This is a genomic window from Streptomyces sp. ISL-87 (genome assembly GCF_018614095.1).
Lineage (GTDB): Bacteria > Actinomycetota > Actinomycetes > Streptomycetales > Streptomycetaceae > Streptomyces.
The window spans coordinates 1-44,956 of sequence record NZ_JAGGOY010000014.1 but is presented as its reverse complement, the minus strand read 5'-3'; the positions used below and the strand labels follow the sequence as shown (position 1 = coordinate 44,956).

The following is a 44,956-nucleotide window of genomic DNA, read 5'->3' as shown; positions in this document are numbered from 1 at the left end:
GATGACCAGAACGACAAGAGCCGTGTAAAGGGCGACTTTTACGCACGGTTCTGTGAGAGCCGAGGGGTGAGATCCCCCTCGGCTACTCGGCAGCTGCACGAGGCCGCAACCGCGTTCCCGGGCCCGTTCCACCGCCAGCCGCATCAGCTCCGCGCCCAGTCCGCTGCCCCGTCGGTCCGGGCGAATCCGTACCGTCTCCACCAGCGCCCGCTCCCGCCCGCCCTGGCCGAGCCCCGGGATGTACGTGAGCTGGAGGCAGCCCAGCACCTCTGCCTCCTCCACGAGGACCAGCATCTCGTTGCGGGCGTCGGCCTCGATCGCGGCGAAGGCCCGCTCGTGCGCGCCGGTCACGACCGCGGGCTCTCCGGCGTCGCCGTCGTCCGCCAGCAGGGCGAGTATCGCGGGCAGGTCCTCACGGGTTGCGGTGCGGAAGATCATGGCCAGAAGTGTGGCAGGGGGCCCGGCCTGGACGGCGGCCGGGCCCCCTGCGGTACGGGAGTGCTACGGGCGGAAGCGCAGCACCTGCGGGTCGTGGTCGCTGTTCTGGGCGGCGAACTCCGCGTTGATGTGCACGCTGTCGTACGTGAACTTCTTGATCGACGGGCTGGTCAGGATCTGGTCCAGCACCTGGGCGTTGCCCTGGTACACGTACGAGTACCGCTCCGCCTTCGGCAGGGACTTGACCGCCGAGTACAGCGCCCCGCCGTCCTCCAGCGCGTTCGATGTCGCCGAGAACTCGAAGTCGTTGATGTCGCCGACCGCGAGGACACTGGCGTTCTTGTCCGCCGCCAGCAGCTCCTTGACGAAGCCGTTCACGGCCTGCGCCTGGAGCAGCCGCTTGGCCTCCGACGAGCGCACCGGCGGCTGGTGGTGCGAGGTCAGGCCCTCGTCGCCGCCCTTGGAGCCGAAGTGGTTGGCGATCACGAAGACCGTGCGGCCGCGGAAGACGAACTCGCCGGCCAGCGGCTTGCGGCTGTCCTTCCACGCCGGGTTCGCCGGGTCGACGCGGCCGGGGGAGTGGGTGAGGGCCGCGTGGCCGTTCTCCGTCGTCACACCGGTCGCCGTCGCCGAGTCGCCCGCCGCGCGGTCGGTGAACGAGACCCGCTCCGGGTTGAAGAGGAACACCTGGCGGATGTTGCCGCCGGGCTCGCCGCCGTCCTTGTTGTTCTCCGGGTTGACGGTGCGCCACTGGTACGCCGGGCCGCCCGCGGCCGCGATGGCGGCCGTGAACTTCGTCAGCGTCTGCTCGGCCGAGACCGTGCCGTCGTTCTTCGCCCCGTTGTCGTCCTGGATCTCCTCCAGCGCCAGGATGTCCGGGTTGGCGAGGTTCTCGACGACCGCCTTCGCCAGGTTGTCGAACTTCTCCTGCGGGTCGCTCGGGTCGAGGTTCTCCACGTTGTACGTGGCCACCGCGAGCTCGCCCGGAGACTGCGCCTTGGTCTTCTCGGGGGCGAGGGTGCCCGCCGTGACCGTGCCGAGCGTGCGGGCCACCAGGGTGTAGCCGCCGAACTGGTTGAAGTCCAGCGGGCCTTCGGTGGTGCCGGTCAGCTTGTCGCCGACGTTGGCCACCGGGAAGGGCTGCTGCGCGAGGGGCGCCAGCTGCTGGATCTGCAGGCGGCCGGTGTTCTGGGACTCGTAGGAGCCGTAGATGGTGCCGCCGCGCTTGGCGGTGTGCTCCCAGCCCTTCACCGTGACCCACATCTCCGAGTACGGGTCGGTGGCGCCGACCACGCGGGAGCTGCCGATGCGGACGTTCATGCCCTCCAGGGACTCGTAGAAGTCCAGCGCGTAGCGCGAGGGGTCCAGGGTCAGGCCGTTGATGCTGCCGCCGGCGGCCGGGTCGCCGGCCGGGGCGTACTCGGCGGGGACCGAGTACTCGGTGATCTCGGTGGCCTCGGGCAGCGCGTTGCCGGAGGAGACCACGGTCACGACCGGCTTGGAGATCTGGGTGACCGACTGGTTGCCGGAGGAGACGCCGCCGGGGATGTACTCGCCGACCAGGCCGGAGACCTTGACCGCGTCGCCGACGGCGACGGTCGGGACCGAGCTGGTGAAGACGAACACGCCCTCGCTGGTGGCGTCGTTGTCGTCGGCGTCGGGGTCCTGGATCCAGAAACCGCGCGAGCCGTAGGTGCGCACGCCCGTCACGATGCCCTCGACGTCGGTGACCTGCTTGCCGCTGAGCGGGGATATCCGGGTGGTGCCCTGAATGTCGTGGATGCGTATCGGATCGGCGGACGCGACGCCTTCGGCCGCGTCGGCGGAGCCCGCCAGCAGGCCGGTGGCCAGGGCGGTGGCGACGAGGGCCGCGACGGCGGCGGAACGGGGATGCGAGGAGCGCATGGGCAGGAACTCCGGTGTGTGGATGGGGGGAAGGAAGGTATGGCGGTGCGGTGTGACGGTGGTGCGATGTGACGGGTGGTGTGGCGTGGGTGCCACCTGTGGCGCCCGATCTGCGGGAACTCGGGGTTCTTGATAGATCTACGCGCGTCAATTTCCTGCGTCACCGGCAAAGTTGTCAAGGCCTCCAGGAAATACGACAGCTGACTGTGGGATGAACCAAAGGTGATGGCCCGCCAGGGGCGCCCGAAATGCGTTTACTCTGGGTCGCCGTACGACCGCCGTACGACCGCCGCACCGCGTCCGCGAGGAGACCCACCCCATGTCCGCAGAGCCGCACCCCACGCTGCCGCCGGTACGGCTGCACTCCGATGCGGAACTGGCCCGCGACGCCCTAGTCGCCCCGCTGTTCTCCCGCGCCGTGCGCCTGGCCCGCTGGGCCGGACCCGACACCCGCGTCGCCGTCGGCGGTGAACTCGCCGCCGGGCAGCTGCCGGAGGCCGCCGCGGTGCTCGGGCTCGACGCCGCCGACGAGGACGGCCCGGCGCACGCGAGCCAGGCCTGGCGGGTCGCCGTGGACACCGGCCTGGTCGATGTCACGGAGCCCGACGAGGACGCGGAGCCCGCCGAGGGGGCGGCAGAGGGCGCGGCAGAGGGTGCGGGCGGCGACGCGGAGTACGGCACCGCCGCGCCCGGTGAGGACCTGGCTCTGCTGGCCGGCGGGGCGCCCGGCGACGTACTCGACCTGTGGCTGGCCGCCCTGGACACCGTGCTCGCGGACGCCTCCGTACCCGATCTGGACGACCTGGTCGACGCGCTGGACGCGGGCGGCGAGATCGACTTCGGCAAGCTCGGCTGGAACCCGCAGCGCGAGGCCGACTTCCTCGACGGGGTGCTCGCCAACCTCTACCTGCTCACCGTCGCCGAGGGTGGGGCGGGGGAAGGTGCGGTACCGCTGCCCGTGCTCGCCGCGTCGATGGTCGTACCGGAGGGGATGGGCGAGCCGACCGACGAGGTACTGGAGCGGGTCTCGGACGCGATGATGCGCCTCGACGACCAGTTCCGGCAGCTGGAGCCGATCGGACTGGTCGAGTTCCAGCCCGTCGACGAGGAGCTGATGGTCGAGGCCGACGACGAGGAGCTGTCGGCGGGCTTCCAGGCGGGCTCCGCGGCCGGACCTGACGACGAGGAGGACGTGTCCCGGTACGGGATGGTCCGCTTGACCCCGCTCGGCCTGTACGGGATCCGCGCCCGGATGCTGGAAGCCGGAGTCGAGGCCCCCGCCATCGGGGAGCTGGCCGACAAGGGCGCGAACGTACTGCTTGACACGGTCTCCCACTATCCGGAGGCCGCGGCGCAGGGCGAGATGGAGCAGTGGCTGGCCGGCCGGGACCTGCCGGCCGCGGTCGCCGAACTGCTTGCCGCGGCCCGCGGTGACGACGAGGGCGCGCCGCTGCGCCGGCTGCGCTGCCAGCAGGCCCTCGCGCCCGCCGGGCCGGAGGCCGAGCCGGCGGTCCGCGCGGTGCTGGACGACGCCGAGCTGGGCGGGCTCGCCCGGGTCTGGCTGGCTGAGCGCGGGGCGTCGGACGTGCCGGCGCCGGACCCGGAGATGGTGTTCTGGCTGACGGTCGACACGATCGCAGCGCAGCTCGCCGCGGACGGGGAGACGGAGGAACTGCCGCTCCTGATCGAGTCCCTTACGGCTCACCACTCCGGGTTCTTCGAGCAGGTGTGGCGGGTGGAGCACCCCGCGACGGCTTACGTGCTGGAGGCGATGGGGCGGCTGCACCCGGACAAGAAGGCGGCCAAGGAGGCTCGCAAGGCGGCCTTCAAGGCCCGCTCCAGGCAGTCCTGACGCCCTGCCTCACCTCCTAGCACCCGCCGCGCCTCCCGGCAGCCGCCGCGGGCAGAGGCGGTGGCGGTGGCGGGGCGGCGGCGGTGACGCCCTGCGGTGGCGGCCGACGGTCCGCGCGGGGGTGCACAACGAGCCGTTTCCCGACCCGGAGTTGGCCATTCCATCCACCGGCAAGGGGTCGGCTGCCCTTCGTGGGTAATTCAGCCGCCGTTCACGTGCGGGCGGGAGCGTGTGCGCCGACGACCGCACGACAGGCGCACCACCTCCCCACCCCTGGAGCCCAGATGCCGCTCAGCCGTAGAGACTTCACCGCCCGCACCGTCATCGCAGGTGCGGGAGTCGCACTCACCGGGACGGTCGGCGCACTCGCCACCGCCCCGGGAGCGCTGGCGGCCGACGACAGCACCCTGCGCGACGAGCACGGCCGGCCCTGTGAGCCCGGCTACGGCCCGCTGTGTCCCGACCCGGCCGGACTGCTGGCCCTCCCCGCCGGATTCACGTACCGCGTGATCACCCACAGCGGTGTCACGAAGCTCGACTCCGGCGAGAGCACCCCGTCCAACCACGACGGCACGGCCGCCTTCGAGGGCCACCGCGGGGTCACCCTCCTCGTCAACAACCACGAGCTGAAGGGCCCGCGCGCGAACTGGGCGCACCCCGTCCCGCTCACCGAGGGCCTCGTCTACGACCCGGCCGCCGCCGGCGGCTGCACGGTCGTCGAGGTCCGCCGCGGCGGCGAGGTCGCCGAATGGGTCGGCATCGCCGGTACGTCGACCAACTGCGCGGGCGGCGCCACCCCCTGGGACACCTGGCTGACCTGCGAGGAGAACGAGGACCTCGCCGGCAAGAACGGCATGACCAAGGACCACGGCTACGTCTTCGAGGTCGACCCGCACGACCGCCGCGCCAACCGCGAGCCGAAGCCGATCAGGGCGTTCGGGCGGTACGCGCACGAGGCCGTCGTCATCGACCCGCGCCAGGGCCACGCGTACCTGACGGAGGACGCCTCCGGCCCCAACGGACTGCTCTACCGCTGGACCCCGCCGCAGGGCTTCCGGCACGGGCGCGGCAAGCTCCGCGACCTCGCCGCCGACGCGGGCGTGCTCGCGGCCCCCAAGTGCTTCGACAGTGCCGGCCAGTTCGTGGACGATCTCTCGCGGGCCACGAAGATCGGCACCGTGTACGGGGTCGACTGGGTGGAGGTGACGGACCGCGACGCGCGGACGATGCCGGTCCGCAAGCAGTTCGGTGCGGGCGCCGTGACGCGGGCGCGCAAGCTGGAGGGCATGTGGTGGGCCGACGGGGGCGCTTACTTCGTCTCCTCGTACGCCCGCGAGGAGAGCCCGGGCGCCGCGCACGACGGCCAGGTGTGGTTCTACGACCCCAAGCGTCGCACGGTCCGGCTGACCGTCCTCATCGGGGTGAACGCCGACCCGTCGGTTGACGGCGGCTTCGACGGCCCCGACAACATCACCGTGTCGCCCTACGGAGGCCTGATCATCGCCGAGGACGGCTCGGGGCTCCAGCACCTGTTCGGCGCGACCGAATCGGGCCGCACCTACCCGCTGGCGCGGAACGGGCTGAACATCGGGTCGGCCGAGGAGCCGGAGTACTCGGAGTTCACCGGGGTCTGCTTCTCCCCGGACGGGCGCACCCTGTACGCCAACATCCAGGACCCGGGCATCATGCTGGCCATCACCGGTCCCTGGCGGCGCGCCCACTGACCGCCGCCGGGTGGGCGTCGGCGGCCTACGCGGCGGCCGCCGGGCGAGGGCCTGGCGAGGGCTAGGCGAGGACCGGGTGAGGGCGGGCGGCCGCCGAGTGGCGGCCGTCGGGCCGTCTCCGCCGCTACTGGGCCGCGGAAACCTCCGCGCGGGAGGCCGCGGCCCACTCCTCGAGCAGGAACTCATACGCCTCGGAGGGCCACTCGTCGTCCACCCGGCTCTCGACCAGGTGCCGTATCGCCTCATTCGCCTCGGCGGCGGACGGGCGGGCCGGACCCGCGGGCTGGAGTGTCGTGTGCATGGGTTCAAGGCTACGGGCGGGCACTGACAGCCACCTCCCCATTAAGGGTGGAATGGCTCACCCGAAACGGAATTTGGTCGCTCCATGTGCCCGCCCACCTGCTCAGAGTGCCTGTGCCGCAGGCTTGACCATGCCGCGCACTGTGCGCGACTTCACAAACTCGCCCATGGCCGTCATCTCCCATTCGCCGGAAAACTGCTTGATCAACTTCGCCATCATCACGCCGGTCTGCGGCTCGGCGCCGGTGAGGTCGAAGCGCACCAGCTCCTCGCCGCTCGCCGCGTCGATCAGGCGGCAGTAGGCCTTCGCGACCTCGGTGAACTTCTGGCCGGAGAAGGAGTTGACCGTGAAGACCAGGCCGGTGGCCTCGGCCGGCAGCCGGCCGAGGTCCACGACGATCACCTCGTCGTCCCCGGCGCCGGCGCCGGTCAGGTTGTCCCCCGAGTGCTTGATGGCGCCGCCGAGGATCGACAGCTTGCCGAAGTAGCAGCTGTCGATGTGGTTGCGCTGCGGGCCGTACGCGATGACGGACGCGTCGAGGTCGATATCGCGGCCGCCGAACGCCGGCTCCCAGCCCAGACCCATCTTGACCTGGGAGAGCAGCGGGCGGCCGCCCTTGACCAGGGACACGGTCTGGTTCTTCTGGAGACTGACCCGGCCCTTGTCGAGGTTGATCTTCCCGGCGCCGGGAGGAGCCGCGGCGGGGGCCGCCGGGGGCATGGCCTGGGGCGCGGCCTGGGTGGGTGTCGTACCGCCGAGCCAGGGGGACACGGGGTAGGCGGCCGGCGCGGCGGCGGGCGGTGCAGGGGGCGCGGGCGGGACCGGCGGAGCGACCGGGGCCGCCGGGGCCGCGGCGGCCTGGGCCGGCTCCTCGTCCACGGAGACCCCGAAGTCGGTGGCGATGCCGGCGAGGCCGTTGGCGTACCCCTGGCCGACGGCGCGCACCTTCCACGCACCGCCGCGCTGGTAGACCTCGACGACGACGAGCGCGGTCTCGGAGCCGAGCCGGGGCGGGGTGAAGGTGGCGATCACCGCGCCGCCGTCCGCGTCGCGCACGGTGGCGGTGGGCTCGATGCCCTGGAAGGTCTGCCCGGCGGCGTCGGGGCTGGCGGTGACCACGATGCGCTCGATGCCCGGCGGCACCGCGCCGGTGTCCACGGTGATCGAGTCCGGCGCCGACCCGCCGCCGGACCGGTAGCTGACACCGGGCCCGGACGGCTGGTTGTAGAAGATGAAGTCGGCGTCGGAACGCACCTTGCCGTCAGCCGCGAGGAGCAGCCCCGATACGTCGAGCCGCACCGGGGCAGCCACATCCACCGTCACGCGGACGGTATTGAGCGGCAGATTGGAACCAGGGGTCATAGCGGTCATGCCGGGAGAACGACCAAGGGTGCTTTGCCGTTCCCTTACCCTCGCAAGAGATTTCGGGGGTGGTCAGCGCCGGTTGCGCGGGTGGTTCCTGGCCATCCGCTCATTGCCGAACTTGTAGGCGCCGGTCCAGCGGGCCATCACCAGCTGCGCGTCGCCGGCCTCCACCTCCGCCAGGAACTTCTCGGCCCGCCCGCCCCGCAGGGTGCCCGCGGCCCGGCCCTGGTGCGTGATGACCACGGTGCGGTCGCCCGACTGCTTGTACGAGAATCCCTGCGGCTTCGGCATGGCCGCAGCCTGCCCCGCCCGGGGCGGGGCAGGCAACGGGATTAGCCGCCCGTGACGCGGCGCGGCAGCCCCAGCGGGTTGGCCTCGCGCAGCTCTTCCGGAAGCAGCGGGTCCGGCACCGACTGGTAGGCCACCGGGCGCAGCCAGCGCTCGATCGCGGTCCCGCCGACCGAGGTGGAGTGCGAGGTGGCCGCGGGGTACGGGCCGCCGTGGTGCTGCGCAGGGGCCACCGCGACACCGGTCGGCCAGGAGTTGACCACGATCCGCCCGGCCAGGGCGGTGACCCGCTCTACCAGCTCCGCCGCCCCGGCATGGGCACCCTCGGCTTCGGTGGCCGACAGTTGGAGGGTGGCGCTCAAGTTCCCGGGAAGGCGGTCCAGCACGGCGGTCGCCTCGCGCTGGCCGACGTACCGTACGACCACGGTGACGGGGCCGAAGCACTCCTCCAGGAGCAGGTCGTACACCCCTTCATCGGCGAGGGCGGCGGCCGGCACGGTCAGGTAGCCCGCGCCGACGGTGTGGTCGCCGCCGGAGCCGGGGGTGACGGGCGCGTCGACGCCGGGCAGTGCGGCCCGCTCGTTCACCCCGGCGATGAAGTTCTCCCGCATCCGGTGGTCGAGCAGTACCCCCGGCTCGGTCTCCCCGAGCGCCTTGGTCAGCGCGCCGGTGAGCCGGTCGCCGTCCGCGCCCTCGGGGACCAGGACCAGGCCGGGCTTGACGCAGAACTGGCCGACGCCGAGGGTGACGGACCCCGCGAGCCCCGTACCGATCTCCTCGGCGCGCTCGGCGGCGGCCGCCGGGGTGACCACGACGGGGTTGAGGGAGCCGAGTTCACCGTGGAAGGGGATGGGCACGGGACGGGCGGCGGCCGCGTCGAACAGGGCGCGCCCGCCCCGGATGGAACCGGTGAATCCGGCGGCGGTCACCAGGGGGTGGCGGACCAGCTCCAGGCCGGCGTCGAACCCGTGGACCACGGTGACCACGTCGGCCGGCAGCCCGGCCGCGACGGCGGCCCGGCGCAGCAGCGAGGCGCACAGCTCGGAGGTGGCCGGGTGGTCGGGGTGCGCCTTGACGACCACCGGGCAGCCGGCGGCCAGTGCGCTCGCGGTGTCACCGCCGGGGACGGAGAAGGCGAGCGGGAAGTTGGAGGCGGCGTAGACCGCGACCACGCCCAGCGGCACCTTGTAGCGGCGCAGTTCGGGACGCGGCGGGGTGAGCGAGGGGTCGGCGCGGTCGATGCGGATGTCGAGGTAGGCCCCCTCGTCCACGGCGTCGGCGAAGGCACGCAGCTGGCCGGTGGTGCGGGCGAGCTCGCCGGTGAGGCGGCCCGGGCCGAGTGCGGTCTCGGCGTCCGCGGCCTCGATCACGTGGGCCGCGCTCTCGTCGAGCAGCTCGGCGGCCGCGCGCAGGAAGGCGGCGCGGGCGGTCCGGTCGGCGAGGGCGCCCCGGGCCGCGTGGGCCGCGCGTACGGCCTCGTCCACCTCCCGGGGTGTGGCCTCGACCGCAACCTGTTCGCGCTGCTTCCCGGTGCGGGGGTCCACACTCCAGACTGGTGTTGCTGCCATGGCGCACTGCCTCCTGGATCTACGCTGACCCGCACGGTGTTGTTCAGTATTCTGAACGCCGTTCTGGTGCATGAATGATCGCATCCACCAGGGACTCTATTTCCGCGTCTCACGGGTTGACAAGAGACCAGGGCCGGACAGTCCGCCACGGACAGAGGGGCACGAAGGCGAATGACGACAGGTGAGTCTGCGGAGCCGGGGTCTGAGCCGGGGCCGGGGCCGGGGCCGGGGTCTGGCCCGGGGCCGGAGGCGTCGGCCGGGTCGGAGGAGTCGGAGGCGTCGGCGGGGGCCGGTCCGGGAGCGCCCGCGGCCGTCAAGTCGGCGGTACGGACGGTCCTGTTGCTGGAGCACTTCGCGGCGCGGCCCGGGCTGCACAGCCTCGCCGACATCCAGAACGACCTCTCCCTGCCGAAGTCCAGCCTCTACATGCTGCTGCGGACACTGGTGAACCTCGGCTGGGTGGAGACGGACGCGACGGGGACGCGCTACGGCATCGGCGTACGCGCGCTGCTCGTCGGCAGCTCGTACATCGACGGGGACGAGGTGGTCGCGGCGGCCCGGCCCACCCTGGACCGGCTCTCAGACGACACGACGGAGACCATCCACCTGGCCCGGATGGACGGGACCAGCGTGGTCTACCTCGCCACCCGGCAGTCGCAGCACTACCTGCGGCCCTTCACCCGGGTCGGGCGGCGGCTGCCCGTGCACTCGACCGCGCTCGGCAAGGCACTGCTGGCCACGCACACGGACGACGAGGTACGCGAACTGCTGCCGCGGCGGCTGGAGGCGGTCACCGAGCACACCATCACCGACCGGGCGCGGCTCATCGAGGAGCTGGCGCTGGTGCGGGAGCAGGGCTACTCGGTGGACCGGGAGGAGAACACGCTCGGGCTGCGCTGCTTCGGGGTGGCGGTGCCGTACCGGACGCCGGCGCGGGACGCGGTGAGCTGCTCGGTGCCGGTGGCACGGCTGACGCAGGGGCACGAGCAGACGATCAAGGCGGCGCTGTTCGAGGCGCGGGACCGGCTGTCTGTGGTCACGCGGCGCATGTAGAGGCCGCGGAGGCAGGGCTTCCGCCGCATGTGAGGTGTGGGAGGCAGGGCTTCCTCCCCCGGGTGGGGGAGGCGGTTCACCTTCGTGGGGGAGGTGGCTGGGCGGCGCGCAGGCGACCGTTGAGTCATGAACACACGAGCGGCTCGGACGAGCGAAACGACGGCAGACGCGGCGCGGCCCTCGGCCCCGGGCCTGGGGGCCTCAGCCCCGGGCCTGGGAACCGGGCGGAAGGTCCTGCGTGCGGCGGCACTGGCCGCCACCGTTCCTTATCTGGCTCTCAAGTCCGCCTGGCTGGCGGGGAGCCGGATCGGTATACCGGACGGCAGCGTGCTGCTGGAGCCGGGAGTTTTCTTCACCGTGGCGAACGCCGTCACGCTGGTCATGGACGCCACCGTGATCGTGATCGTGCTGGCGCTCACCCGGCCGTGGGGCATGCGGGTGCCGGCCTGGCTGCTGACCGTCCCGGTCTTCATAGCCACCGGACTGCTCACCCCGATCCTCACCGGGTTCCCCGGCCAACTGCTCGTCAAGGCACTGGGAATGGGGGCCGGCGAGGCCGTGAAGGCGGCTCAGAAGCCCTTCCTCGACCCCTGGGTGTTCAGCGTCGTCTACAGCGGCTTCACGATCCAAGGACTCACCCTGGCCGGCCTGTTCGTGCCGTATGCGCGAGAGCGTTGGGGGTGGCGCTGGCAAGGGGTGCTGGGGGACCGGCTCCCGCCATCCACGGGGGTGGTGGCGGGAGCCACGGCCGCGGCGGGCGCGGCCGTGGGCGCGGTGTCTCTGTACTGGGCCTTCGGGGGCACGGCCGGTCTGAACGCCGAGCGGCTGGCGCTGTACTCCGCGGAGACGGGCGTGGTGAACGCCGCCCATGCGATGTGCGCGCTCCTGGCCGGCGCGGGGGCGCTGTTGCTGGCCCGGGGCGGGGCACGCCGGGCGTGGTGGCCGCTGGCCCTCGGGTGGATCGGCTCGTCCGCGACGCTGAGCTGGGGGATGTGGATGCTGACCGCCTCGCTGGGTTCGGCGTTCTCCCCGGACGAAGAGCCCACGAGCATGATCTTCCTGACCTACGCTGGCCAGATAATCACCGGACTGCTCGCGTTCGCGGTCCTCGTGCGGTTCCTCGGCTCACGCCGCCGCGCGGCGGCGTGAGGAGGGACGGACGGCATGAACGGGGGCGAGCGGGGCGGTGGGCGACTGCGCGGCGGGGCGCTGAACGGCCGGGGGGTGAGCAGCTCGGGACCGCATGGCGGAGGACTGGACGGCGGGGGACTGGGCGGCGCCAGGCGCGGCTCGGTGCGGGGCGCGCTCGGCGGGTTGCTGGGAGGTCGGGCCCGGCTGCGCTGGGTGCATCTGATACTCGGCGGGGCCCTGCTGATGCCGTACTTCCTGCTGGCCGAAGTGGTGGTCGGTGTCGCCGCCGGCGGGGTCAACACCCTCAACTCCTTCCCGCTGACGCTCGCTTCCTACGCGGCCGCCCTGCCCCTGGCCGCCGCCACCGCGGTGTTCGGGCTGGTCCGGCCGATGTCGGCGGCCGCCGTACGGGCCATGTGCGGGGTGCCGGGGGACCTGCTGGCCGAGGGGCCGGCCCGGTCGTGGGCGGCCCGGTGGCGGGCCTCCGCCTGGTGGACCCTGCACCTGGGGGTCGGCGCGTTGGTCAGCGGGATGAGCCTCGCGGTGCCGCCCATGGCACTGGTGCTGATCGCCCTGCCGTTCGTGAGTGCCCTGCGGAACACCCCGGTGGGGCTCGGCTGGTTCAGCACCGACACCCAGCCGTACGTGGCCAGCGGACTCGGGATCGGGCTGCTGGCCGGGCTGGTGCTGTGTGCCGCCGGGGCCGGTGCGCTGCTGGCCCGGCTGGCACCCGTACTGCTCGGGCCGACCGCGGCGGACCGGCTGGCCGCGGCCGAGGAGCGGGCCGCCGACCTGGCGGTGCGCAACCGGCTGGCCCGCGAACTGCACGACGCGGTGGGTCACGCGCTGAGCGCCGTCACCCTCCAGGCGGGCGCGGCCCGGCGGGTGCTGGACAGCGACCCCGGGTTCGTACGGGAGGCGCTGGCCGCGATCGAGGACACCACCCGGCGGACGGTGGGGGAGCTGGACGCCGTCCTGGGACTCCTGCGCGACGGGGACCCGGGCCGGGCCGACGCCCTCCCCGCGCCGACCCTCGCCGTGGACCTCGAAGGGCTGCTCGCCCGCACCAGGGCCGCCGGCACCGTCATCACCGCCCACCATGACCCGGGACCCGCCGGGGACTGGGCGCAACTCCCCGCCATCGCCTCCCGCGAGGCGTACCGGATCGTCCAGGAGGGCCTGACCAACGCCCTGCGCCACGGCGCGGGCCCGGTCACCCTGGAGATCGCCGTACGTGAGGCCAGCGAAGGCAGCGGGGGCGGCGAGGGTGGCAAAGGCAACGGACAACGTGAACTGGAGATCAGCATGACCAACCCGCCCGCAGTACCTGGAGACCCTGGTGTCCTCGGCGGCCGGGAACCCCGCACCACCGGGGGCCGCGGCCTGCACGGCGCCGCCGAGCGGGCCGCGCTGCTCGGCGGCCGCGTCGAGGCCGGCCCGCACGAAGGACAGTGGCGGCTGCTGGCCGTCCTCCCGCTCGGCGGGGGAACCCGATGAGCTCCGTGCCGCCGGTGCCCCCGGCGCCCCTAGTGCCCCCGGCACGCCGGCCGGCGCTGCGCATCGTCATCGCCGACGACGAGCGGATGGTCCGCACCGCTCTGCGGGTCATCCTTGAGGCCGAACCCGATCTGGAGGTCGTCGGAGAGGCGGCCTCCGGTGCCGAGGCCATCCCGCTCGTCCGTTCCCTCGCCCCGGACGTGGTGCTCATGGATGTCCGGATGCCCGAGATCGACGGCATCCGGGCCACCGAACAGATCCTCGCCACCATGGCCGAGCCGCCCCGGATCGTGGTCGTCACCACCTTCGAGAACGACGCCTACGTCTACGACGCGCTGCGCGCCGGCGCCTCCGGGTTCCTCCTCAAGCGGGCCGACCCCGACGAACTGATCGGCGCGGTCCGTCTCGTCGCCCGCGGGGACTCGCTGCTCTTCCCGGCCGCCGTCCGCGCCCTGGCCGCCGCCCACACCGCCGGAGCCCCGCCCGCTGCCCCCGCCTGGGCGGCCCGGCTCACCGACCGGGAGGCCGACGTACTGCGCCTGATGGCCACCGGACTGTCCAACCACGAGATGAGCGAGCGCCTCGGGGTCGGACCGCAGACGGTCAAGACGCATGTCGCCTCCGTCCTGGCCAAGACCGGCTCCCGCGACCGTACCCAGGCGGTCATCGCTGCCTACGAGGGAGGCTTCAACATGAAGAAAAGCTGAGAACCCGGCCACAATCGGGGCAGAGCGGAACGCCCGGGGCTGTTGAGGCGTCCTTCTGGAGGATGAACAAGACGATCAGGCGTGCGTCGGTCTTCTGTCTGCTCCTGGTGCTGGCCCTTTTGGTGCGGGTCACCTGGGTGCAGGCCTACCAAGGCCAGGCCCTCGCAGACGACAAGTACAACCGGCGGAACCTCATCGGGCAGTACGAGAACCCGCTGGGCAACATCATCGTGGGCGGGGACGCGATCACCGGCTCGACGAAGACGGGGGGCAAGGACTTCCAGTACAAGCGCACGTACACGGACGGCCCCCTGTACGCGCCGATCACCGGCTACAGCTCCCAGGCCTACGGCACGACCATGCTGGAGGGCGTCTACAAGGACATCCTCAACGGCTCCGACACCCGGCTCAAGACGATGATGGACGTCCTCACCAACAAGCGGGCCGCCCCGGGCAATGTGCTGACCACCATCGACAAGGGCGTGCAGAAGGCCGCATACGACGCGCTCCAGGGCAAGCAGGGTTCCGCCGTGGCCATCGACCCGGCGACCGGCGAGATCCTCGCCGTGGTGAACAACCCCTCGTACGACCCGGGCCGCATCACGGGCGCCAACGACGAGGAGGCCTGGAAGGAGCTCTCCGCCGACAAGGGCAAGGCCATGGAGAACGTGGCCCTGCGCAAGCCCCAGGCACCCGGCTCCACCTTCAAGCTGGTCACCCTCGCGGCGGCCATCGAGAACGGGCTGGTCACGAACCTCGACACGCCCACCGGCACCCCCGACCCGTACACGATCCCCGGCACCCGCACCCTGCTGCCCAGCGAGGCGGGCTCGGCGGCCTGCAACAACGCTTCGCCGCGCACCGCCCTGCGGCTGTCCTGCAACAACGTGTTCGCCGAGCTCGCTTCCAAGCTGGGCCAGGACAAGATGCTCAAGATGGCCGGGAAACTCGGCTTCAACGCGCAGATCGACACCCCGGTCCGCACCCAGCCGGCGAGCAAGTACCCGTCGAAGAAGATGTCCGTCGACCAGGTCGCGCAGACGGGTATCGGCCAGTTCGACGTCCAAGCGACCCCGCTCCAGATGGCGATGGTGACGGCGGCGATCGAGAACGGCGGCAAGCTCGTCGCCCCGCACATGGTCTCCGAGGTCACCGACGCCAACGGCAATGTGCTGGAGAGCTTCAAGGACCCGAAGTCCGAACAGGTCATGAACGAGCGGACCGCGTCCATGCTCCAGGACGCCATGCGGACGGTCGCCACCGAGGGTGGCGGCAAGCCCGCCCAGGTGGCGGGCGCCGAGGTGGGCGGCAAGACCGGCACCGCCCAGCGCGGTGTGAACAACAGCCTGTCGCCGCTCGCCTGGTTCACCTCGTACGGGAAGCTCGGCGGCAAGCAGATCGCGGTCGCCGTGGTGATCGAGAACTCGGACACCGACCGCTCCGAGATCGGCGGCGGCAAGCTGGCCGCACCCATCGCCCAGAAGATGATGGCGGCGTGGCTGAAGAACTAGCCGCTCGAACAGACGATTGGCGCGCCGGGAACCGACAGGGTTCCCGGCGCGTTCCTTTTCCCGTGATCAGGACCGCTCTCGCCACCGACCTCGACGCCATCGCCGCCCTGCACACCCGGGCCCGAGCCACCTACTACCGCGGCCGCGTCCCCGAGCAGGTCTACGGCGGTGCGGCCGAACTCGCGCGGACCCGCGAGGGCTGGTGCCGGGCCGTCGCCCGGGCCGGCGCCGGCGGCGGGGTGCTCTGCGCCGAGCAGGACGGCGAGCTCACCGGCGTCGCCGCCTTCCGCACCGCCGACGGCGAGACCACCCTCACCCAGCTCCATGTCGACCCGGACCACTGGCGCCGCGGCACCGGCGCCGCCCTGCACGCCGCCTGCCTCGACGCCTGGCGCCGCGCCGGGGTGGAGCGCGTCCGCCTGGAGGTCTACGAGCACAACCTGCGCGCCCAGGCCTTCTACGCCTCCCACGGCTGGCGCGTGGACCCGGCCGCGGTCCAGTCCGGCTCCCACCTCACACTCTGGCTGACCGTGGGCCCCACGGACTCCAACCGGGCACCTGCGGACGCTCCAGATGCGGACACTGGTCTTCGCGGAGAAGCTTGAACCGACAGGCATTCCGTAGAGAGGACGGCGGCCCATGTCCATGCTCGACAAGCTCAAAGGCCTGATTAAGGGACACCCTGACCAGGCCCGCCAAGGAGTCGAGAAGGCCGGAGATGCCTTCGACGCGAAGACTGGGGACAGGTACCAGAGCCAGGTCGACACGACACAGCAGAAGCTCAACGAGCAGATCGGCAAGGAGCCACCCCCCGCCGGGGAGAGCCGTCCGCCCCAGCACTGACAACAGTCCCCGTGCACAGCACGTAAGGCCGCCCCGGCATCGGCGGGGCGGCCTGGTGCACGGGCGCTCGGCCGGGTCGGTGGCGAGGTGCCGAATGAGGTGCCTGGCGCCGGACGGGGCCTGCGTGGTCCCGCAGGCCCGCAGGGCTAGCGACATTCCAGGCGCCCATAAGGAAACCTTGGGTAAGCCACGCATAATTAGGCAATGGACTTGGGGTCGTTCCTGGCGCACAGTTGAAGACATGGATCTTCCGCTCGCCGAAGCGACCCGTGCCGAGTTCACGCATTCCACCACCTACCTCAACACCGCCACCTGTGCGATCCTCCCGCGTTCCGCCGTCATCGCGGTACGGGAGCTGGCCGAAGCGGCCGGCGCCGGAATCCCGGCCGGATTCGGCGACTTCGACCGCGTCAACCGGGTCCGGGACGCCTTCGCCCGGCTGGTCGGGGTCGCCTCGCAGCGGGTGGCCGTCGGTTCGGCCGTGGCCACCCATGTCGGCCTCGTCGCGGCCTCGCTCCCGACCGGCGCCGAAGTGCTGTGCCCCGAGGGCGAGTTCGCCTCGGTGATCAACCCCTTCGTGGTGCGGGGCGACCTCAAGGTGCGCTTCGCCCCGCTGGAGTCGATGGCCGAGGCCGTCGGCGGGGACACCGCCCTGGTCGCGCTGAGCGTCGTTCAGTCCGCGGACGGCCGTACGGCGGACCTGGCCTCGGTGCGCGAGGCGGCGGCCGGGAGCGGGGCGCGGATGCTGGTGGACGCCACCCAGGCGGTGGGCTGGCTGCCCTTCGACGCGTCGCCGTACGCGTACACGGTCACGGCCGGCTACAAGTGGCTGCTCGGCTCGCGCGGGGCCTCGTACCTGACGGTCTCGGAGGAGGCCCAGGGCACGCTGACCCCGTTGCATGCCGGGTGGGTGGCGGCGGAGTCGATGTGGGATGCCACCTACGGGCCCATGCCGGAACTGGCCCACGGGGCGCGGAGGTTCGACGAATCCCCGGCCTTCCTCGCATACCACGCGGCCGCGGCCTCGCTGGACCTGCTGGAGCGGATCGGTATCGAGGCCATCCACGCCCACGACACCGCTCTGGCCGCCCGCTACCGGGCCGGCCTCGCCCGCCTCGGCCACGATCCGGTGCCGGGTGAGTCACCGATCGTCTCGGTCCCCGGCCTGGCCCACCGCCAGCCGGCCCTGCTCGCCGCCGGCATCGCCACCGCGGCCCGCGCGGGCGCCTTGCGCGCCTCGTTCCACCTCTACAACACCGAGGCGGACGTGGACCGCCTGCTGAACGCGCTGTCCGACTGACGCCGACCGGCCAGGTCGGGCCCGCCCGCCGGGACCCCGGGTCGGGGCCGCCTGCCGGTCCCGGCCGCCGGTCAGGCCAGGGCCGTTCGCCAGGCCAGGGCCGCTCACCAGGCCGGGGCCGCCGGTCAGGCCAGGGCCGTTCGCCAGGCCGGGGCCGCTCACCAGGCCGGGGCCGCCGGTCAGGCCGGGGCCGCTCGCCAGGCCGGGGCCGCCGGTCAGCCCAGGGCCGTTCGCCAGGCCGAGGCCGCCGCGACGAGGGACTCGGCCGGGTCCGACGAGAGGGCCGAGGCGAGGGCCGTCAGGGAGGACCGGACCGTCTCCATCGAAGCCGCCGTGCCGTAGTGGTTGACCCGGACCATCTCCTGAGCCAGCGGGCCACCGCTCAGTGCCGTCGAACCGGGCCGCGCCCCCGACCGGATGCACCCCTCAAGCGGCAGCAGCGCCTCGCCCTGGGTGATCACCACGTCCTGCCGGGTCCCGAGGAGGTCCGCGACCCCCCGCTCGATCGACGCGAAGCGCTCCGCGGTGAGCGGGGGGAGGTCCAGGAGGGGGTGGGTCACGGCGGTGCTCTCTTCGTCAGGGGCTACCGGGAGAGCGTAGTGAGCACGCACGTACAGTGCCGACATGAGCGATGTGCTGCACGTGAAGGGGCGGGTGCTCGTCGGGCCCCACGAGGTCCGCGACGAGCTCTGGGTGGTCGGCGGCCGGATCTCCTACGAGCGCCCCCACGCCGCCCGCGAGATCACCACGGTGACCGGCTGGGCCCTGCCCGGTCTGGTCGACGCCCACTGTCACGTGGGACTCGACGCCCACGGCCCGGTCGACGCCGGGACCGCCGAACGGCAGGCGCTCACCGACCGCGACGCCGGAACCCTCCTCATCCGCGACGCCGGATCCCCCTCCGACACCCGCTGGATCGACGACCGCGAAGACCTGCCGAAGATCATCCGGGCGGGCAGGCACATCGCCCGCACCCGCCGCTACATCCGCAACTACGCCCACGAGATCGAGCCCGCCGACCTGGTGGCCTACGTCGCCCGCGAGGCGGTGCGCGGCGACGGCTGGGTCAAGCTGGTCGGCGACTGGCTCGACCGCGACGCCGGCGACCTGACGGCCTGCTGGCCGCGCGCCGAGGTCGAGGCGGCCATCACCGAGGCCCACCGGCTGGGCGCCCGGGTCACCGCGCACTGCTTCGCCGAGGACTCGCTGCGCGACCTGGTCGAGGCGGGCATCGACTGCATCGAGCACGCCACCGGGCTCACGGAGGACACCATCCCGCTGTTCGCGGAGCACGGGGTCGCGATCGTCCCCACGCTCGTGAACATCGCCACCTTCCCGAAGCTGGCCGCGGGCGGCGAGGCCAAGTTCCCCGGCTGGTCGGCGCACATGCGGCGGCTCCACGAGCGCCGCTACGACACGGTCCGCGCGGCCTACGACGCGGGCATCCAGGTGTACGTCGGCACGGACGCGGGCGGTTCCCTGCCCCACGGGCTGGTCGCCGCCGAGGTGGCGGAGCTGGTGAAGGCCGGGATCCCGGCGCTGGACGCCCTCTCGGCGACCGCCTGGGCGGCGCGCGAGTGGCTCGGCAGGCCCGGGCTGACCGAGGGGGCGCCGGCCGACCTGGTGGTCTACGGCACCGACCCGCGGGCCGACGTGGGCACCCTCGCGCAGCCGCTCCGGGTGGTCGTGAACGGCAAGGTCCGCGGATAGGCAACCGGGTAGCGGAGTTGACGCGGCTTGACACCGCAGCCGTGACATCGGAGCCCGGACGGTCGTTGTGCATGCCCGCTCCGGGGCCGGTCGCCGTGAAGCCTGCGACCGGTGAGAACTCGCGTTCCTCATGAGGCGCGAGGAATCGAAAACGCGCGCGGAAACAACCCTTTGGGGTGAACTCACGCCAGGTGTCCGCCCGTTCACCCACAGTGCGTAAAGATTCCGAGGGTCGAAGCCGTCGGCGCGCGCAATGTCCCCCATTGGCGGCGCGACGGCACCCATCTCCCTGGGGGTTCCACCGCCTTGAACAGCAACACCTTCCGCATGCCCGCGGCCGTTCTGCTCGCCACGGGAGCGGTAGCCCTGCTCACCGCTCCGCCCGCCTTCGCCACGGAAGGCGGCTCCACCGCGAGCGAGGGCAAGGCCGGCGCCGTCGTCCTGCGCGCGGGCCTGGACGTGGGCCTGCTCAACAAGACCGTGCACGTCCCGCTGAAGGCCACCCTCAACGAGGTCAGCGCCCCGGCGACAGCCGAGAAGACGGCACTGACCGTGACCCTGGACGGAGCCGAGGAGGGAAAGCCGGTGAGCGTGCTGCGCGCCGACGTGGCCACCTCCAAGGCGACCGCCGACAAGCACCGCGCCCAGGCGGAGGTGAACCTGGCAACGCCAAGGTGCACGTGCCCGGGCTGCCGCTGCTCTCCCTGGTCCAGGTCGAGAGCGTGACCTCCAAGGCCGTGTGCGAGGCGGGCAGGAAGCCCGTGGCCACCTCGAACGTCCTCGGGGCGGTCACCGTGCTCGACAAGAAGGTCACACTGACGGCCGGCGGACCGACCAAGGTCGAGGTGCCCAAGATCGGCCTGGTCAGCCTGGAGCTGTCCGGTACGGAGACCACCTCCCGCACGGCCGCCGCGGCCGCGCTCCGGCTCAAGGTGTCGGTGAACCCGCTGGACCTGAACGTGGCGCAGGTCGAGGGGGAGGTCGTCCTCGCCGAGGCGCACTGCGAGGCCCCGGCGGGACCGGCGCCGAGCCCCTCCGCGAAGCCCGACGGCGGCTACCCCGACATCAAGGCGCAGACGGGGGCCTCCGGGACCGGGTCCGCCCTTACCACCGACGCCAACCTGGCCGAGACCGGCGGCGGTTCGATGACCCCGTACGTTGCTGGCGGCGCACTGGTCCTGCTCGGGATCGGCGCGGGCGCGCTGGTCCTCACCCGGCGCGGCCGCGCCTCGTAGGGCGGGCGGGACCCGGCCTCGTAGTGCGGGCGGGACCTGGCTTCGTAGGGCGGGCGGAACCCGGCCCCGTAGGGCGGGCGGGGCAACCCCTCAGCGGGCGGCGTGCTCCAGGCCCTGGTCGCCGGCGCCGCGCGACATCACAGCCGTGCTGACCTGCTTGTCGATGGCGGCGTACTCCTTCTGCTTGGCGGCGCCGATGGTGCTGTCGCCGGGAGCGCAGGAGGCGCACACGACGCGGAACGGCGGCCCCATGTCCGAGTACTGCGTGAGATATTCGGCCTTCACGACCTCCCAGCGGCCCGCATGCGCCGCCGCCGGGGCGAAGGTGAAGCGGGGGATGGAGGACTGGTTGCCGCGCAGTTTGTCGGCCGGTACGAAGCTGGCGACCTGGTCGCCCATGCCGAAGACCACCCAGGTGCCGTTGATCTTCTCGTAGGGCTGCGGCACGTGGTTGTGCGTGCCGATGATCAGATCGATGTCGGGGAGTCCGTCCGTCCCCTTCGAGGCGGTCAGCGACTGTGCCAGCTCACGTTGCTGCTGGTCGGGCGCTGTCTGCCACTCCGTGCCCCAGTGGACGCTGAGTACGACGACGTTCGCGCCGGCCGCCCGGGCCGCGCGGGCGTCGTCGATGATCCGCTTCTGGTCGATCAGATTGACGGACCAGGGCTTGCCCTCGGGGAGCGGAATGCCGTTGGTGCCGTAGGTGTACGACAGCTGGGCGATCTTGGCCCCGCCCGCGGTCAGCTGGGCGGGGACCTTCGCCTCGTCGGCGCTGCGGGCGGAGCCCACGTGCTTGACGCCCACCCGGTCGAGGTGGTCGAGCGTGCGGGCGAGACCTGCGTATCCGGCGTCGAGCGTGTGGTTCGAGGCGGTCGAGCAGGACTCGTAGCCGGTGTCCTTGAGGGCGTCGGCCAGCTCGTGCGGAGCCTTGAAGGTCGGGTAGCCGGTGTAGGGCCCGCCCGGCTCTCCGTACGGTATCTCGTGGTGGCATATCGCCACGTCGGCGGCGGAGACGATGGGCTTGACGCCCGCGAGTATCTTGCGGAAGTCGTGTCCCTTGCCGCCGGCGTCGGTGGCCGAGCGCTCGATGATCGACGGGTACGGGATGATGTCGCCGGTCGCCATCAGGGTGAACGGCTTCCCGTCGGATGCGGCGCCGCCCGGCGCGGTCCCCGGCTTGGTGCCCGGCTTGGTCCCCGGTTTCGCCTGGAGCCGCTGCTCGCTCGGCGCGGCGCCGTCGTCGAGCAGCTTCGGCGCGGCGTACACCCCGCCGGCGACGACCGCCAGCCCCGCCACCGCCGCCGCTATCTTGGCCGTTGGCTTCATTTGTTGTCCCCCTGACCTCTGCTTTCGTGCTGGGCCACTGTCGCACGCCTGTTCCCCGCCCGCAGGCAGCGAACCGCCATTCGGGTCACGTCGCGCGCGGGGTCAGGGACGGAGGCCCGCCCGGCCTGCTGTCAGGTCGGCCCCCCGTCAGAGGGCGGCCAGCGCAAGGGCGTGGTCCAGGGCCTGGAGCAGCCGGCCCGTCGTCGCCCGGTCGCGGACCGCCAGCCGGAGCCAGGCGTGGTCCAGCCCCGGGAAGGTGTCCCCGCGGCGCACGGCGAAACCGAGCGCGCGCAGCCGGGTCCGCACCTCCGCGGCGCCGGCCACCCGGATCAGCACGAACGGCCCCTCCGCCACCCCCGTCACCGTGATCTCGTCGAACTCCGCGAGCCCGGCGAGCAGATGGGCCCGGTCCACCGCGATCTGCCGCGCGGCCGCCTCCGCCTCCGCCAGCGCCGCCGGTGTCACGCAGGCCTCGGCCGCGACCAGCGCCGGGCTCGACACCGGCCACAGCGGCTGCGCCGCCGAGAGTTTGGCGATCACCTGCGGCTCCGCCAGCACATAGCCGATCCGCAGCCCCGCCAGCCCCCATGTCTTCGTCAGGCTCCGCAGTACGACCAGGCCCGGCAGGTCCACCCGCCCGGCGAGGGCCTCGCGTTCACCCGGGACCGCGTCCATGAACGCCTCGTCCACCACCAGGATCCGGCCCGGCCGGGCCAGCGCCGCCAGGGTCGCCGCCGGGTGCAGCACGGACGTCGGGTTGGTCGGGTTCCCGACCACCACCAGGTCCGCGTCCTCCGGTATCGCCGCCGGGTCCAGCCGGAACCCGTCCGCCGCCCGCAGCAGTACGCGCTCCACCTGGTGCCCGGCGTCCCGCAGCGCCGCCTCCGGCTCCGTGAACTGCGGGTGCACCACCACCGGGCGTACGGCGCCCAGGGCGCGCGCGATCAGGACGAACGCCTCCGCCGCCCCGGCCGTCAGCAGCACCCGCTCGACCGGCAGGCCGTGCCGGGCCGCCACGGCCGCGCGGGCCGCCCGGCCGTCCGGGTAGGCGGCGAGATCCCCGAGAGAGGCGGCGATCCGCTGCTTGAGCCAGTCCGGAGGGGTGTCCGCCCGTACGTTCACCGCCAGGTCCACCAGCGCGCCGCCGGTGTCCACCACCTCCGCGTCCCCGTGATGGCGCAGGTCGTGCGCCTGCACCGTGGCCACCGCGCAGGTCGCCGCCACCGACCGGCGCTTGGGTACGAGGAGCTCCCCGCCGCCGGCGAGCGCCGCGGCCTCCGCCACCGAGGAGGTGCCGGCGGCGTCCCGTACGGCGTCCGAGGGGTGGGGCACGGAGATGCCGGCCAGCTTCTCGGCGGGGTAGCCGATCAGGGGTACGCCGAAACGTTCCGCCGCGCCCGCGATCCCCGGCTCCGGCAGCTTCGACTCCACTGTGGCCAGCGCCGTCACAGCGTCGGAGGCCAGCCCGGCCCCCCGCAGCGTCTCCTCGACCAAGGCGCACACCTCGGCCACGGAAACCCCCGCGCGTCCCCCGACCCCGACCACCAGCCGCGTCGCGTACTCGCCCACCGCGTTCACCCTTCCCTCGTCAACACTTCGTGGTCCGCCACCCACGCGCGGACGTGCGCGCGCGGCCGACAGTCGGTATTCAGGGGCACATGGCCGTGATCGTGGCGTTGGGCGCGTTCCTGATGACCCTGGCGGGCGGGTGGACGGCGCAACGCGTCACCGACCGCCGCCACCTCGTGCTGGGGCTGGCCGGTGGGCTGATGCTCGGCGTGGTCGGCCTCGACCTGCTCCCGGAGGCGATGCACGCCGCGGGCGAGGAGGTCTTCGGCGTCCCGCTCGCCCTGCTGCTGTTCGTGACCGGATTCCTGATCGCGCACGTCGCGGAACGCCTGCTGGCGGTACGTCAGGCCGCGCACGGCGCCGAGAACGGCGCCCGCGTCCCCCAGGTCGGCCTGACGGCCGCCGCCGCGATGGTCGGCCACAGCCTCGCCGACGGGGTGGCCCTGGGTGCCGCCTTCCAGGTCGGCGGCGGGATGGGCGTGGCCGTGGCGCTGGCCGTCATCACCCACGACTTCGCCGACGGGTTCAACACGTACACGCTCACCAGCCTGTACGGGAACGCCCGCCGGAAGGCCCAGATGATGCTGTTCGCGGACGCGGTGGCTCCGGTGGTGGGCGCGGCGTCCACTCTGCTGTTCACCCTTCCGGAGGAACCGCTGGGGGCGTACCTCGGGTTCTTCGGCGGCGTCCTGCTGTACCTGGCCGCCGCCGAGATCCTGCCCGAGGCGCACCACAAGCACCCCGCCCTGTCCACGCTGATGTGCACGGTGGGCGGGGTGGCCGGGATCTGGCTCGTGGTCGGCCTCGCGGACTGAACTCACTGCCGTGCTGCCGCGGCTTCCGTGAAGCGGCGGGCGACGGACGGCTCCGCCGCCCAGTGGGTGTGCAGGTAGCTGGCGTGCACACCCTGCTGTACGAAGCCCTCGACGCGGCGTTCGGGATGCGTGAACCCCCACGCCGGGGCGGCTCCGGCGCCGGGCTCGATCACCGTCCGGTGGAACTCGTGCCCCCGCAGCCGGGTACCGGCGACGGAGAGCGCGCTGTCGGACACCGCCACCGCCTCGCGGTATCCGAGCGTGAGCCGCTCCGACATCCGCGCGTCGGCATCGAGTACCCCGCACATCGGCTTCCCGTCCAGTGACCGGGCGAGGTACAACAGCCCGGCGCACTCGGCGGCGACCGGCCCGCCGCCCGCGGCGAAGGCGGCGACGGCCTTGCGGAGCGGCTCGTTGGCGGACAGCTCCGGGGCGTACACCTCGGGGAACCCCCCGCCGATCACCAGGCCGGTGGTGCCGGTGGGGAGCGCCTCGTCCCGGAGGGGGTCGAAGGTGACGACCTCCGCCCCGGCGGCCGTGAGCAACTCCGCGTGCTCGGCGTACGAAAACGTGAACGCGGCCCCACCGGCGACGGCGATCACGGGCCGGACGCCGCCGGCGGGGGCTGGGCGGGGGAGAAGAGCCTGCTCGGGAGACCAGGCCTCGCAGGCCAGGGCGGGCGCGGAACGGGCGAGGGCGAGCAGGGCCTCCAGATCGCACCCGGCCCGGACCTGTTCGGCCAGGGCCGCGACGGAGGACACGGCGTCCGTGCGCCGCTCGGCAACCGGCACGAGCCCCAAGTGCCGCGACGGCGCAGCCACCTGCGGAGCCCTCCGCAGGACACCGAGCACCGGCATCCCGGCTTCCTCCAGCGCCTCCCGCAGCATCACCTCGTGCCGGTCGGAGCCGACCTTGTTCAGGATCACGCCCCCCAGCCGCACCTGCGGGTCGAAGGACGCGAAACCGTGCACCAGCGCCGCCACCGACCGTGACTGCGAGGACGCGTCGACGACCAGCACCACCGGCGCCCGCAGCAGCTTCGCGACCTGCGCCGTCGACGCGAGCTCACCCCGCCCCGCGGCCCCGTCGTAGAGCCCCATGACGCCCTCGACCACCGCCAGATCGCACCCCGCCGCCCCGTGCGCGAACAGCGGAGCGACCAGCTCCGGCCCGCACATGAAGGCGTCCAGGTTCCGTCCCGGCCGCCCGGTGGCCAGCGCGTGGTAGCCGGGGTCGATGTAGTCGGGCCCGGCCTTGTGCGGGGACACGGCGAGGCCGCGCTCCGCGAAGGCCGCCATCAGGCCCGTCGCCACGGTGGTCTTGCCGCTGCCGGAGGACGGCGCGGCGATGACCAGGCGGGGCACGTTCACAGAGATCACCACTCGATGCCCTTCTGGCCCTTCTGACCGGCGTCCATCGGGTGCTTGACCTTGGTCATCTCGGTGACCAGGTCCGCGAACTCCACCAGCTTCTCCGGCGCGTTGCGACCCGTGATGACCACATGCTGAGTGCCGGGACGATTGCGCAGCACCTCGATCACCTCGTCGACGTCGATCCAGCCCCAGTGCATCGGGTACGCGAACTCGTCGAGCACGTACAGCTTGTGCGTCTCGGCGGCCAGATCGCGCTTGACCTGCTCCCAGCCTTCCCTGGCCGCCTGCTCGTTGTCGAGCTGCGCGTCGCGCTGGACCCAGGACCAGCCCTCGCCCATCTTGTGCCAGACGACCGAGCCGCCCTCGCCGGAGGCACCGAGCACCTTGAGCGCGTTCTCCTCGCCGACCTTCCACTTCGCCGACTTGACGAACTGGAACACCCCGATCGGCCAGCCCTGGTTCCAGGCGCGCAGCGCCAGCCCGAAGGCCGCCGTCGACTTGCCCTTGCCCGGGCCGGTGTGGACGAACACGAGCGGGCGGTTGCGGCGCTGGCGCGTCGTGAGACCGTCGTCCGGAACGACGGTCGGCTGTCCCTGCGGCATTACGCGGCCCTCCTGTTGGTGTGCGATGACGGGGATGTCACCGCGGTACGTACGTTCTTCACTAGCCCGGCCAGCGAGTCGGCCCGCAGCCCGTCGAGCGTGACGGCGGGCCCGCCGAGGTCGGCGGCCAGTTCCCCGGCCAGCCCCAGCCGCACCGGCCCCGACTCGCAGTCCACGACCACCGAGGCGACCCCCTCGGCCGCGAGCAGCCGGGCGCTGCGCCCCGACAGCTCGCGGGGCGTGCTGTCCTGCCGGCCGCCCGGGGCCCCGGCCGAGGTGGCCCGCCCGTCGGTGACGACCACGAGCAGCGGCCGGCGGCTCGGATCCCGGAGCCGCTCGATCCGCAGCACCTCGCGGGCCTTGAGCAGCCCGGCGGCGAGCGGGGTGCGGCCACCGGTCGGCAGCTGCTCCAGCCGCGCCGCGGCCGCGTCCACGGAGGATGTGGGCGGCAGTGCCAGCTCGGCCGTGGACCCCCGGAAGGTGATCAGGCCGACCTTGTCCCGGCGCTGGTACGCGTCCAGCAGCAGCGACAGCACCGCGCCCTTGACGGCGCTCATCCGCTGCCGGGCCGCCATCGAGCCGGAGGCGTCGACGACGAAGAGGACGAGGTTGCCCTCGCGGCCCTCCCGGGTCGCCTGGCGCAGATCGTCCTTGCGTACGACCAGCCCACGACCGCTGCGCCCGCGTGCCTTCTGGTGCGGGGCGGCGGCGTGGATGGTCGCGGCCAGGTGCAGCTTGGTCAGCTGGCCGCGGGGACGCTGGGCGCCGGTGGTACGGCCGTGCGCGGTGCGCGCGCGCGAACGCCGCCCGGACGCGCCCTCGCCGAGGCCCGGCACGCTGAGCATCTTGGTCCGGAACGGCTCGGCGGCGCGTACAGCGCCCTGCTCGGCCCCGTCGGCCCCATCGGCTTCTTGGGTGGAGGGCTGCGGGGTGGGGGCCTCGGGGGCGTCCTGCCGCTCCGGTGTCTCAGGGGCCTCCGGCGCCTGTGTCGTCTCAGGGGAGTCGGGTCCGCCGCCCTGCGGCGGCACCCCGCCGCCCCCGCCGTCGGGACCACCGTCGTCCGGCCCCTCGGGATCGGGCTCCGGCTCGGGACCGGGCTCGGGATCGGGCTCGTTGTCCGGTTCGTCATCCGGGAACTGGCCGAGGATCTCGTCGAGCTTGTCCTCGTCCAGCCCCGGCGCGTCGAAGGGATTGCGGCGGCGACGGTGGGGGAGCGCCAGCAGTGCGGCCTGCCGTACGTCTTCCTTCCGTACGCCGGTCCGCCCGGCCCAGGCGGCCAGCGCGGTCGCGGTCCGGGCCATCACGATGTCGGCCCGCATCCCGTCGACCTCGAAGCCGGCGCAGGTCGCGGCGATCTGCAGCAGCGCGTTGTCGCCGAGGGCGACCTGCGGGAGCAGGGCCCGCGCGGCCACCACCCGGGCGCGTACGTCGTGTTCGTCCGCGGCCCAGCGGGTCGCGAAGCCGGCGGGGTCGTCCTCGTAGGCCAGCCGGCGGCGCACCACCTCGACCCGCTGGGCGGGCTCGCGGGAGGCGGCGACCTCGACGGTGAGCCCGAAGCGGTCCAGAAGCTGCGGGCGGAGCTCGCCCTCCTCGGGGTTCATCGTGCCGACGAGGAGGAAGCGCGCGGCGTGGCGTACGGAGACGCCTTCGCGCTCGACGTAGGAGGCGCCCATGGCGGCGGCGTCCAGCAGCAGGTCGATGAGGTGGTCGTGGAGGAGGTTGACCTCGTCGACGTACAGGATCCCGCGGTGCGCGTCGGCGAGCAGCCCGGGCTCGAAGGCCTTGACGCCCTCGGCGAGGGCGCGCTCGATGTCCAGGGCGCCGACGAGCCGGTCCTCGGAGGCGCCGACGGGCAGTTCGACCATGCGGGCGGGGCGGGTGGTGCCTTCACCGGGCTCGTGGGGGCCGTCGGGGCAGGCGGGGTCGGGGGCGGCGGGCGCGCAGGAGAACCGGCAGCCGGGTACGACGTCCACCTGCGGCAGCAGGGCGGAGAGCGCGCGGACGGCGGTCGACTTGGCGGTCCCCTTCTCGCCGCGCACGAGCACGCCGCCGACCGCCGGGCTCACGGCGTTGAGCAGGAGCGCCAGCCGCAGGTCGGTCTGGCCGACCACCGCGGTGAACGGGTAGGGCGTGCTCATCTGAATCTCCTTGTGTGGAAACCCCGGCCGTCAGGACAGGGAGGAAACGCATCCTCGAACCGCGGCCGCGTCGTCACGGCGCGCCCGGCGGGAGGAACGGGAGGCCCGCCGGGGCCCCGCCCTCGATCAGGCGGAGCAGCGCATCGGTGTCCGCGTGTTCCTCGATCAGGTCGCCCAACAGGTCCAGCTGTTCCTCCCGCAGGGAGGAGAACGACGTGTCCGGGGCCGGGACGAACCGCCGCCCCGCCGCTGCCGCGACCTCCCGCAGGAACGCCCGGCGGAAGCCGTCCGACTCCAGCGAGCCGTGCCAGTGGGTCCCCCACACCGGCCCCACCCGGCACCCGTCCAGGAACGGCGTCCCGCCCAGCACTTCGGCCACCCCGTGGTGGATCTCGTACCCCGAGACGGGCTCACCCAGCGCCGAACCCACCGGCCGCGCCAGGGTCTTCTCCTTCGCGAAACGGACCCGGACGGGGAGGAGCCCGAGGCCGTCCACGGAACCGGCCCGGGACTCCACCTCGTCCTCGATCCGCTCACCCAGCACCTGGAACCCGCCGCAGATGCCCAGGACCGGGCGCCCTTCCGCGGCCCGCCGGATCAGCGCGTCGGCCAGGCCCCGCTCACGCAGCCACGCCAGTGCCTTCACCGTCCCGCGCGTCCCAGGCACCACCACCAGGTCCGCGTCCACGAGCTCCTCCGCCCGGTCCACGAACCGCACGACGACCCCCGGCTCCGCCGCGAGCGCGTCGACATCCGTGAAGTTCGACATCAGCGGAACCGCGCACACCGCGACCCGCAGCACGTCCTCGCCCACGGGCGGGGCGACCACGGACTCCCGTACCGCGCCCCGCAGGGAGACCCGCAGGCCGTCCTCCTCGTCGATGCCCAGCCCGTGCTGGAAGGGGAGGACGCCGTACGTGGCCCGCCCCGTCAGCCCGCGCAGCATCTCCATGCCGGGCTCCAGCAGCGAGACGTCCCCCCGGAACTTGTTCACCAGGTACCCCGCGATCAGCGACTGGTCCTGCGGCGACAGCAGCGCCGTCGTACCGAAGAACGACGCGAAGACCCCGCCCCGGTCGATGTCCCCGACGACGACCACCGGGAACCGCGCGGCCCGCGCGATCCCCATGTTCACGATGTCCGTCCGCCGCAGGTTGATCTCGGCCGGACTGCCCGCCCCCTCGCAGATCACGGCGTCATACGTGCCCCGCAGCTGCTCCAGGCAGTCCGTGACGATGCCGAGCAACTGCTCCTGCCGGCCCCCGTGATAGCCGCGCGCGCTCATCTCGCCGACCGGCTTGCCCAGCAGCACCACCTGGCTGCTGCGGTCACTGCCGGGCTTGAGCAGCACCGGGTTCATCAGCGCGGTCGGCTCCACGCACGCCGCCTGCGCCTGCATCGCCTGGGCCCGTCCGATCTCCGCGCCCTCGCGCGTCACGAACGAGTTCAGCGACATGTTCTGTGCCTTGAAGGGCGCCACCTTCACGCCCTGCCGCGCCAGCCACCGGCAGATGCCGGCCGTGACCACGCTCTTGCCCGCGTCCGATGTCGTACCGGCGACCAGCAGCCCGCCGCCCCGCTTCCCGCCGCTCACGCGCGTCCCCTCCCGGACAGACTCCCGGACAGACTCCCGGGCCGGCTCCCCGGCCGACTCCCGTACCCGCTCCCGGGCCGGCGCGCAGACCCGCGCGCAGACCCCCGCGACACCGCGAACCGCAGTGCCACACACGCCCCCAGCGCCACCCACGTCACCCGACGCGACAGCCGTACCGCCCGCTCGATGTCCGCGACCTCCACCGGCCGCCCCGCCTCACCGTTCAGCACGGCACGGTGCTCGACCCGCCCCCCGTAGGCAAGCGTCCCGCCCAGCCGTACGCCGAGTGCCCCGGCGAAGGAGGCCTCCACCGGACCGGCGTTCGGGCTCGGGTGCTTGGCGGCGTCCGCGCGCCAGGCCCGCACGGCTCCCCGCCGGTCGGGGCCGGCCAGTACGGCCGCGAGGGCCGTCAGCCTGGCCCCCGGCCAGCCCGCGACATCGTCGAGCCGGGCCGAGGCCCAGCCGTAGCGCAGGTAGCGGGGTGACTTGTGGCCCACCATCGCGTCCAGGGTGTTCACGGCGCGGAACGCCAGCAGCCCGGGCACACCGGCCACGGCGCCCCACACCAGGGCGCCAACCACCGCGTCGGAGGTGTTCTCGGCGACGGACTCCACCACCGCGCGAGCCATCTGCTGCTCGTCCAGGGCCTGCGGGTCGCGCCCGCACAGGTGCGGCAGCCGCTCCCGGGCCACCTCGGCGTCCCCGGCGGCGAGCGCCCCGCCGACGGCACGGGCCTCCCGGCCCAGCGACGTGCCGCCCACCACCGCCCAGGTGGCGGCGGCGGTGAGGGCGATACGGGCAGCCGCGGGCCGGGAGTGCACGGCGCGGGCTCCCAGCGCGCCCACGGCGGCCGCGCCCCCGGCGCATATCAGGGCATGGACGACGCCCCGGGCGCGGTCATCGCGCCACAGGGCGCGTTCGACGGCGGCGGCGGCTCGTCCGAAGGCGGCCACGGGGTGCCCTCGGCGCGGATCCCCGAGGATCCGGTCGCCGATCAGGCCCGCCGTGGCGCCGTACGCGAATACGCGATCGGCACGCATGGTGGCAGGTATGTCCTCACTCAGGGTCCGCGCCCTGGTTCGACGTGTCCGGCGGCGAGAGTTCCTGGCTCCCGGGGCACACGCGCCGCGTGCGCTGCCCGGTGACAGTGGCGGGACCGCGCCGGATTCGCACCGGACTTCCTCTCCATACCGCCGTATTGGCTCGGGCAGTCCACCACGCAGCGAGAACGCCCGTCAACTCGCCGTTGACCTGCGGTGGGGGCATGCGAAAGCTCCCCCCGGTAAACCCGGAGGGAGCTGTTGCAGGCGGGGTCTCAGCTGACGATCAGGTAGATCCCGTAGGCCACGGCCGCCGCGCAGAGCGCGAAGCACGCGTACGCGCCGCTGCGGGCCAGGGTGGCGGTCCCGCCCTGGTCGGTGGCGGCCTCGTGCTTGGAGAGGCCCACCAGACCGAGGGTGAACAGGGCCACGAGCGTGACGGTGGCGGAGAGGCTGGCCCCGAAGACGGAGCCGAGTGCTGCCCAGTCGATCTTCATACTGCGGATTCCTCTGTCGTTCTCGGGGTCAGACCGCGGCGGCCGGAGCCGCCGGGGTCGCCGGCGCGGCCGGGATGGTGGCCTTGAGGTCCTCGTCCGTCACGGCGGCGGTGGTACCGGCCGCGGCGGCGGTCGGCGGGACGGCGACGGCGGCGATGGCCGTGGTGACGACACCCGGCCCCTCGGCGGCCGCCGGATCCGCGGCGTTGACGTTGTGGTGGTCGACGACCTGGCGGCGCGAGATGGCCCAGATGGCGAAGCAGGCGCCGGCCAGGAAGACCGCGACGGCGGCGACGCCGATGTCACCGGTGCGCATGATGAGCTCCGCACCCGCGGAGACCAGGGCGGCGGCCGGCAGGGTCAGGCCCCAGGCGATGAACATCCGGGTGGCGGTGGACCAGCGGACCACACCGCCCTTGCGGCCCAGGCCCGCACCCATGACCGCGCCGGAGCACGCGTGGGTGGTGGAGAGCGAGAAGCCGAGGCTCGACGAGGCCAGGATGACGCTGGCAGCCGAGGTCTGGGCGGCGAAGCCCTGCTGCGGCTGGAGGTCGGTCAGGCCGCTGCCCATGGTGCGGATGATGCGCCAGCCGCCCAGGTAGGTGCCCATCGCGATGGCCATACCGGCGGAGACGATGACCCAGACCGGCGGGTTGGCCCCGGCGGGCAGGGCGTTCCCGGCGATGAGCGCCAGGGTGATGATGCCCATCGTCTTCTGCGCGTCGTTGGTGCCGTGCGCGAGGGAGACGAGACCGGCCGAGGCGATCTGGCCGGCCCGGTAGCCCTTGGCCGAGGTCTTCTCGCCGACCTGGTTGCCGAGCTTGTAGGTGACCTTGGCGGCCAGCATCGCGGCCGTACCGGCCACGATCGGAGCGGCGACCGCGGGGATCAGCACCTTGGTGACGACCACGCTGCCGTTGACCGCGTCGATGCCGGCGGAGGCGACCGCGGCGCCGATCAGGCCGCCCATCAGGGCGTGGGAGGAGCTGGAGGGGAGTCCGACCAGCCAGGTGACGAGATTCCAGAGAATCGCGCCGACCAGGGCGGCGAAGATCACCTCTGGCTGGATGCCCTCTTCGTTGACCAGGCCCTTGGAGATCGTCTTGGCGACCTCCACGGACATGAACGCGCCGACGAGGTTGAGCACGGCGGACATGGCCACCGCCGTCTTGGGCTTGAGGGCGCCGGTCGAGATGGTGGTGGCCATCGCGTTGGCTGTGTCGTGGAAACCGTTCGTGAAGTCGAACACGAGAGCGGTAATGATCACGATCCCGAGGAGAAGCGTTATGTGCTCCATTTACCCAGGCTTCTGTTTGACGTCAGTGGCTAGGCGACCGTAGGCAACCTGGATGAACGGAAGGTGAACTGCGAGGGTTGGAGCGGTGGACCAAACCGGCGCCCGATCGGGCCCTTCGTCCTGATTTCACCGCAGATATATCGATTAATGCACGTCAAAGCCGGGTGAATGAACCCCTCCGCGAGGGACTTCCGGGCGGACGGACCCCCCGCGCGGGTCCCGGAAGAGACCTAGATCACGCCGTGGGAGAGCCGGCCGGACCCTCCGACCACCGGCGGAATCATCTGCTCCGGTGGCCCGCCCGGCCCCGCCCCGCGAGACTGGAGCGGTGCGCACCGCTACGGCGACGGCTGCTGCCGTCACGACGACCCTCCTGGGTGCAGGCGCGGCCGCGATCGCGGCCGGCCGGTACGCCGCCGACGCGGCCCTGCGGCACGAACCCGGCCGCCCGCTGCCCGGCGGCCCGAAGCTCAGCGTCCACTCCAGCGCGGACGGCCGGGTCGCGCTGACCCGCTCGCTGGCCTCCCTGCGCCCCGGCACCTACGGCCTGGACGCCCCCGGGGTGCACGCGGCGGTCGGCCCCGTCCTCACCGACGTCCCGCACGACCCGGACACCGTCGTACGGCGGCTCCTCGCAGTCACCCACGGCAGCCTCGACCCCGGCACCCGGGTCACCCTCACCCCCCAGGTCCACCTGGGCAACCCGCGCACCGCCCTCGGGCTCGACCACGCCGACGTGGACATCCCCGGCGAGCTCGGCGCGCTGCCGGCCTGGTTCGTGCCCGGCGCCCGCGACACCTGGGTGATCACCGTGCACGGGCTCGGGACCAGCCGCGAGCACCCGATGGTGGTCATGCCCTTCCTGCACCGCCTCCGGCTGCCCGTCCTCGGCCTGGCCTACCGCGGCGACCTCGGAGCCCCCGCCTCCCCGGACGGCCTCAGCCACCTCGGCGAGTCGGAGTGGCGCGACCTGGACGCCGCCATCCGCTACGCCCTGCGCTACGGGGCCCGCCGCGTCGTCCTGCACGGCTGGTCCACCGGCGCCGCCATGGCCCTCCACGCCGTCGAGCGCTCGGCGCTGGCCGACCGTATCGCCGGGCTGGTGCTGGACTCGCCGGTGCTCGACTGGCACGCCACCCTGCGCGGGCTTGCCGCCGCCCGCCGGACCCCGGCCGCCCTGCTCCCGCTCGCGGTCCGGGCCGCCGAGGGGCGTGCGGGACTGCGTTCCGACCGGCGGCCTCCGGGCGCGGACCCCGGCGCGCTGCGCGTCCCCGTCCTGATCTTCCACGGCCCGGACGACACGCTCGCCCCCTGGGAGCCGTCCCGCCGGCTCGCCGCGGCCCGGCCGGACCTCGTCACCCTGCGCACCGTCAGGCATGCCCCGCACGGGGCGATGTGGAACGCCGACCCGGCGGGCTACGAGGAAGCCCTGCGCCGCTTCCTGACCCCTCTCATGTAGACGTGACCCCTCTTGTGCAGACGCGAATGCGGCATGTGAAGGCCCTGTGACGGGTGGGGCAGGGGGGTGGATTATCCCGGTCTGCACCCAGGTCCACCAGTGGAAACGGCTCCTTCCGTTTGGGCTTTCGGCCAGTGACGGGCGAGACTGCTTCCGTGACGTCCCGAACGCCTGATGAGCAGTTGGCTCGCGACTCCAGACTCCGCCTCGTCTCCCCGCGCTCCGTCGCCACGGCCCGCAAGGCGGTGACGGACCGACGCACCCGACCCGCCTCCCGGCCTCCGGCGGGCACACCCGCCACCGCCGACCTGGCGAACCGGGCTCGCGCCTCACTGGCCGACGCGGTACGGCTGGCCCGCTGGGCCGAGCTGAACCTCGGGGCCGGCGACGGGGCCCGGCCTGCCCGCGCGGGCGCACTGCCCGCCGCCGATGTGGAACGCGCCGCCGGGGAACTGTCTCTGACGCACGGCCAGATCCGGGTGGGCTGGGACCGCGCCCGGCTCGCCGGCCTGGTCGAGGTCCACGGCGGCCACGCCCGGCCCGGCTGGCGGCTGCGGGCCTGGGACCGCGACGACACCGCTGTACTGCGCGGCTGGGTCGCCCTCTTCGACGCCTGGTCGCTGGTCCACCCCGCCCCCGCCGACATCGCCCCCGCGGCCGTCGCCGAGGTGGTCGAGGCGATGCCGCAACTACTGTCCCTGCTCCAGCTGTCCGCCGGCCCGGTGACCGTCCCGGACCTCCTGGACCTGCTCGGCCAGCGCGTCACCGAACTGCGCGACGAGCGGTGCGAAGTCCCGTACGACGCCCCGGTGAACGACCCGGTGAACGACCCGGTCGAGCTGAATGAGACCCAAGGGGCGCAGGGGGCGGTCCCCCCGGCCCCGGTCCCGCTCGCCCGACTGCTGCGCTGGGCGCTCGGCGGGCTCGCCGCCGTGGACGCCGTGACCCTCGGCCCCGCGCAGGCCGCCCTCACCCCGCTCGGCAGCTGGGCCGTCTGGGTCAAGCTGGAGCAGATCTGCGTGGCCGCGCAGAGCCCGGCCGGCAACATCGAGCAGTCCGCCGCCGCCATGCTGCACGGCTGCGCCCGGCTCACCCCGGGCCCGGCCCGCGCCGAGTACCGGGCCTGGCTCGCCGCCCGGCCGGTCGGACACGCCGTCACCGAACTGCTGCACGCCGCCCGCGGCGAGGACGCGCTGCTGCGCGGGCTCGCCTTCGAGGCGCTGCGCGTGGTCGGCGCCCCCGCCGAGCCCGAGGTGCGCGCCGCCGTACGCGAACCCGCGCTGCGCCCGTACGCCCTGCTCTGGCTCGCCGAGCACGACGGGGTGGACCCCGACGACGCCCAGGACGTGCTCACCGCCGAGGAGTCGACCTGGCTCTGGGTGGACACGGCGGCGGCCATCGCCGACCACGGTGAGTCCGAGCTGCTGGCCCGTCACCTCGACTCGGCCGTCCGGACCACCGTCCCGCGGCTGCTGGACGAGGTCCGCGCCGTCGGCCACCCGCGCACCGTGCAGGTCCTGGTCGCCCTGGCCGCCGCCCACCCCGACCCGGCCCTGGCCAAGGCGGTCCGCCGAGCCGCCTTCCAGGTCCACACCGGCGGCGCGTAGCCCTTCGAAGCGGAAGCGGAAGCGGAAGCGGAAGCGGAAGCGGGGACGGGCGCGCCGCTGGGCATCAGACCTGCGGCGCGTACGTCCCGAAGCTCCAGATGTTGCCCTCCGCGTCCTTGGCCATGTAGTCCCGCGACCCGTAGTCCTGGTCGGTGGGCTCCATGAGGATCTCCGCCCCGTGCTCGGCGGCCCGGCGGTGGTGCGCGTCCACATCGTCGACCACGACGTAGACCCCGGCCGGACCGGCGCCCTCCATGGCTTTGTCGAAGGCGCCGCCTCGCCCCTTGCTCCCGAGCATCACCGTGCCGTTGCCGTACGACAGCTCCGCGTGCATCACGGCGCCGTCATCCCCCTCGTACACCGCGACCTGCGTGAATCCGAATGCCTCCGTCAGCTGCTGGATCGCCGCCTTGGCGTCGCGGTAGAGCAGTGTCGGATAGATGGACGGAAGACCTGCCATGGCGATCGCTCCCTCTGGTGAGTGCGTGACTGTGACCCACGACACAGCATGGCAGGCGCCACTGACAGTCAGCGGAAGGTACCGCACTGGGCCATGTCGCCTGTGCGGTAGCCCTGGCAGAACCACCGCCGGCGCTGTCCGGCACTGCCGTGCGTCCAGCTCTCCGGGGTCACCCGGCCCTGGAACCCCTCCTGCCTCCAGCTCTCCGGGGTCACCCGGCCCTGGAACCCCTCCTGCCTCCAGAAGTCCTGGGTGCTGTTCACCACAGCGACGAGCCGGCAGTCCTCGCGTTCATCCTGATACGCGCCGCGGCCCACGGGCCTGACCCATGAGCCGAACGGGGGACACGGGGGAGGGCTCCCGGGGCGCCCGGCGGGCCGAAAGGCAGTTGCGTGCCCCCGGTAGAATGAATCCCATGGCAAATCTCCTCGCGGATTAGCGGCGTCGAAGCTCGCGTCCTGCCCCCCTTCCGCCGTCCCCACCGCCCTGGAGTATTTCCGTGATCACCGCCACCGGCGTCGAGCTGCGCGCCGGCGCCCGCATCCTCATCGAGAACGCTTCCTTCCGCGTCGCCAAGGGCGACCGCATCGGCCTCGTCGGCCGCAACGGAGCGGGCAAGACCACCCTGACCAAGTGCCTCGCCGGCGAGGGCCAGCCCGCCGGCGGCTCCATCGCCCGCTCGGGCGAGGTCGGCTACCTCCCGCAGGACCCGCGCACCGGCGACCTCGACGTACTCGCCCGCGACCGGATCCTCTCCGCGCGCGGGCTCGACGTACTGCTCAAGAAGATGCGCGCCAACGAGGAGCGCATCGCCATCGGCGCCGGCGCCACCCGCGAGAAGGCGCTGCGGCAGTACGAGCGCCAGGAGACCGAGTTCCTCACCAAGGGCGGTTACGCCGCCGAGTCCGAGGCCGCGACCATCTCGGCCGCCCTCAGCCTCCCGGACCGGGTGCTCGGCCAGCCCCTGCACACCCTCTCCGGTGGTCAGCGCCGCCGCGTCGAGCTCGCCCGGATCCTCTTCTCGGACGCCGACACCCTGCTCCTCGACGAGCCGACCAACCACCTCGACGCCGACTCGATCGTGTGGCTGCGCGACTACCTGAAGAACTACCGCGGCGGCTTCATCGTGATCTCCCACGATGTCGATCTGGTCGAGACCGTCGTGAACAAGGTCTTCTACCTGGACGCCAACCGCTCCCAGATCGACGTCTACAACATGGGCTGGAAGCTCTACCAGCAGCAGCGCGAGGCCGACGAGAAGCGCCGCAAGCGCGAGCGCCAGAACGCCGAGAAGAAGGCCGCGGCCCTGAACTCGCAGGCCGACAAGATGCGCGCCAAGGCGACCAAGACCGTCGCCGCGCAGAACATGGCCAAGCGCGCCGAGCGGCTGCTGTCCGGCCTGGAGGCCGTCCGCGCTTCCGACAAGGTCGCCAAGCTGCGCTTCCCGGACCCCGCGCCCTGCGGGAAGACCCCGCTGACCGCTGAGGGCCTGTCGAAGTCCTACGGCTCGCTGGAGATCTTCACCGACGTCGACCTGGCCATCGACAAGGGCTCCCGCGTGGTCATCCTGGGCCTCAACGGCGCCGGCAAGACCACCCTGCTGCGCCTGCTGTCGGGCACGGAGAAGCCCGACACCGGCCAGGTCACCCCCGGCCACGGGCTCAAGCTCGGCTACTACGCCCAGGAGCACGAGACCCTGGACCCGGAGCGCACGGTCCTGGAGAACATGCGGTCCTCCGCGCCCGACCTGGACCTGGTCGCCGTACGCAAGACGCTCGGCTCCTTCCTGTTCTCCGGTGACGACGTGGACAAGCCGGCGGGCGTGCTCTCCGGCGGTGAGAAGACCCGGCTGGCCCTGGCCACCCTGGTCGTCTCCTCGGCGAACGTGCTGCTCCTCGACGAGCCCACCAACAACCTCGACCCGGCCAGCCGCGAGGAGATCCTCGGCGCGCTGCGCACGTACAAGGGCGCGGTCATCCTCGTCACGCACGATGAGGGCGCGGTGGAGGCGCTGGAGCCGGAGCGGATCATCCTGCTCCCGGACGGCGTCGAGGACCTGTGGGGCCCCGACTACCGGGACCTCGTGGCACTCGCCTGAGTCGCCCCGACGGGTGGATGACGGGTTGATCCAATTCCTTATGGATCATTCGGCCCACGCGTGATCCATCATCTGAGTGAGGCGGTCTCATACCGCCGCACGCTGTACGACGGCCCCGGCCGTGCCCCCACGGGTACGTCACCGGGGCCGCGTTTTTGCCGGTGTCCGGCCCCTGACCTGGTGATTCCCCATGAGGGCGGGGAGGTGTGACGGAAGTCATGCAGCGGAAGAGAAGATTCCGTTCTGCTTGTGTGTCCACTCCTCGGGAAATGCCGCCGTACCGACCTTGCTGAATGGGTGGCCAGGAAGCCGGGGAGGGGTGATCATGAGAAGTCCAGAGCGCACTTCCCATGAGGAGGCACGGGTGGCCGAGACTCTGAAGAAGGGCAGCCGGGTAACCGGCGCCGCGCGCGACAAGCTCGCGGCAGACCTGAAGAAGAAGTACGACTCCGGTGCGAGTATCCGGGCGCTGGCCGAAGAGACAGGCCGGTCCTATGGATTCGTCCACCGGATGCTCAGCGAGTCCGGAGTCACGCTACGTGGTCGCGGTGGCGCGACGCGCGGCAAGAAGGCGGCCTCGCTCTGACCCAGGCCCTGGCCGTGAGGCCAGGGGTCGGGGTCAGGCCGGAGTGAGGAGGCCCAAGCTCCAGCTCAAAGCTCCAGCTATCGCTCGAACGCTTTACCCAAGCTCAAGGTTCAGGCTCAAGATCCAGACCTCAACGCGGTTCCTTCGGTGACCCCCGGCCGGCCCTGCGGTCGGCTGGGTGGTTACTGTGCAGTCACTTAGGCCGAGTCCGCGGCCGACTGCACACCCGGAGGCATACAGATGGCTCTGCTCGACAAGGACGGCGTACGGCTCACCGTTGACGACTCGGTCGCCACGGTGACACTGACCAATCCGGCCAAGCGAAACGCTCAATCCCCCGCGCTCTGGCGGGCGTTGGCGGAGGCCGGAAGGTCGTTGCCGGGCACCGTCCGGGTCGTCGTGCTGCGCGGCGAGGGCAAGTCCTTCTCGGCGGGGCTCGACCGGCAGGCGTTCACCCCCGAAGGTTTCGAGGGCGAGCCGTCGTTCCTCGATCTGGCGCGCGGTTCGGACGAACTGCTCGACTCCACCATCGCCGAGTACCAGGAGGCGTTCACCTGGTGGCGGCGCAATGACATCATCTCCGTCGCCGCCGTGCAGGGGCATGCGATCGGCGCCGGCTTCCAGCTCGCGCTCGCGTGCGACCTGCGCGTCGTCGCGGAGGACGTGGAATTCGCCATGCGCGAGACCAGCCTGGGCCTGGTCCCCGACCTGGCCGGCACCCAGCCGCTGACCTCCCTCGTGGGCTACGCCCGCGCCCTGGAGATCTGCGCCACGGGCCGTTTCGTGCACGCCGAGGAGGCCGAGCGGATCGGGCTGGCCAACCTGGTGGTCCCGGCCGGGGAACTGGACGCGGCCGTCCAGGACCTCACCACGGCGCTGCTGGCTCCGCCGCGGGACGCGGTGATCGAGACCAAGGCACTGCTGCGCGATGCGGTGTCCCGCCCGTACGACGCCCAGCGCACCGCCGAGCGCGCGGCCCAGGCCCGCCGGCTGCGCGACCTCGCGGGCCTCTCGGACTGACACGGCGCGAACCTCACACGCGGGACGGGCTGGAGCATACGCTCCGGCCCGTCCCGCGTGTGAGGCGCTGGGTGTACCCCGCACCCCCGGACGCCGTCCGGGGAGTGTCCGGGCGGAGTCGGCCGTGCGACCCCCGCGAACTCGACCCCGCCGACCGGCCTAGTCCCTGCGCGCTCGGGGCGGACCAGGCTTACGGTGGTGAGGAGTCCGCACGCGCGAAGGGACATGCGATGACCGAATCCGCATCAGGGGGCCCCGCCAAGACCTCCGCCAAAGCCCCCGGCGACCGGGGCCGCACTTCCATCGCCGACGGCGTCGTCGAGAAGATCGCCGGGCTGGCCGCCCGCGAGGTGGTCGGCGTCCACGCCATGGGCAGCGGCAGCGGCCTGTCCCGTACCTTCGGCGCCGTCCGCGAGCGCGTCCCCGGCGGGGCGAAATCCTCCGTCACCCGTGGCGTCAAGGCCGAGGTCGGGGAGACCCAGACGGCCCTCGACCTGGAGATCGTCGTCGACTACGGCGTGTCGATCCGCGAGGTGGCCCGGGCGGTCCGTGAGAACGTCATCTCGGCGGTCGAGCGGATGGCGGGCCTGGAAGTGGTCGAGGTCAACATCGCGGTGAGCGACGTCAAACTGCCCGATGAGGAAGAGGAAGAACCGGAATCCCGGCTTCAGTAGCCGAGAGGAGCCCGCATGAGCATGGCGGTCGTCGGCCTGGTGGCCGGCATGGCACTGGGGTTCGCCGGCTACTTCGGCGGCTTCGGCGCCTTCGTGCTGGTGGCGTCGCTGGGCGCCGTCGGCTTTGTCGTCGGCCGGTTCCTCGAGGGGGACCTGGAACCCGGTGACCTGTTCCGCCCGCGGGGCCGGGGCGACCGGGGTGGCCGCGGCGACCGCGACGACCGGCTCAGGTGAGGCGCCGGTGAGCAGCCCACGGGCCACACCGCCCCGGGTACCCCCGGCGGACCGGGGGGCCACCCGTATCGCCGACCGGGTCGTGGCCAAGATCGCGGCCCAGGCCGCCCGGGAGGCGCTCACAGGAGCCGACCCCGGCGCGGCCCCGCCGCACGCCACCGTCACCGTGCACCATGACATCGCGCGGGTACGGGTGAGCCTGGAGCTCGGCTACCCGGCCGACCTCGGGGCCCAGTGCGCGGCCGTACGCCACCAGGTCGTCCACCGCATCGAGGAGTGCGCCGACATGGCCGTGCCCGAAGTGGACATCGACATCGAGCACCTGCACTCCTCGTACACCCGGTCGGCCGCCGGGCGGGACCGGCGGCTGCGGTGACGGTTCCCGACGGGTCCGCGGAGCGGTCCGCGCACGTGTCCGCGGAGCAGCCCCCGCACGGCTCCGCGGAGCAGACCGCACACGGGTCCGGGCACGGCTCCGCGCACCGGTTCCGCTCCGCCAGGCGGCTGCCCGCCGCGCTGACCGCGCTCGCCGTGTTCGTGGTCACGGGCCTGTTCCTGTACGACCTGGCGGCGGTACGGGCCCACCGCCCCGGCATGCGCTGGCGCCGGGAACTCGTACAACAGCTGGAGCGGCAGACCCCGGCGGATACGGCCGTGCTGATCGGCGGCGGAATCCTGGTGGCGGTCGGGGCGGTGCTCCTGCTGCTCGCGCTCACCCCCGGGCTGCGCGGGATCCTGCCGATGCGGACGCCGCCGGGGGCCGGGGTACGGGCCGGGCTCGGGCGTAAGGCCGCCGCGCAGGTGTTGCGGGACAGGGCGATGGAGGTGTCCGGCGTGCGGTCGGCCCGGGTGAAGGTGGGCCGGTCCCACATCCGGGTCCGCGCCGCCTCGCACTTCCGCGAGCTGGACGAGGTACGGGCCGAGCTGGACGAGGTGCTCGCCGTCGGCATCGACGAACTGGGCCTGGCGCATCCGATGAAAGCGCGTGTACGGGTCAACCGGGCTGCCGTGGGGAAGAGGTGACGGGATGCTCGGGGCGGTGAACCGGGTCCTGCTCGGATTCTTCGGAATGCTCCTGCTGGCGGCGGGGGCTCTGGTGCTGACGGCGTCCTGGCCGTTCGGCGGGCGGCACGCACCGCTGCTGACGGCGGAGGTCCGGCGGCGGTACTGGCATGCCGAGGGCTGGTGGTGGTGGGCGGTACTCGCGGGCCTGGGGGTGTGCGTACTGCTGGCGCTGTGGTGGCTGCTGGCACAGCTGCGGCGGTCGAAGCTGGCGGCGGTGGTGGTGGACACGGGTGACGGGGCGTTCGCGCTGCTACGGGGGCGGGCGCTGGAGGCGGCGGTGGCGGCGGAGGCCGGGGCGGTGGACGGGGTCGCGGCGTGCCGGGTCGCGCTGCGGGGGCGGAAGGGGGCGCCGACCCTGCGGGTGGCGCTGGAGCTGGAGCCGTACGCCGTCCCGGGCGATGCGCTGGCCGCGTTGGCGGGCCCGGTCCTGAGCCACGCCCGGGCCTCGACGGGCCTGCCGGAGCTTCCTGTGGAAGTGAGAATCCGGGTGGCCGCCCACCGTGCCCAACGGGTGAGCTAGGGGGTGTCCACGGGGTCCAGCCCCAGACCCCGCGCCTCAATCGCCGGCGGGGCTGAAACACCGTGGGGCTCCGCCCCGGACCCCGGGCCTCAAACGCCGGCGGGGCTGAGTTGCCCGCCGGCGTCTGAGGCGGGCGGCCGGTCAGAAGCCGTGGCGGGAGCCGCCGTCGACGGGGAGCATGATGCCGGTCAGGTATGACGCCGCGGGGGACAGTACGAAGGCCGCCGTGCGGCCGAATTCCTCCGGGGTGCCGTAACGCCGCAGCGGGATGCGGGATTCGTGGCCCGCCCGGGCCGTCGCCGCGTCGCCGGACAGGGCGTCCAGTTCGCGCACCCGGTCGGTGTCGATCCGCGCCGGCAGCAGGCCGACCACCCGGATGCCGCGCGGGCCCAGATCCACCGACAGGGACTTCGCGAAGCCCGCCAGCCCCGGACGCAGGCCGTTGGAGATGGTCAGGCCGGGGATGGGCTCGTGGACCGAGCCCGACAGGACGAAGCCGATGACGCCACCTTCGCCCAGTTCGGCCGCCGCCGCCCGCGCCAGGCGGACCGCGCCCAGGAATACGGACTCGAAGGCCGCCTCCCACTGCGCGTCGGTGTTGTCCGCCGCGAGGCCCGGGGCCGGTCCGCCGACGCTGATCAGGACGCCGTCCAAGCGGCCGAAGCGTTCGCGGGCCGCCGTGATCAGCGCGGAGGCCGCCGCCGGGTCGGCGTTGTCCGTGGCGATACCGACCGCGTTCGGGCCCAGGGTGGCAGCGGCCGCCGCCGCGCGCGCGGCGTCCCGGCCCGTCACGATGACCTTCGCGCCATCCGCCGTCAGCTCGCGCGCAGAGGCGAAGCCCAGGCCGCGGGTGGCGCCGGTGACGATGTAGACACGATCCTTCAGTCCAAGATCCATGCCGACACGCTACGCCGTGGCCGGCTCCGCCTCCACGCCCACGGCAGCCGCGGCCGCCTCCTCGCGCTCGCGCTTCTCACGCCGTACGAGGATCCACCACCCCACCGGCACCCCCGAGGCGAACAGCCACCACTGCACGGCGTACGCCATGTGCGGGCCGATCGAGTCGTGGTCGGGTTCGGCGACCACCTCGGGCGTTCCGTCCGCCGGTAGCGGACCGGTGAGTTCCAGGTACCCGCCGAGGACGGGCTTGCCCAGGTACCCCGCCTGCTGCGCGCTGTTGATCAGCATCACCTGGCGGTCGGGCAGGCCCTTGCGGTCCTTGATCCCGCTTCCGCCGCTCGTCTCGTCGGCCTTGAGCCGACCGGTGACCGTGACTTCGCCCGAGGGCGCCGCCGGCACCGGAGGGTACGCGCGCGAGTCGCCGCCGCCCGTCACCCAGCCGCGGTTGACCAGCACCACCCGGCCGTCGGCCAGCACCAGCGGGGTCACGACCTGGAAGCCGACCTTGTCGTCGTTGGAGGTCCGCATCCGCACCACGACCTCGTGCGCGGTGTCGTACGTCCCCGTGGCGGTGACCGCACGCCAGTAGTCGGCCCGCGGCACCTGGTGGCCGGGGGAGGTGATCGCGGTCATCGGTACCGGCTTCGCGGTCAGGCTCGCCGCGATCAGCTGGTTCTGCGCGACCCGGTGCTCGTGGCGGTGGAACTGCCAGAACCCCAGCTTGATCATCACGGGGATGAGGACGAGGGCGATGAGGGTGAGGCACACCCACTGCCGGGTCAGCACAAAGCGGTACACGCCCACGACGGTACCCCCAGCCGCGAGGACCCCGGCGGCCGGGTGGCCGTCCGGGGTCTTGGCCTATGGGGAGCCCATGGGGAACCTATGGGGAGGGGAGGCGGAGGGTGCGACGTCAGACGTGGTCGATGATGCCCACCTCCCCCTCTGCGCGGGCGCAGTGCCCTCCGCAGAACCACTTCCCTTCGACCTCGACGCCCTGCCCGATGATCTGGACCCGGCAGTGCTCGCAGATGGGCGCCATGCGGTGAATGGCGCAGGAGAAGCAGTCGAAGACGTGCACGGCGCCCTGCGCGTGCACCTCGAACGACATGCCGTAATTTCTCCCGCTTCTATGCTGGGAGCCTTCCATTCGTTGTCGGAGATGTTCTCCCTGATCAGGGCACTGGGTGTGGGGAAGCGCCTACAACAGTGCTGTTGTCTCGCTCTGAGTTGGGGAACGCTGTCGGCGGGGATCGGCTTTCGAAGCACGCAGCCTTGATCACACTCTGTCGACGATGCCCACCTTCCCCTCCGCGCGGGCGCAGTGGGCACCGCAGTAGAACTGCCCCCCGACCTCGATGCCCTGCCCGATGATCTGGACCCGGCAGTGCTCGCAGATGGGCGCCATGCGGTGGATGGCGCAGGAGAACGAATCGAATACGTGACGTGCACCGTCCTGGGTTTCCACGTAGAACGCCAGGTCGTAGTCATTTCCGCATACTTCGCAGCGTGTCATACGCGGCATGGTTGGGGGCGGGGAGGGCACTGGCAAGCTGACACCGCTCGGATCACTGCGGGTTCTACCCGGCTGGCCTAGCTGGCCCTTCAGCGGACTCTTGTGAGGAACCCCGGGCCTGAAGGACTCCGTTGGGAA

42 protein-coding genes, 3 pseudogenes and 1 riboswitch are annotated in these 44,956 nt (G+C 72.8%); of the genes and pseudogenes, 23 read left to right on the top strand and 22 right to left on the bottom strand.

Annotated elements, in window-relative coordinates; all coding sequences use genetic code 11:
- Both J7I97_RS04930 and J7I97_RS04925 read right to left on the bottom strand, forming a co-directional pair.
- On the bottom strand, positions 1-438 hold a 438-nt coding region (locus J7I97_RS04930; RefSeq protein WP_214931146.1), incomplete at its 3' end, for a GNAT family N-acetyltransferase.
- A 63-nt stretch (positions 439-501) separates the two neighbouring features.
- Positions 502-2,343, bottom strand: coding sequence for an endonuclease/exonuclease/phosphatase family protein (locus tag J7I97_RS04925; protein WP_214931145.1), 1,842 nt, complete (start codon positions 2,341-2,343; stop codon positions 502-504).
- Positions 2,344-2,662: 319 nt separating this feature from the next.
- Here J7I97_RS04925 and J7I97_RS04920 point away from each other — a divergent pair, with 319 nt between their 5' ends.
- Together J7I97_RS04920 and J7I97_RS04915 are read left to right on the top strand one after the other, a co-directional pair.
- A complete protein-coding gene (locus J7I97_RS04920) occupies positions 2,663-4,195 on the top strand; it encodes a hypothetical protein (RefSeq protein WP_214931144.1) in 1,533 nt (510 codons plus the stop codon).
- A gap of 284 nt (positions 4,196-4,479) precedes the next feature.
- Positions 4,480-5,919: an alkaline phosphatase PhoX gene (locus tag J7I97_RS04915; protein WP_214931143.1), complete on the top strand. Its 1,440-nt coding sequence runs from the start codon at positions 4,480-4,482 to the stop codon at positions 5,917-5,919.
- Between the two features lie 124 nt (positions 5,920-6,043).
- On the opposite strand, the gene J7I97_RS04910 is transcribed toward J7I97_RS04915, so the two are convergent.
- The 4 genes from J7I97_RS04910 to J7I97_RS04895 all read right to left on the bottom strand — a co-directional run bounded on the left by J7I97_RS04910 (position 6,044) and on the right by J7I97_RS04895 (position 9,441).
- Positions 6,044-6,220, bottom strand: a complete 177-nt coding sequence (locus J7I97_RS04910; RefSeq protein ID WP_214931142.1) for a hypothetical protein — start codon at positions 6,218-6,220, stop codon at positions 6,044-6,046.
- Between the two features lie 102 nt (positions 6,221-6,322).
- Positions 6,323-7,591, bottom strand: coding sequence for a TerD family protein (locus J7I97_RS04905; protein WP_214931141.1), 1,269 nt, complete (start codon positions 7,589-7,591; stop codon positions 6,323-6,325).
- A gap of 63 nt (positions 7,592-7,654) precedes the next feature.
- Complete coding sequence (locus tag J7I97_RS04900; protein ID WP_214931140.1) at positions 7,655-7,876, bottom strand: hypothetical protein; 222 nt, start codon at positions 7,874-7,876, stop codon at positions 7,655-7,657.
- Positions 7,877-7,917: 41 nt separating this feature from the next.
- Positions 7,918-9,441: an aldehyde dehydrogenase (NADP(+)) gene (locus tag J7I97_RS04895; protein ID WP_214931139.1), complete on the bottom strand. Its 1,524-nt coding sequence runs from the start codon at positions 9,439-9,441 to the stop codon at positions 7,918-7,920.
- A 171-nt stretch (positions 9,442-9,612) separates the two neighbouring features.
- Here J7I97_RS04895 and J7I97_RS04890 point away from each other — a divergent pair, with 171 nt between their 5' ends.
- The 8 genes from J7I97_RS04890 (at position 9,613) to J7I97_RS04855 (ending at position 17,483) form a co-directional block, all read left to right on the top strand.
- Positions 9,613-10,494, top strand: a complete 882-nt coding sequence (locus J7I97_RS04890; RefSeq protein WP_251058486.1) for an IclR family transcriptional regulator — start codon at positions 9,613-9,615, stop codon at positions 10,492-10,494.
- 126 nt (positions 10,495-10,620) lie between these two features.
- The gene (locus J7I97_RS04885; RefSeq protein WP_251058485.1) at positions 10,621-11,643 is read left to right on the top strand and encodes a hypothetical protein; all 1,023 of its coding nucleotides are present in this window, start codon (positions 10,621-10,623) and stop codon (positions 11,641-11,643) included.
- 15 nt (positions 11,644-11,658) lie between these two features.
- Positions 11,659-13,122: a sensor histidine kinase gene (locus J7I97_RS04880; RefSeq protein ID WP_214931138.1), complete on the top strand. Its 1,464-nt coding sequence runs from the start codon at positions 11,659-11,661 to the stop codon at positions 13,120-13,122.
- On the top strand, positions 13,119-13,829 hold the full coding sequence (locus J7I97_RS04875) for a response regulator transcription factor (protein ID WP_214931137.1): 711 nt from the start codon (positions 13,119-13,121) through the stop codon (positions 13,827-13,829). Before J7I97_RS04880 ends, J7I97_RS04875 begins: the two co-directional genes overlap by 4 nt.
- Positions 13,830-13,891: 62 nt before the next feature.
- Positions 13,892-15,340, top strand: coding sequence for a penicillin-binding protein 2 (locus J7I97_RS04870; RefSeq protein ID WP_214931136.1), 1,449 nt, complete (start codon positions 13,892-13,894; stop codon positions 15,338-15,340).
- Between the two features lie 62 nt (positions 15,341-15,402).
- On the top strand, positions 15,403-15,945 hold the full coding sequence (locus J7I97_RS04865; RefSeq protein ID WP_214931135.1) for a GNAT family N-acetyltransferase: 543 nt from the start codon (positions 15,403-15,405) through the stop codon (positions 15,943-15,945).
- Between the two features lie 34 nt (positions 15,946-15,979).
- Positions 15,980-16,183 (top strand): antitoxin, encoded by a 204-nt coding sequence (locus J7I97_RS04860; RefSeq protein WP_214931134.1) that lies wholly within the window; start codon positions 15,980-15,982, stop codon positions 16,181-16,183.
- Positions 16,184-16,424: 241 nt separating this feature from the next.
- Positions 16,425-17,483: an aminotransferase class V-fold PLP-dependent enzyme gene (locus tag J7I97_RS04855; protein WP_214931133.1), complete on the top strand. Its 1,059-nt coding sequence runs from the start codon at positions 16,425-16,427 to the stop codon at positions 17,481-17,483.
- A 362-nt stretch (positions 17,484-17,845) separates the two neighbouring features.
- Here J7I97_RS04855 and J7I97_RS04850 read toward each other — a convergent pair.
- Positions 17,846-18,043: pseudogene (locus J7I97_RS04850) on the bottom strand (alanine--glyoxylate aminotransferase family protein); the annotation flags it as partial.
- 64 nt (positions 18,044-18,107) lie between these two features.
- On the opposite strand from J7I97_RS04850, the gene J7I97_RS04845 reads away from it, so the two are divergent.
- Positions 18,108-19,193, top strand: a complete 1,086-nt coding sequence (locus tag J7I97_RS04845; RefSeq protein WP_214931132.1) for an amidohydrolase family protein — start codon at positions 18,108-18,110, stop codon at positions 19,191-19,193.
- 306 nt (positions 19,194-19,499) lie between these two features.
- Positions 19,500-20,428 (top strand): annotated as a pseudogene (locus tag J7I97_RS04840) (SCO1860 family LAETG-anchored protein).
- A gap of 90 nt (positions 20,429-20,518) precedes the next feature.
- Here J7I97_RS04840 and J7I97_RS04835 read toward each other — a convergent pair.
- Positions 20,519-21,754, bottom strand: coding sequence for a CapA family protein (locus J7I97_RS04835; RefSeq protein WP_214931131.1), 1,236 nt, complete (start codon positions 21,752-21,754; stop codon positions 20,519-20,521).
- A gap of 147 nt (positions 21,755-21,901) precedes the next feature.
- Positions 21,902-23,323 (bottom strand): Rv2231c family pyridoxal phosphate-dependent protein CobC, encoded by a 1,422-nt coding sequence (cobC, locus tag J7I97_RS04830; protein WP_308369399.1) that lies wholly within the window; start codon positions 23,321-23,323, stop codon positions 21,902-21,904.
- 89 nt (positions 23,324-23,412) lie between these two features.
- On the opposite strand from cobC, the gene J7I97_RS04825 reads away from it, so the two are divergent.
- On the top strand, positions 23,413-24,138 hold the full coding sequence (locus tag J7I97_RS04825) for a ZIP family metal transporter (protein WP_214931130.1): 726 nt from the start codon (positions 23,413-23,415) through the stop codon (positions 24,136-24,138).
- A 2-nt stretch (positions 24,139-24,140) separates the two neighbouring features.
- Here the strand turns inward: J7I97_RS04825 and J7I97_RS04820 are convergent, their stop codons facing one another.
- The 7 genes from J7I97_RS04820 to J7I97_RS04790 all read right to left on the bottom strand — a co-directional run bounded on the left by J7I97_RS04820 (position 24,141) and on the right by J7I97_RS04790 (position 32,679).
- Positions 24,141-25,508 (bottom strand): cobyrinate a,c-diamide synthase, encoded by a 1,368-nt coding sequence (locus J7I97_RS04820; RefSeq protein ID WP_214931129.1) that lies wholly within the window; start codon positions 25,506-25,508, stop codon positions 24,141-24,143.
- Positions 25,509-25,513: 5 nt separating this feature from the next.
- A complete protein-coding gene (cobO, locus tag J7I97_RS04815; protein ID WP_214931128.1) occupies positions 25,514-26,113 on the bottom strand; it encodes a cob(I)yrinic acid a,c-diamide adenosyltransferase in 600 nt (199 codons plus the stop codon).
- Complete coding sequence (locus tag J7I97_RS04810) at positions 26,113-28,251, bottom strand: putative cobaltochelatase (RefSeq protein ID WP_214931127.1); 2,139 nt, start codon at positions 28,249-28,251, stop codon at positions 26,113-26,115. The genes cobO and J7I97_RS04810 overlap by 1 nt, the downstream gene beginning before the upstream one ends.
- Before the next feature lie 73 nt (positions 28,252-28,324).
- Positions 28,325-29,845: a cobyric acid synthase gene (locus tag J7I97_RS04805; protein WP_214931126.1), complete on the bottom strand. Its 1,521-nt coding sequence runs from the start codon at positions 29,843-29,845 to the stop codon at positions 28,325-28,327.
- Positions 29,842-30,885, bottom strand: a complete 1,044-nt coding sequence (locus J7I97_RS04800) for a cobalamin biosynthesis protein (protein ID WP_251058484.1) — start codon at positions 30,883-30,885, stop codon at positions 29,842-29,844. The genes J7I97_RS04805 and J7I97_RS04800 overlap by 4 nt, the downstream gene beginning before the upstream one ends.
- A 35-nt stretch (positions 30,886-30,920) precedes the next feature.
- Positions 30,921-31,055, bottom strand: a riboswitch (cobalamin riboswitch).
- 105 nt (positions 31,056-31,160) lie between these two features.
- Entirely contained in the window at positions 31,161-31,382 is a 222-nt protein-coding gene (locus tag J7I97_RS04795; protein WP_214931125.1) for a hypothetical protein, read from the bottom strand.
- Positions 31,383-31,410: 28 nt separating this feature from the next.
- Entirely contained in the window at positions 31,411-32,679 is a 1,269-nt protein-coding gene (locus J7I97_RS04790; RefSeq protein ID WP_214931124.1) for an inorganic phosphate transporter, read from the bottom strand.
- Between the two features lie 328 nt (positions 32,680-33,007).
- Here J7I97_RS04790 and J7I97_RS04785 point away from each other — a divergent pair, with 328 nt between their 5' ends.
- Together J7I97_RS04785 and J7I97_RS04780 are read left to right on the top strand one after the other, a co-directional pair.
- Positions 33,008-34,138 (top strand): alpha/beta hydrolase, encoded by a 1,131-nt coding sequence (locus J7I97_RS04785; RefSeq protein WP_214931123.1) that lies wholly within the window; start codon positions 33,008-33,010, stop codon positions 34,136-34,138.
- Positions 34,139-34,293: 155 nt separating this feature from the next.
- Positions 34,294-35,745, top strand: coding sequence for a hypothetical protein (locus J7I97_RS04780; protein WP_374195440.1), 1,452 nt, complete (start codon positions 34,294-34,296; stop codon positions 35,743-35,745).
- A gap of 64 nt (positions 35,746-35,809) precedes the next feature.
- Here the strand turns inward: J7I97_RS04780 and J7I97_RS04775 are convergent, their stop codons facing one another.
- Complete coding sequence (locus tag J7I97_RS04775; RefSeq protein ID WP_214931122.1) at positions 35,810-36,205, bottom strand: VOC family protein; 396 nt, start codon at positions 36,203-36,205, stop codon at positions 35,810-35,812.
- Positions 36,206-36,273: 68 nt separating this feature from the next.
- Positions 36,274-36,399: pseudogene (locus J7I97_RS04770) on the bottom strand (neutral zinc metallopeptidase); the annotation flags it as partial.
- Between the two features lie 305 nt (positions 36,400-36,704).
- On the opposite strand from J7I97_RS04770, the gene J7I97_RS04765 reads away from it, so the two are divergent.
- The 8 genes from J7I97_RS04765 to amaP all read left to right on the top strand — a co-directional run bounded on the left by J7I97_RS04765 (position 36,705) and on the right by amaP (position 42,402).
- Positions 36,705-38,303, top strand: coding sequence for an ABC-F family ATP-binding cassette domain-containing protein (locus tag J7I97_RS04765; RefSeq protein WP_214931121.1), 1,599 nt, complete (start codon positions 36,705-36,707; stop codon positions 38,301-38,303).
- Positions 38,304-38,667: 364 nt separating this feature from the next.
- Positions 38,668-38,889: a helix-turn-helix domain-containing protein gene (locus tag J7I97_RS04760; RefSeq protein ID WP_214931120.1), complete on the top strand. Its 222-nt coding sequence runs from the start codon at positions 38,668-38,670 to the stop codon at positions 38,887-38,889.
- A gap of 240 nt (positions 38,890-39,129) precedes the next feature.
- Entirely contained in the window at positions 39,130-39,909 is a 780-nt protein-coding gene (locus J7I97_RS04755; RefSeq protein WP_214931119.1) for an enoyl-CoA hydratase/isomerase family protein, read from the top strand.
- Between the two features lie 230 nt (positions 39,910-40,139).
- Positions 40,140-40,583 (top strand): Asp23/Gls24 family envelope stress response protein, encoded by a 444-nt coding sequence (locus J7I97_RS04750; RefSeq protein ID WP_214931118.1) that lies wholly within the window; start codon positions 40,140-40,142, stop codon positions 40,581-40,583.
- Between the two features lie 15 nt (positions 40,584-40,598).
- Positions 40,599-40,817 (top strand): hypothetical protein, encoded by a 219-nt coding sequence (locus tag J7I97_RS04745; protein WP_214931117.1) that lies wholly within the window; start codon positions 40,599-40,601, stop codon positions 40,815-40,817.
- A 7-nt stretch (positions 40,818-40,824) separates the two neighbouring features.
- Positions 40,825-41,193, top strand: a complete 369-nt coding sequence (locus tag J7I97_RS04740; RefSeq protein ID WP_214931116.1) for an Asp23/Gls24 family envelope stress response protein — start codon at positions 40,825-40,827, stop codon at positions 41,191-41,193.
- Positions 41,190-41,840: a DUF6286 domain-containing protein gene (locus J7I97_RS04735; protein ID WP_214931115.1), complete on the top strand. Its 651-nt coding sequence runs from the start codon at positions 41,190-41,192 to the stop codon at positions 41,838-41,840. Before J7I97_RS04740 ends, J7I97_RS04735 begins: the two co-directional genes overlap by 4 nt.
- A gap of 4 nt (positions 41,841-41,844) precedes the next feature.
- Entirely contained in the window at positions 41,845-42,402 is a 558-nt protein-coding gene (amaP, locus tag J7I97_RS04730; RefSeq protein ID WP_214931114.1) for an alkaline shock response membrane anchor protein AmaP, read from the top strand.
- Between the two features lie 141 nt (positions 42,403-42,543).
- Here amaP and J7I97_RS04725 read toward each other — a convergent pair whose 3' ends face one another.
- From J7I97_RS04725 to J7I97_RS04710, 4 genes are all read right to left on the bottom strand, one after another.
- Positions 42,544-43,299 (bottom strand): SDR family oxidoreductase, encoded by a 756-nt coding sequence (locus tag J7I97_RS04725; RefSeq protein WP_214931113.1) that lies wholly within the window; start codon positions 43,297-43,299, stop codon positions 42,544-42,546.
- 9 nt (positions 43,300-43,308) lie between these two features.
- Positions 43,309-44,100 (bottom strand): SURF1 family protein, encoded by a 792-nt coding sequence (locus J7I97_RS04720; RefSeq protein WP_214931112.1) that lies wholly within the window; start codon positions 44,098-44,100, stop codon positions 43,309-43,311.
- A gap of 115 nt (positions 44,101-44,215) precedes the next feature.
- Positions 44,216-44,413, bottom strand: a complete 198-nt coding sequence (locus tag J7I97_RS04715; RefSeq protein ID WP_214931111.1) for a hypothetical protein — start codon at positions 44,411-44,413, stop codon at positions 44,216-44,218.
- A 168-nt stretch (positions 44,414-44,581) separates the two neighbouring features.
- The gene (locus tag J7I97_RS04710) at positions 44,582-44,818 is read right to left on the bottom strand and encodes a hypothetical protein (RefSeq protein WP_214931110.1); all 237 of its coding nucleotides are present in this window, start codon (positions 44,816-44,818) and stop codon (positions 44,582-44,584) included.
- Positions 44,819-44,956: the final 138 nt, after the last annotated feature.

Bases quoted from the DNA above. Each gene is read 5' to 3' on its own strand.
- J7I97_RS04775 (WP_214931122.1), bottom strand. From the start codon at position 36,205: ATGGCAGGTCTTCCGTCCATCTATCCGACACTGCTCTACCGCGACGCC.
- J7I97_RS04845 (WP_214931132.1), top strand. From the start codon at position 18,108: ATGAGCGATGTGCTGCACGTGAAGGGGCGGGTGCTCGTCGGGCCCCAC.
- J7I97_RS04860 (WP_214931134.1), top strand. From the start codon at position 15,980: ATGTCCATGCTCGACAAGCTCAAAGGCCTGATTAAGGGACACCCTGAC.
- J7I97_RS04895 (WP_214931139.1), bottom strand. From the start codon at position 9,441: ATGGCAGCAACACCAGTCTGGAGTGTGGACCCCCGCACCGGGAAGCAG.
- J7I97_RS04825 (WP_214931130.1), top strand. From the start codon at position 23,413: ATGGCCGTGATCGTGGCGTTGGGCGCGTTCCTGATGACCCTGGCGGGC.
- J7I97_RS04725 (WP_214931113.1), bottom strand. From the start codon at position 43,299: ATGGATCTTGGACTGAAGGATCGTGTCTACATCGTCACCGGCGCCACC.
- J7I97_RS04795 (WP_214931125.1), bottom strand. From the start codon at position 31,382: ATGAAGATCGACTGGGCAGCACTCGGCTCCGTCTTCGGGGCCAGCCTC.
- amaP (WP_214931114.1), top strand. From the start codon at position 41,845: ATGCTCGGGGCGGTGAACCGGGTCCTGCTCGGATTCTTCGGAATGCTC.
- J7I97_RS04900 (WP_214931140.1), bottom strand. From the start codon at position 7,876: ATGCCGAAGCCGCAGGGATTCTCGTACAAGCAGTCGGGCGACCGCACC.
- J7I97_RS04800 (WP_251058484.1), bottom strand. From the start codon at position 30,885: ATGCGTGCCGATCGCGTATTCGCGTACGGCGCCACGGCGGGCCTGATC.
- J7I97_RS04715 (WP_214931111.1), bottom strand. From the start codon at position 44,413: ATGTCGTTCGAGGTGCACGCGCAGGGCGCCGTGCACGTCTTCGACTGC.
- J7I97_RS04835 (WP_214931131.1), bottom strand. From the start codon at position 21,754: ATGAAGCCAACGGCCAAGATAGCGGCGGCGGTGGCGGGGCTGGCGGTC.
- J7I97_RS04810 (WP_214931127.1), bottom strand. From the start codon at position 28,251: ATGAGCACGCCCTACCCGTTCACCGCGGTGGTCGGCCAGACCGACCTG.
- J7I97_RS04890 (WP_251058486.1), top strand. From the start codon at position 9,613: ATGACGACAGGTGAGTCTGCGGAGCCGGGGTCTGAGCCGGGGCCGGGG.
- J7I97_RS04750 (WP_214931118.1), top strand. From the start codon at position 40,140: ATGACCGAATCCGCATCAGGGGGCCCCGCCAAGACCTCCGCCAAAGCC.
- J7I97_RS04790 (WP_214931124.1), bottom strand. From the start codon at position 32,679: ATGGAGCACATAACGCTTCTCCTCGGGATCGTGATCATTACCGCTCTC.
- J7I97_RS04880 (WP_214931138.1), top strand. From the start codon at position 11,659: ATGAACGGGGGCGAGCGGGGCGGTGGGCGACTGCGCGGCGGGGCGCTG.
- cobO (WP_214931128.1), bottom strand. From the start codon at position 26,113: ATGCCGCAGGGACAGCCGACCGTCGTTCCGGACGACGGTCTCACGACG.
- J7I97_RS04875 (WP_214931137.1), top strand. From the start codon at position 13,119: ATGAGCTCCGTGCCGCCGGTGCCCCCGGCGCCCCTAGTGCCCCCGGCA.
- J7I97_RS04925 (WP_214931145.1), bottom strand. From the start codon at position 2,343: ATGCGCTCCTCGCATCCCCGTTCCGCCGCCGTCGCGGCCCTCGTCGCC.
- J7I97_RS04745 (WP_214931117.1), top strand. From the start codon at position 40,599: ATGAGCATGGCGGTCGTCGGCCTGGTGGCCGGCATGGCACTGGGGTTC.
- J7I97_RS04855 (WP_214931133.1), top strand. From the start codon at position 16,425: ATGGATCTTCCGCTCGCCGAAGCGACCCGTGCCGAGTTCACGCATTCC.
- J7I97_RS04710 (WP_214931110.1), bottom strand. From the start codon at position 44,818: ATGACACGCTGCGAAGTATGCGGAAATGACTACGACCTGGCGTTCTAC.
- J7I97_RS04910 (WP_214931142.1), bottom strand. From the start codon at position 6,220: ATGCACACGACACTCCAGCCCGCGGGTCCGGCCCGCCCGTCCGCCGCC.
- J7I97_RS04755 (WP_214931119.1), top strand. From the start codon at position 39,130: ATGGCTCTGCTCGACAAGGACGGCGTACGGCTCACCGTTGACGACTCG.
- J7I97_RS04920 (WP_214931144.1), top strand. From the start codon at position 2,663: ATGTCCGCAGAGCCGCACCCCACGCTGCCGCCGGTACGGCTGCACTCC.
- J7I97_RS04915 (WP_214931143.1), top strand. From the start codon at position 4,480: ATGCCGCTCAGCCGTAGAGACTTCACCGCCCGCACCGTCATCGCAGGT.
- J7I97_RS04885 (WP_251058485.1), top strand. From the start codon at position 10,621: ATGAACACACGAGCGGCTCGGACGAGCGAAACGACGGCAGACGCGGCG.
- J7I97_RS04870 (WP_214931136.1), top strand. From the start codon at position 13,892: ATGAACAAGACGATCAGGCGTGCGTCGGTCTTCTGTCTGCTCCTGGTG.
- J7I97_RS04905 (WP_214931141.1), bottom strand. From the start codon at position 7,591: ATGACCGCTATGACCCCTGGTTCCAATCTGCCGCTCAATACCGTCCGC.